Source organism: Pseudoalteromonas lipolytica (assembly GCF_900116435.1).
Lineage (GTDB): Bacteria > Pseudomonadota > Gammaproteobacteria > Enterobacterales > Alteromonadaceae > Pseudoalteromonas > Pseudoalteromonas lipolytica.
In genome coordinates this window covers 1-48,975 of sequence record NZ_FPAZ01000019.1, presented here as the reverse complement: position 1 = coordinate 48,975, position 48,975 = coordinate 1, and the positions used below count along the sequence as shown (strand labels likewise).

Here is a 48,975-nt window from a genome sequence, read left to right as displayed (position 1 = left end):
ACTGAGCTAGTGCCGCATTCAAATAGTCAGTAATTTGTCCGTTGGTGCACAACCTAAAGGTTGCGGTAAAACGTTCTGGCAACTGAGCTAGTGCCACAAATTTCAACTATAAAGTTTAGCTAAAGACACACTAACCCCGCGAGGGTTAACGTCTTAAGCGGGGCAGGATTCTACAATAATCCGATGTGTTTGCAAATGTTTTTTACAAATTAAAGAATTTTTCTTGGTAAACCTTTAATTCCATAATTGAATCTTTTATATCATCAAGGGCAAGGTGTGAACCTTTTTTGTTCACTTGAGCAAGAACCTCAGGCTTCCAGCGGCGCGCAAGCTCTTTAATAGTGCTTACATCAAGGTTGCGATAATGAAAATAGTCTTCCAATTCCGGCATGTACTTATTCATGAATCGACGATCTTGGCCGATTGAATTTCCGCACATAGGCGATGCGCCAGCAGGTACCCACTGTTTCAAAAACGCCAATGTTTGCTCAATGGCATCTTGCTCAGTGAAAGAACTGGCTTTGCAGCGGGCTGTTAAACCTGATTGACCATGTTGGGTCGTACACCACTCGTCCATGCCATCAAGTAATTCATCGCTTTGATGAATAGCAATAACAGGGCCTTCAGCCAAGATGTTTAACTCACTGTCGGTGACAACAGTGGCAATTTCGAGTATTTTATCTGTTGCTGGTTCGAGGCCAGTCATTTCCAGGTCGAGCCAGATAAGATTTGATTTATGAAAAGACATAGTTACCTTAGCGGTGCTTTCCTTTAGATCCAACGCATTTAGATATATCATATTAGTATCATCAGTCGACCTAAAGCTTTTTTTTCAAAAAGCCCGACATTTAATCAAGTTATAGGCCAAAAGTGGCAAAACAAAAGAAATTAAGTAAAGGCCAGTCTCGTCGGATTAAGGCCAATCATCAAAAACGTTTGTCTAATGCTGATAAAAAGCAAGACAAGGGCGCAGCCGTGCAATGGCAAAACGACAATTTAGGCCCTGCTGAAAATGCCGTTGTATTAAGCCGTTTTGGACAACATGCAGATATCGAAACGGACTCTGGTGATGTGCTGCGCTGTAACATTCGTCGCACTGTATCAAGCCTTGTTTGCGGGGATGAAGTGATATTTCGTCGCGCCAAAGTGAGTGAGGGTGACTTAGCCGGTGTCATCGAAGCAACTCACGAACGTCGCTCGCAGCTTACACGTCCAGATTTTTATGACGGAGTGAAAGTCGTTGCAGCTAATATCGACCAAATTTTAATGGTGTCAGCGGTATTACCTGAGTTTACTCCTAACATTATCGACCGTTATTTAGTTGCCTGTGAAGACATGGGCATAGAGCCGATTTTAGTGCTCAACAAAATCGATTTAATTGACGATGAAGGACTCGCCTATATTAATGAAATTCTCGATATTTATCGTGAACTGGGCTATCAAGTATTACTCGTCAGTAATAAAACGGGCCAAGGTATTGATGAGCTTAAACAAACGTTAATAGATAAAAACAGCATCTTTGTGGGTCAAAGTGGTGTGGGTAAATCAACATTAGTTAATACTGTTTTACCCGACGCCGCTATTTTAACTCAGGAAGTCTCTGAAAATAGTGGTCTTGGGCAACACACAACAACCGTATCACGTTTACATCACTTACCCTCTGGCGGTAACCTTATTGATTCACCAGGGATCCGTGAGTTTGGCCTATGGCATTTAGATGTTGAACGCGTAACTTGGTGCTTTAAAGAGTTCCGTGACTTTATTGGCGGCTGTCGTTTTCGTGACTGTAAACATCTAAATGATCCGGGCTGTATCATTCGCCAAGCGGTTGATGATGGAGATATTTCAGAACTTCGTTTTGACAGTTACCACCGAATTTTAGAAACTATGGCCGATGGCCGTGCGGGTGCACGCGCTCCTCGCGTATAACTATTTAGGAAATAACAAGTGAGTTTAGATAAATTCAAAATTGCCATGCAGTATGCCATGCCAAAACATTTCATTTCGCGCATGGTCGGCAAGTTAGCAGCAGCGAAAGCGGGTGGCTTAACCACGGCGTTAATCAAGCTATTCATCAAACAATATAAAATTGATATGAGTGAGGCTAAATACCCCGATCCAGCTCATTACAAAACCTTTAATGAATTTTTTACTCGCCCTTTAAAGGAAGGTATTCGCCCACTTGCAGAAGAAAAAGACATTATTGCTCACCCAGTTGATGGTGCGATTAGCCAATTAGGTGATGTGGTAGATGGTCAAATAATTCAAGCTAAAGGGCACGACTACAGCTTACAGGCATTACTAGGTGGTAACGAAGACGATACCGTGCCATTTTTGGGTGGTAAGTTCGCAACAATCTATTTAGCACCGAAAGACTATCACCGTATTCACATGCCGATTGATGGTACGCTGAGTAAAATGATTTATGTACCAGGTGATTTATTCTCAGTGAATCCGCTTACGGCGCAAAACGTCCCTAACTTATTTGCGCGTAATGAACGTGTGGTTGCAATTTTCGAAACTGACATAGGCCCACTTGCGATGGTACTGGTAGGTGCAACGATTGTAGCCAGCATCGAAACCATATGGGCAGGTACCGTTACACCACCTGCCGGTAAAGATGTATTCAGCTGGAACTACCCTACCAAAGGTGATAACGCAATCACTTTGAAAAAAGGCGAAGAAATGGGTCGCTTTAAGTTAGGGTCTACCGTGATTTTAGCCTGGGGTGCAAACCAAGCTGAGTTTTTATCTGACCAACACCCAGAAACAATCACTCGCATGGGCACACCATTTGCGACAATCAAAGACTAACCATCTTAGTTATACAAAAATTAAAAAGCAGGCTTCAAGCCTGCTTTTTGCATTCTGCGCATTCGCTATCTTTGTGAGGTGTAAAACGTAGCTGCTGTAAAGTCAGCCCATCAAATTGAATAAACTCGCTGCCCGTTTTATGGCCTAACAGTATATTAACCGCCAGTAAGCTTTGCATACTGCCCATGACTCCCAGTAATGGGCTTATTACACCCGCGTTATCACAATTTAATACTGGTTGATCATCTGTTTGCGGGAATACGCAGCCATAACAGGGGCTGTCGGAATTGCGAAAGTCAAAGCACATTAGTTGCCCTTGTGTGGCAATCGCAGCGGCTGAAATGAGCGGGATTGTGTGCGCTAAACAATAGCGATTAATTAAGTAACGAGTGGCAAAGTTATCACTGCAATCGAGTACGATGTCGGCCCCTTGTAAAACGTCTGCAAGGTTTTTTTCATCAAGTCTTTGGCAAATGGGCTCAATACTAATTTGGTTATTTAAGCTTGCTAACACTTTCGAGGCTGCCTGTGTTTTTGCTTGCCCTAAGTGATTAACTTTATACAAAATTTGTCGCTGTAAATTTGAAAGCTCGACATTGTCATTATCAACCAACGTGAGCTTACCCACACCAGCCGCAGCTAAATAAAGTAGCGCAGGTGAGCCAAGCCCACCAGCACCTACCACCGCAATATGTGCGGTCTTTAATATTTGCTGCCCCTCCAATCCCACTTCTTTAAGCATTAAATGGCGGCTGTAACGTATGCGCTCTTTATCGCTTAACGCACTCATGCTTCTGAGTCGCCTTCAACACATTGTTTGAGTTTAGCAATCGCTGAGGGGTAATCTTCGGCTTCGGTAATTGCTCGCACCACAGCCACACTGCCTACCCCGGTATTTGCCACTTGCTCTGCACGTGACACATCAATGCCACCAATGGCAACTGTTGGGTAGTCGGCCATTAACGGGACAAATTTTTCAAGCTTTTCTAGGCCTTGAATTTGCCCTGTCATGTCTTTTGTGGTGGTTGGGTAAATTGCACCAAATGCCATGTAGCTCGGGCGATAATTATGGGCGCGCAGCATTTCATAAAAACCATGGGTCGAGACGCCTAAACGCAAGCCAGCCTCTTTTATTTCAATTAAATTAGCCGTTTGTAGGTCTTCTTGGCCTAAATGAACTCCATAAGCACCGTGCTTAATCGCCAGTTGCCAATAGTCATTAATATACACCTGCGCATCGTATTTTTGACCAAGCATAACAGCACTGGCAATGGCCTCATCTAGCGTTGCATCATCTGTATTTTTCATTCGTAGCTGTACGGTTTTAACGCCTTCAGCTAAACACTTTTCTAACCAATCAACACTGTCGACCACTGCATATAAGCCGAGCTTTTTAGACTGACACTCAGCAAAACCAGCCGCCATAGTAAAATTGCTAGGGTGATCAAAGTCGAGTTCATCACCAAGCCAACTCCCCGCTTCAATCACTTGTGGGTAATCTGCTAAATTAACCGGAAAATGAGTGTGTGCAACAGGGCCAATTCCTTCACCGTAACGCACTGCCGCTTTTAAACCTTGGTTTATATACGCTTTTGCGAGAATAAATGCGTCTTTCAGTGGATAACGCTTTGCTAGGCAAGCAGCAATCACTGAGGCCATACTACACCCGGTGCCATGGCTATGCGGTGTTTGAATTTTTTCATTTCCAAGCCAGTATTCGTGTGTATCTTGCAGGCAGTAATCGATGCAATAACCACTTGGGTAGTCCCAATGACCACCTTTGATGATGACCGATTTTGCGCCATAACTTTGCAGCTTTTGCGCAGCTTCTTTTACTGCACTTGGGCCAATTAAATACACTCCGGTCAGTAACTGCGTTTCGTGGGTATTGGGTGTAACAACATCTACCCACGGTAATAAACACTCTTTAATTGCACTCACGGTATCTTCTTCTGTGAGTAAATCGCCACTGGAGGCTATCGCCACTGGGTCATAGACAACCAAAGGCGGCACTTCCCAGGTGTTTTTATAATGTTTTAAATGTTCACTTATTAACTGAATTTGCTGCACATTCGCCAACATGCCGATTTTTATCACTGTGGCGGGCATATCGGTTACTAAAGCTTGTAATTGAGATTCAATCACCTCAGTTGAAATGGGATTTAAGGCCTCAACACCTAAACTATTTTGTGCTGTTAAAGCTGTGATCACGGTGCAGCAATGCACTGAAAAGCTTTGCATCGCTTTAATATCGGCTTGAATTCCAGCCCCGCCGCCGGAATCAGATCCCGCTATGCTCCATACAACCTGATTCATGTTTTCCTCATCTTTAATTTTGATGCCAAAATGGCATGCCCATAGTAGGTGTTGATGGGCTGGCTACGTCTTTTTCGGGCATCGCTTTGGCTAAATAGCTGTATCTGCCTGCCTCAACGGCACTGCGAAATGCATGGCTCATTGTAACTGGGCACCCAGCTCCAGCGATTGCCGAATTTAATAATACCGCATCATACCCTAATTCAAGGGCTTGGCAGGCATGCGAAGGTAACCCTAATCCAGCATCAACGATTAAGGTATGACTAGGTAAACGCTCTCGGATCATTCTTAGGTTATAGGGGTTCAGTAACCCTTTACCTGTTCCAATAGGCGCCCCCCAAGGCATCAGCACTTCACAGCCTAAATCAGCAAGACGCTGGCATAACACTAAGTCATCGGTGCAGTAAGGCAGTACTTTAAAGCCCTCATCTAATAGTATTTTTGTTGCTTCGAGTAACGCAAAAGGATCGGGCTGCAAATTATATTCATCACCAATCAGCTCAAGCTTGATCCAATCAGTGGCAAAAACCTCACGGCACATTTGAGCCAGAGTAACCGCTTCTTTCACACTGTGACACCCTGCTGTATTTGGGAGCACTTTAAGCCCGGTGTTTTTTATTAACTGCCAAAAATCATCGCCGGCTTGCGCACTTTGTTGGCGCCTTAATGACACGGTAACAATATCAGCCCCAGAGGCCACAATTGATTCTGTCATTATACTGGGCGAAGGATACAATGCAGAACCGATGAGTAAGCGGCTGCGTATTTGTTCACCATAAAGAGTAAAACTATCCATGCTAACCTCCTTGAATGGGTGACAGAAGCTCAATGCTGTCACCCTCGTTAAGAGTTTTTATTTCGCATTGGCTGCGTGGTACAAAGTCGCCGTTTACAGCCACAGCAAATGGCGGCCTAGCCCCATAGTTTGCCAAAGCCTCGCTAAGCGATATTTGCTCAGCCACAACAGCTGATTGACCATTTATTACTATTTTCATTATGACCCCCTAAGTCATTAAGCTAATTGCTTCATCGACAACATAAGGCGCTAACAAATAACCATGACGATACAAGCCATTAAGGCTTATAACTCTCCCTTCTCGGGTCACCTGTGGACGGTTATCTGCAAATGCAGGACGAAGCCCTGATTGCAAACTTTCAATACGCGCTTCAGCAAAACCACTGTGAACCGTATAAGCCGCCGACAATAACTCAAGTGCTGAGCGCACGGTGACTTTACCTGTGTCGTGCGATTCAATTTCAGTCGCGCCAATCACAAACTGATGATTCGGTTTAGGTGCAATATAAATGGGGTAGCGCGGATGCATAAGGCGTACTGGCCGAGACAGGTTTACTTCTGGTGCATATAAGCGTGCCACTTCCCCCCTCACACCACGAAGGCTAGGTAAAGCTGTTTTTGCCCCTAATCCCCGACAATCAAAAACAAAGTCATAACTTTGTCCATTCACCTTATGACCTGTTAAAGTAATGTGTGAGTGCCAATTAAAGCTGACTTGACGAGCAACTAATTGGTTATAGCTCGCAGCATAGAAGGCCTGGTTATCGAGCTGGCCTTCGCAAGGTAAATACACCCCTTGGTGAAAGCGTCCAGCAAGCTCAGGCTCAAGATCTGCTATTTGCGCGCTGCTCACTGTGTCCGCTGTATGCTCGGCTAATGGTTTTAAGCGGCTAATAAAACTGTGTAAATCGCCTTTATCTTGCTGATGAGCAACTACCAAACTGCCCGCTTGCTGAAAATACACAGGCTCATCCAGTTCACTAATAATCTGCTGCCAGCGTTGAATGCTCGCCAGCCCCAGCAGCGCTATATCTTGCTCACATAATACCGACTCAGCCAGCGGTGCGAGCATAGCCGCAGCAACATTTCCGGCACTGTTTGCTGCGTGTTGATCATCTTGCTCATACACGCTGACTTGATGCACTTTAGAGAGTGCTAAAGCAGTAAGTCGTCCTGTTAAACCAAATCCCAAAATTGCTATTTTAAAAGACATAAACGTTCTAGGTGCTAGATAATTCGCGCGAGATAATCATTCTAGCGCCTCGTTTTCTAGCACCTAGCTCCTTGGTTAAATTGCTTTATGATAAATTTCAGAACCCGTTTTTTTGAACTCGTCGGATTTCGCTTTCATCTCTGCTTCAACATCGACCATCTTAATTTCGATAGCATCGCCTACATTGTTAGGGTCGATACCTCGCGCTTCTAGATCTTTCGCGTAATCACGTACTTCTTGGGTTATTTTCATCGAGCAGAATTTAGGACCGCACATAGAGCAAAAATGGGCTATTTTGCCAGACTCTTGTGGCAGAGTTTCATCATGATACTCACGGGCACGTTCAGGGTCTAAACCTAGGTTAAATTGGTCGTGCCAACGGAACTCGAAGCGCGCCTTCGATAACGCGTTATCACGCTCTTGTGCCCCTGGATGACCTTTGGCTAAATCGGCTGCGTGTGCGGCAATTTTGTAGGTGATGAGACCTTCCTTTACATCTTCTTTATTCGGTAAGCCTAAGTGCTCTTTAGGGGTGACATAACACAACATGGCACAGCCATACCACGCAATTTGTGCAGCCCCAATACCCGAGGTGAAATGGTCGTAACCCGGTGCAATATCAGTCGTTAATGGGCCAAGCGTATAAAAAGGTGCTTCTTCACAATGCTTTAGTTGCTCTTCCATGTTTTCTTTAATCATATGCATTGGCACATGACCTGGGCCTTCAATAAACACTTGTACATCATGCTTCCATGCAAGCTTAGTCAGCTCACCTAGTGTACGTAATTCGCTAAACTGTGCTTCGTCGTTGGCATCGGCAATTGAACCTGGACGCAAACCATCGCCCAATGAAAAACACACATCATATTGTTTTAAAATTTCACAAATTTCTTCAAAGTGCGTGTATAAGAAGTTTTCTTTGTGATGTGCTAAACACCACTTTGCCATGATTGAGCCGCCGCGCGATACAATACCCGTGACACGCTTTGCAGTCATTGGCACATAACGAAGTAACACACCAGCATGGATAGTAAAATAGTCGACGCCTTGCTCCGCTTGTTCAATCAAAGTATCGCGGAAAATCTCCCAAGTCAGGTCTTCGGCAACCCCATTTACTTTTTCAAGCGCTTGATAGATTGGTACGGTACCAATTGGCACGGGTGAATTACGTACGACCCATTCACGGGTTTCATGAATATAACGACCCGTTGATAAGTCCATCACCGTATCTGCGCCCCAACGAGTCGACCAAACCATTTTTTCGACCTCTTCTTCAATAGACGAAGTGACCGATGAATTACCAATATTCGCGTTCACTTTTACAAGGAAATTACGGCCAATGATCATTGGTTCGGTTTCAGGGTGGTTAATATTGTTAGGTAACACGGCTCTGCCACGGGCAATTTCATCGCGCACAAATTCAGGGGTTATAAAATCGGGGATACTGGCTCCGAATGACTCTCCCTTATGCTGTGCAGCAAGGAGCTCTTCACGAATTTTTGCACGGCCCATATTTTCACGAATAGCCACGTATTCCATTTCAGGCGTTACAATGCCTTGGCGTGCATAATGCATTTGCGTCACATTTTTACCTGCTTTCGCACGGCGTATTTTTGGGAGGTGCTCAAAGCGAATATGGTCTAAACCTTCGTCAGCCATTCGTTGCTGCGAAAACTGCGAGGTAACTGAATCAAGAATTTCCGTGTCACCACGTTTTTCTATCCACTGTTCGCGGTACTTTTCTAGCCCTTTGCGCACGTCGAGTTTAAAATCAGGATCGGTATATGGACCCGATGTATCATACACACGAATTGGCGCATTCGGCTCGAACACGGGGTTTTCTTCGGTTCCACCTATGAAAGTATCACTGAGGGTTATTTCGCGCATTCCGACACGCACGTTTTCTTGCGTGCCTTCAACATATACTTTGTGCGAATTAGGGAAAGGTTGCCCTGTTAAGTTATAAATATAATCAGATGCAGCCGCACGAATTTCGCGGCGAGACGGTTTAGTTGTAGTGTTTGACATGACTTACCTCATTGCTTTAAGGATTGTCTTGTCAGATATTGCAGGTGCAATAGAGAGTGGCAAACGCCATTGGATCGTTAGTAAGTTATTTCACTTACAATTGCAGCCTAAGCTTAGCAACTTATGCCCCATTTTTTGGCGCACAAGCGCCCTATGAGGCAGCTTGTTCCCTACGCAGGTGTTAGCCTGATCAGGTTCACGGATCCCGCTTTCGCGATCTCAGCCTTATTAAAGGCACTCCGACAAGTATAAATTCGTTGTTTTATAAAAACGTAATCAGTGTACGTTAGTTAAAAATTCGCTGCAAGCGCTTTAGTTTTAATACTAATTCGCCTTATTAAGGAGCCGTAATAATGAAAGTAAAATGGTGCGCCCCTTGCAAAGTAAGCTGCTCGCCATTTAGCGAAATGACCGCGCCTTGTTTTGGCGTCGACAGCAGTTTATTTTCAAGTTCATCAAGTTGATCACCGCACGATTTACGTGTCATACCTAGCTTTTTCACTGTTAAGGTATCTTCAACAAGCTGACCTTCACCAAAAAACTTGTTACAACCAGCAAACCCATTAACTTGCATCGCTTCAATAAAACGCATTGACGCTTTTTGCGATACGCTAATGGCTAACCCGTTAACTTTTGATAATTGCCACTGTGTATATTTTAATTGCTCACTGGTGACCTTCCCTGTCGATGAGCAGCCCATGCAAAATAGTACAAAAAGAATAGGCAAGGCTACTAACTTCATATTTTTTTACGACCAAAATTTCAATGCGATAATAATAACAACATTTAACGACTTTGATCGTTAAAAAAACATGTTTTATCTGTAAAAAAATGTTCTAAGCTAGCTCTTAATAGAACAACGGGCGTTATTTAAATAAGTTATCGACTTCTTCTGGTAAAAAAGGACGCCCTTTTTCATTGACAGAGGTGCCGATTACTAAGGCGCTTAGCATCACTTTATCATCATGTTTACGGTAAACGGTCTGCTTAAAAGCAAACTTTAAACGACTCACTCTCTGCGGCTCAACGGCCACATAAAATTCATCGCCCGGCACTAAAGATGCTTTGTAATCCATTTCACTGCGAAGCACCACTAGGTTAATTTTTTCTCGCGCAAGCTTTGCAAAGTCGACCCCTTTAGCATGTAGGAACTCATGGCGGGCATGCTCTAAGTAATTAAAGTAAACACTGTTATTAACAATTCCTTGCAGATCGCATTCATAGTCTCGCACTTTAAAGTCAACTTTAAAGGTCATAGTCGTATTCCTAATCAATTTACGTATAATTGCCTGCGTTTATATCATAAATACCTAAACAAGCTAAAGATTCACTTTTTTTAGGTATAAATACTCATTTGGCCAGTAGGCTTGCTAGAATAGCAGTCCCTAAAATGGAGTTAAGAACCGCATGAAACGACGTTTATCATTATTATCAGCTGCTATTTTGCCATTATTTGCAGCTTCATCGATTGCTTACGCTGAAGACACAGAGCTTGAAACTATTTTAGTTACGGGCGATTTCAAAAAAGAAAGTATTCAAACGTTAAGTGCTAGCGCAAGCCTTTTTTCAGACCATGAAATTAATCAGCGTGGAGCGAAATTTTTAGATGAAATGCTAGCCAGTGCAGCCAATGTAAACTTTACTTCGGGTGCATCACGCGGTCGTTTTGTGCAAATTCGTGGTGTGGGTTTACGCTCACAATTTGTTGATCCCATTAATCCATCTGTTGGCTTAGTGATTGACGGCATAAACTACTCTGGCCTAGGGGGTAGCTCACTGTTATTTGATATAGACCAAGTAGAAATATACCGTGGCCCACAAGGGACACGTTTTGGTGCAGATGCATTAGCAGGCATGATTCAAATGGAATCAGCAGCGCCAACGCTCAATCCGAGTGTAAAAGTGCAACTCGGTGCAGGTAATTATAATAGCTACGAAGCAGGCATTGCAGCAGGTACAGGTATTACTGACGATACAAGCGTACGCGCAAGTCTTTATCAACGCGAGTCTGATGGCTATGTTGAAAATATATATTTAAATAAAGATACGCAACAGCAAGATGAACTTGTTTCTCGCTTTAAACTGCACAGCCAACTTACAAATAACTTACGCACAGAGCTAAGTGTGCATTATATCGATATTAATAATGGCTATGATGCTTTCACCCTTGATAACAGCCGCTACAGTGTAGCTGATGAGCCTGGTGAAGATAATCAAGAAAGCATTGCGGTGGGTCTGGCAAATATTTATACCGGTTTTGATTGGTTTGATGTCAGTCTGAACGTATCTGGCATCGACAGCGAACTGTTATACAGCTATGACGAAGACTGGGTTTGTAACGATGAAACACAGCCACAATTGTGTGCAGCTGGCTTACATGAATGGGGCTACAGCTCAACAGACGCCTATTTACGAGACCGTAAAGACCATGCAGCAGAACTCCAATTTAACGGTAAATCTGGCGACTGGGTGGCGGGTATTTATTACCAAGGACGCGAAGTTGACTTAGAACGCCAATATACATGGTTGGCACACCCTTTTGCATCAAATTATGAAACAACTAACCTTGCAGCATATGGCCAGCTAACAACGCCTATTGGCCCTAAAACAACCTTAATCACAGGATTGCGTGTAGAACAATATAAAGGTGATTACATTGACAACAATGGTTTTATTGAAGAAACCGATGATGTGATGGTCGGTGGTAAACTTGCTCTTGAATATCAAGTCATTGACCGCACTATGATTTACACCAGTATAACTCGTGGCTACAAAGCTGGCGGTATTAACTCTGAGGCGTTAGCAAAAGCGAAAGATGAAGGCTTAAATCTTGACGCTGACTTTTTTGCTAACCACACCTCATTTGCCCCTGAATACCTTTGGAGTGGTGAGTTTGGTGTGAAAGGCAGCTCACTTGACGATAAATTCGTACTGCGCTTGGCAGCATTTTACATGTACCGTGAAGATATGCAGTTGAAATCATGGCAAGTCGAAGGGCAAAAGTTCACGGGTTATATTGATAACGCAAGCTCTGGTGAAAACTACGGGTTAGAAATAGAAGGCAGCTACCAAGCAACCGAGAATTTATTACTTACTGGGAGTGCGGGCTATTTAAATACTGAAATTAATGACTTTGTAGCCCAATCAGGCCTTGATCAAGATGGCCGCGACCAAGCACAAGCACCGAAGTATCAATATGCATTTACGGCACGCTATAACTTTACCCCTGCACTATATGCATCGATTGGTGTTGAAGGCAAAGATGATTATTACTTCTCAGATAGCCATAACTCAAAAGCACCGAGCTCTAACTTAGTGAACGCATCGTTAGGTTATGAAAGTGAAAACTGGAGCATCAATGCCTGGGCACGAAACTTATTTGATGAAGATGTACCAACCCGTGGTTTTGAGTTTGGTAACGACCCACTGGATGGTTACACCACTCACACATACACACAATTGGGTGAACCGATGGTGGCCGGTGTGACATTTATTTACGAACTGTAAGTCGTGAAGGCGCTGGTTTTAACCAGCGCTTATTATCACCTGATTTTCGCGGATGAATCTGCTTCTACATAATCATGTAACAAGGGGTTCAACCGCGAATATCACGACTCAATGAATTATTCGGTGTGAGTTAAAGGTTCCTGCATTTAAGCTCGTTCCACATCAAAGGTGATCACGTCTTTAATCTTTTGCTTGTTCGTTGCAAGCATAATTAAACGGTCAACCCCCAGCGCCACACCTGCACATTGTGGTAAGCCATGCTCAAGCGCTGCAATCAAGCGCGTATCCATCGGTACCTGTTTTAAACCATTTGCTTGGCGATATTGATTATCTTCATTAAAACGCGCGGCTTGCTCTTTTCCATCGGTAAGTTCATTGAAACCGTTAGCCAACTCCATATTTTTGAAATACAGCTCAAAACGCCCAGCAACGCGATTGTCATGCTGACAAATTTGCGCAAGTGCCGCTTGCGAAGCTGGAAAATGGTAAACAAAACATGGCTTTTCTTGGCCGATAGTTGGCTCAACCTTCATGCAAAATAACAGCTGCAACAACGTATCGCGATGCGTTTCATGCGCGGCAATATCAGCAAACCCTTGTTCGCTTGCTACGTGCTGTAACGTACTTATGTCAGCAGTTAATGGATCTATACCTAATGCATTTATAAACGCATGTTGGTAAGTTAAACGCTCAGCCGCGTCAACACCCAGTACAAGCTGCATAAGCTCGTCCATTTCATCCATAAGCGCAAATTCGTCGAAACCTGGGCGATACCATTCAAGCATGGTAAATTCAGGGTTATGATGACTACCCGCTTCTTCGTTGCGATACGCTTTACACAATTGAAAGATAGCACCCGATCCTGCCGCCAATAATCGTTTCATCGCAAACTCAGGCGAGGTTTGTAAATATAACGGCAAACCACCTGCATGACCTGGGCCCACAAACTCGGTACTAAAACTGGCTAGGTGTACATCGGTAACACTGGCCGCACTAAGAGTCGGTGTTTCAACTTCCATCACCTCACGCTCATAGAAAAATTCGCGAATACGGCGAATGATCGCAGCTCGCTCGCGTAAAGTCGCAATATCAGCGCTTGGTTGCCAAACAGCAGTGGACATACAGTCTCCAAAAAAAATCCCAGCAGAAGCTGGGATTTTATCAATTAAACTTTTTAAAGCCTATTACTTAACGCGGCTTACGTACTCACCGCTGCGAGTATCAACTTTGATCACTTCGCCAATTTGTACAAATAGAGGAACGCGTACAACCGCACCCGTACTTAATGTTGCTGGTTTACCACCCGTACCGGCTGTGTCACCTTTAAGACCTGGATCCGTTTCTGTGATTTCTAGTTCAACAAAGTTCGGTGGAGTAACAGCAATTGGGTTACCGTTCCAAAGCGTGATAGTACATACATCGTTTTCAACTAACCATTTAGCATTGTCGCCTAGTGCTTTTTCGTCAGCAGCGATTTGCTCAAATGTTTCGTTGTTCATGAAATGCCAGAATTCACCGTCAGTGTATAGATACGCTAGATCGGTATCCATTACGTCAGCACCTTCTACCGTTTCACCCGACTTAAATGTTTTTTCTAGTACTTTACCTGTGATAAGTTTACGAATACGAACACGGTTAAACGCCTGACCTTTACCTGGCTTTACCATTTCATTTTCTAGGATGCTACAAGGCTCGCCGTCTAACATAATTTTTAGGCCGCCCTTGAACTCATTGGTGCTATAATTCGCCATCGTTTCCTCTGTCTAAATAATTTCGAGTAATCTACGTGTCAATGATACAAAGAAATGAAGTAAATTTGCATAAAAACTGGCAAAAAGAATTAGCAAATGTTGTCACCTGCCCTGAACGTTTGCTAGAAATGCTAGGTTTATCAAGTGTAGTAGACGAAAAAGACCTCCAAGCTCGTAGTCTTTTTCCTGTACGTGTGCCTCTGCCTTTTATCAAAAAAATGCGTTTTGGTGATATAAACGATCCACTTTTGCTACAAGTGATGCCACGTCACCAAGAATTTTTAGCGCAAACAGGCTACGATAAAGACCCGTTAAAAGAGCAAGATAATAACCAACCGGGGTTATTACATAAGTACCGCTCTCGTGTTTTGGTCATGTTTAAAACCGGCTGTGCCGTGAATTGCCGCTATTGTTTTAGACGCCATTTTCCGTATCAAGAAAACCAATTAAATAAACGCAGCTTAATTGACGCTTTAGCCTACATAAAAGCCGATAAAAATATCAATGAGGTCATTTTAAGTGGTGGCGACCCATTAATGGCCAAAGATGATGCTGTTAACTGGTTTATGGATGAACTTGAACAATTACCACAAATAAAACGTTTGCGTATTCATAGTCGTTTGCCAGTGGTGATCCCAGCAAGAATTACCGATGAGCTGTGCGCACGATTTGCAAGTTCGCCTTTAAAAGTGGTGTTAGTGAATCACATTAATCACGCGAACGAAATTGATGCTGACTTTAAAGCTGCGATGCAAAAATTAAAAGCCGCTAACGTCACGTTATTAAACCAAGCTGTATTATTAAAGGATGTTAACGACTCGAGCCATGCTCAAATAGCCTTGAGTGAAGCATTGTTCGAGGCTGATATCTTACCCTACTACCTACATTTACTTGATAAAGTAGAAGGTGCAAGTCATTTTGATATTACTGAGCAGCGCGCACGCGAAATAGTGGCACACATGCTCGAAGCATTGCCAGGGTTTTTAGTACCCAAACTAGTTCGTGAGATCGGCGGCGAGAAAAGTAAAACGCCTATCGATCTCAACCTAGTTTAATGCTTAAACGTAAACGTTTACGTTATTACCGAGTGTCGCAGTCACCGATTTAGCGGGTGTCTGTGCAGCGCTTGTGTTCATCGCTGCGCCTTCGATAAGTGCAAGTGCCGCAGCACCATCAGCTTTTTGCTGTTTTTTAGCAAGTGATGCGCTGTAAACTTCAGCGCCTTCGCCGCCGCCACTCATCGCCGGTAAACTTGATCCTGATATATTCATAGTTCACTACCTGACTTTTTATTACAATCCACGTACTATATCGGCATTGCAGTCTAAAGCTTTAGGAAAAAAATGGATTCAATCATTGAACAGCTCAATGCTAACTTAAAAATCGTTTACCGTCAGGCACTTGATGCTGATAAAAAATTAGATGACTTACAGCAGCAAGGGCATGGCAAGTTCAAAGCCTTATTTGCAAAAGATGCCGGCTTTGATTTTGAAGCAAAACGCTTTAAGCCATATGTACTCGACGTTGCAGCCGATGTTGAGAGCCTAAGTAATGATGGCTTAGATGAAGAAAAGCTGAAAAAAACCGTAATTAAACTTCAACAGTTATTACAGCTGTTAGCGACGTTTAAGTAGATTAACACGCGTTATAAATACATACTTGAACCACCGAGGACACCAAGTCACTTCACGTGACAAAACAGATTACACTATTTCTCTGTGCCTCAGTGGTTCAAAAAAGCGTACAACGTGCTAACCAAGTTCCACATCTACAAACATCACGACTGTGCACTATTTAATGAAGGTAATAACTCATCTTCAAACCAATCAGTAATTAAACGTTTATCGTAATAATACGCTTCATCGCGACCCATTTTAATGCGATCCATAAAGCCCATATCTTTGAGTTTTACATCACTCGCTTCGCTAACCACCTTGCCGTCTTTATCTGTAACTGAGTAATTAAAATCAATACGCGGAAAATAAATAGGTTTAATGATTCGAAGTTCATTGATACCACCAAACTGGACATCTCCCGCTAAATCAAGGTCAGTTACCTCAACATTAAAAGTGTATCCTTCAGGAAGCTGCTCAGCTAATTTATTAAAATGTTTCTCAAAGTTTTTCGCTACATTTTTATGAAACGCCCCTTTCGGTGAGTTATTTCCTGGGCGCACATCTCTGTAGTCATTAAAATCATGCCACTTTACTTTTGCTTCACCTGCATGAGCAAAAGCAGGTAGAACAACAACCATAGCCAAGGCAATTTTTTTTACTGTATTCATCTTTCTCTCCACGTTACAGGTTGAGCCAATAATTAAAAAACTAGCAGTAGAGAATTAACTATAGCTTAATACTCCCTCACTTTCGTGTTACTAATATGGTACAAAATGTAACCAAAAACAAGCTACCCCGCTTTTGCTTAATTTCCAAAAATAACAATTTATTTATGAAATTTTGCACGGAATATGATGAAATAAGACTAATTCAACCTGGTATTAGTTCATGGAAAATTTATGACCATTTTAGTCACCGGCGGAGCCGGATACATCGGTTCTCACACCGTTTTAGAGTTATTACAGCAAGGCACAGAAGTTGTTGTGCTTGATAACTTAAGCAATTCATCAAATGAGTCGTTGACTCGCGTAAAGCAAATCACAGGTAAAGACGTTACTTTTTATGAAGGCGATATTCTTGATAGAGATTGCCTAGATAACATTTTCCGTGAACATACGATCGATAGCGTCATTCACTTTGCAGGCTTAAAAGCGGTTGGTGAATCGGTTATTAAACCTATTGAGTACTACCAAAACAACGTACAAGGCACGTTAACACTCGTTGATGCAATGCGCGATGCAGGTGTTTTCAAGTTAGTATTTAGCTCGTCTGCTACAGTGTATGGTGACCCAGCCAGCTTGCCTATTCGCGAAGACTTCCCCGTTGGTGGCACAACGAACCCTTATGGCACCTCTAAATTAATGGTAGAGATGATGCTGCAAGATATCGCCAAATCAGACGAGCGCTTTGCATTTGTTATTTTACGTTACTTTAACCCTGTAGGGGCTCACGAATCAGGCTTAATTGGCGAAGACCCGAATGGTATTCCAAATAACTTACTGCCTTATATTTCACAAGTAGCCGTTGGTAAGTTAGAAAAGCTGGGTGTTTTTGGTGATGACTACGACACTGTTGATGGCACAGGTGTGCGCGATTACATCCACGTTGTCGATTTAGCACTTGGCCATTTAAAAGCACTCAACCGCATTAAAAACGATACTGGTGCTCATGTATTTAACCTTGGCACAGGGAATGGTTATTCAGTGCTGCAAATGGTCACAGCCTTTGAAAAAGCCAGTGGTCAGGCTGTGCCCTATCAAATCTCACCTCGTCGAGCAGGTGACATTGCAGCGTGTTACGCAGCCCCAGAGAAAGCGCTTAACGAATTAGGTTGGCGAGCCGAGCGTGGCATCGATGAAATGATGCAAGATACGTGGCGTTGGCAAAGCAACAACCCTAATGGTTACAAATAAGTAAAGTGACTTAATCATACATGTTCAAAAAGCCGATGTTACACATCGGCTTTTTGTATCCACCGCTTAATTAAATAATCTATTTTGAGACAAGGAAGATACATCAATAACAAGGCTGTATTTTATTTAGTTGAGTTAGGTCATTTTTCCTTTATCACCCACGTTCCGAATCCATACACTCGTAAATGAGAAACTTCTAACACCCTCAAGGTCGGGGTTAGTCCTTAAAATTAACTAGGTATTATTGCGAGTAGGTGTTAGCTCAATAAGTCATTGTATCTATTAATTTATATTATAAAAACAATGACGACACTTTCCCAAGAGAGTATGTAAATTATTATTTTTTAATTGAAGAAAAATTTGATGTATCAAAATAAGAGTGGAACAGCTTCGTATAGAATAGCTATCACGCATTGATTTTAAATAACTTGAAAATGGTGGCCCCTCCCAGACTTGAACTGGGGACCTAACGATTATGAGTCGTGTGCTCTAACCAACTGAGCTAAGGGGCCATTGTATTAGCCGAAGCTAATTTTTTGTGATGCGTTTAGGATGTTAAGTCTCTAAAGCGGGTTGCAGTATAAAAACTTTTTTTAACCTTGTCACTAGCAAAACTCTTTATTTTAACAATCAGTAAACTAACTGCTCAAATAGTAAACTTTTCGGTTTTTCAGTTACCTTAAAGCATGCCACTTAGTTTGTAGCCTCCGACATTGTTCTAGATCAAATAGCAAAATGCCTAAACTCGCTAAAATGGCCTCTTAATCAATTGCGGAGTGCTGACTGTGATAAATTTACCTAGCTGGGATCAATCTCTGATCAACAAGTACAATATTTCTGGACCACGATATACCTCTTACCCGACGGCATTGTCTCTTGTTGATGGTTACAACCAACAAAGTATGATTAACGCGATTACGGCATCTAAAAGCCGCTCTTTGTCGCTGTATATCCATATCCCTTTTTGCAGCCAGCTTTGTTATTACTGTGGCTGTAATAAGGTTATTACACGTCACCAATCAAAAGCGGATATCTATTTAGATAACTTGGCAATTGAAATTGCTGAACAAGCCACCTTATTTGCTGATTACCATGTTGAACAACTTCATTTAGGCGGCGGAACCCCTACCTTTTTATCTGCGCAGCAAATGAGCCGTTTAATGGCTTTAGTTGAACACCATTTTAATTTTGCCGATGACGCTGAGCGCGGTATCGAAATTGATCCACGTTCGCTGGCGGATGGCATGCTTCCGCACTTGCGCCAACTTGGTTTTAATCGCGTATCGTTTGGTATCCAAGATTTTAACGACGAAGTGCAGCTTGCGGTTAATCGCCCGCAGAGTGTGGACTCTGTAAAAGGTTTAATTAGTGAAGCGCGTGAGCTTGGCTTTAAATCAATAAACGCCGACATGATTTATGGCTTACCGCTACAAACGCCTGAGAGCTTTAAAGAAACGATTGATCAACTTATAGCATTGAATCCTGACCGCGTATCGGTATTTAATTACGCACACTTACCAGAACGATTTGCGGCTCAGCGGAAAATTAAGGATGCGGATTTACCTTCTGCGGGCGATAAGCTCACGATGTTTAAAAATACGCTAGAACAAATGTTAGCGGCTGGCTATCAATTTATTGGTATGGACCACTTTGCTCGTAAGGATAATGAACTCGCTATTGCGCAAAATGAGGGCAAATTACATCGCAATTTTCAAGGCTATACCACGCATGGTCAATGTGATTTACTTGGTTTAGGCGTGTCGTCTATTTCGCAGATTGGTAATGCTATTTTACAGAATGAAAAAGAACTGAAGCATTATTACAAAGCAGTTCAAGAAAACGCTGGTAGTGCGTTGTGTAAAGGCATTATGCTCACCGATGATGACATTTTACGTGCCGCGGTTATTAAGCAGTTAATTTGTCAGTTTGAACTTGATATGCCGACTGTTGAACAGCAATTTAATATCGACTTTAACGAGTATTTTAGTGATGCATTACGTGCACTTGCCCCCCTACTTGCTGATGGCTTAATAAAAGTAAGCGACAATAAAATTACGGTTACAGCGAGAGGCAATTTGTTTATTCGTATTATTTGTATGTGCTTTGATGCGCACTTACAACAACAAATCAAACAAACACGTTTTTCGCGGGTTATTTGATATATCAATCATGCTCATACAAAAAAGCAGAGCTTTGAAGGCTCTGCTTTTTTATGTTGAAAGCTAGTTAAATACGACGTTTTCACTGCCTGGCGCGGCTTTAAACTCGTCTATTAACTTAACACAGTCCGCTTTAATTTCATCGCTGTGTTGCTCTTCAGCACGCCAACGCGTGGAATCCATCTTGAAGACCTCTTTTTTTGAGTACTTCTTACGTGCATCATGCGTTGGCATGTCTTTTACGACATTGTACATTTTATAAATGCCAGGGTAGCGTTCGCGTAAATCAAACTCTTCTGCGAAGCTGTATTGAGAAATAAGAACCCAAATACGTAAGCAACCTTCTGAAAATTCACACTGCTCTTCATTCATTGCACGCGCAATTAAATGAATGCTGTCCGCTAACTTAGCATTTCGAGTCGCTTTTGACGCGGCAAGCTTTTGCTCATGCTCAGCTTGTTTTTTTGCGATAAGCTTATTTTGAGCATTTACCTTGTATAGTAATTGCCCTGCATAAAAAGCCAGTCCTGCGATAATTGCCGCCCCAATAACAATGGCAATAATCAAGGTTGTGCTCATCTATCATCCTCATCTTCGTCATCGTACCATTCATTTGCTAAGTCATCAGATAGGTACTTATCGAAATCAGAGCCGCCTTCAACATCAAAGTCATCTTCAAAGTCGTCTTCGTAGTCATCATCTTCGTCTTCGATTCCTAGCAGCTCACACAATGCTTGGTGACGAGCGATACGGCTATTGAAGTACTTCGCATCTTTGCCAGTCAATAACTCGCCACGCTCATGGCGTTCAACCAACTTTAATAAACGCTCATCATTTTCTAACGCTTCAAGCTCTTGCTCTGGTGTTAGCTCTGGCTCTGACACTTTTTTCAATTCAACCATTGGTTGTAAATTACGTTTCATTTCGACTTTAGGATCAGCCTTGACCGCCACTAATGAAACCGGTTTTTTACTACCAACACGCTTATCTTGCGATTGATTGTTTGTAGCAGCTTTATCACCCTTTTGAGCATCTGGCGCATTACGTGAACCAGGCTTAGCCCCTTTGGTTTTCTTAACTCGCTGCTCTTTTAGTGCGCGCATCTCTCTAAGCTTTTCCTTACTTAGACGTACTGGACCATTTGATGGAATTTTACGCGACTTTTTCTTTCTACTCATATATTGATCATCTCACTTAAGAGGTTGTGCACAACACCTTAATGGCATTGTAATGCTGGCATAACCAGAAGAATTCGGTGTGCGGATGAGGTTGGTCAACTTGACGAACTGCGCACTTTTCATACTTATAGTACAAACGGTGGCTATTGTAACAGGACAAATAAAAAGGCGGTAGAGAAAACATCTCTACCGCCTACTAATCTGAGCGCCAATTAACTGGACACTTCTCCCTTCGACTTTTTAGTCTTTATTATTTTTATTATTATTGTTTTTCCATTTTGTTGTTATTTTTACCTTCCATGTAGCATTCCATTTTGTTTTTATTATTAAACTTCCATGAGCTTTTATTATTCTCGGTCAATCCTGACACTTTTTTGTTATTTCCTTTAGGACACTAATCAGTGTCTTCCCCTAAAGATTTGCCGCAGTCACTTTCCTTATTACATTGTCCATGTTGTTTTGCTGTCTCAGCGACAGTGGTTAATTTACCCATTAATAATTTTGTTACAACTAATTTATATAATTTTTCTTACAACGAAGAGTTTGTAACAATACCATCTTAAATAATAACAAAGACTTACACAAAATTAAGAAATAAAAATAAGACTTAGCTTACAGTTGGATATGGTCAATGTCTCACAAGAAAGTAGGAAATTACGGCATGCTGCAAATGTAAAAAAAGCAGCTTGCGCTGCTTTTTTGTAAACTGTCTAAATTATAATGCTAGTAATTTAAGCTAGCAATCAGACTTTAGTGTAAGCCACCTAAGTATTTTGAAAGTACTTCGATGTCTTTGTCTGTTAGCTTTTTAGCAATGTCTTGCATCATGCCATTTAAGTCGTTATTGCGCGTACCATCACGGAACTTTTCAAGTTGCGACTTAATGTATTCAGGATGCTGAAACGAAACTTTAGGGAATTTAGCAAGCGATGTGCCGTTACCACGCGGACCGTGACACGCTGCACAAGCTGGGATTCCACGCTCTGCATCACCGGCTTTATAAAGCTGTTGACCAACTTCAACAACATCTTTAGGTGTTACACCCTCAGACATGTTTAATGAAGAGAAGTAAGCTGCTAGGTCTTTCATATCTTGATCGCTAAGCGGCATAGCCATACCACTCATTACAGGGTCCATACGGCCCTCTTTGCCACCCGATGTCATACCTAGTTTAAACTCTTGTAGTTGTTTATAGATATAATCTGCGTGTTGACCTGCAATCTTAGGGTAGATATTAACCGGCGCATTACCGTCTGGGCCGTGACAGGCCGCACACGTTGCCGATTTTTCTTTACCTGCGTTTACATCGCCATCAAATGCTGTTGCGTTGCTTGCTGACAACGCACCAAGCAATATAGTTAAAGATAGTGCTATTTTTTTCATGGTGAATTCTCTGTTTCCGACCCTGTATCATCTACAATATGGATGTTGTGATTTCTATATTCTACACGATAATAAATTCTCTGGCACGTTTTCTGCCCACATTAAGCTTATAATTTATAGGGATTTGACTTAGATTAAGTTTCTACCTAGCAATTTTCCTTGTTCAAAGCCAAGTTAGCACGCTTAAATACGCTTTTGAATGCTGCTTTAATAGTATAAAATACGTGCCTTGAGTGGTTTTCGACCACTGACTGTTATTATTTATAAAAGATTAGGAGAGCCTGTGCTCAAATCTCGTATCAAATACAATACTGCGTCCTTTGTTACCAGCGCACCTGATATCTCTCGTTTACCTGCTGATACGGGGATTGAAGTCGCGTTCGCCGGTCGTTCAAACGCCGGTAAATCAAGTGCTCTTAACACCTTAACAGACCAAAAGTTAGCACGTACCTCAAAAACACCTGGTCGTACGCAACTTATAAACACCTTTGAGCTCGATGCCGACAAGCGCCTAATCGATTTACCGGGATACGGTTTTGCGAAAGTCCCCATTGAAATGAAAAAGAAATGGCAAAAATCATTAGGTGAATATTTACAAAAACGCCAAAGCCTTAAAGGCATTGTTGTGTTAATGGATATTCGTCACCCACTTAAAGATTTAGACCGCGACTTAATCGACTGGGCGGTCGGGAGTGAAATTCCGGTTCTTGCGTTACTCACTAAAGCCGACAAACTAAAGCAAGGTGCACGCAAAGCGCAAGTTTTACAAGTTCGTCGTGAACTAAGCAGCTTAGAGGGCGATATTACAGTTCATGCCTTTTCATCATTGAAAGGGACAGGCTTACCTGAAGTTGCTAAAAAGCTAGACGAATGGTTCTTAGGGCCTATTGAAATGCAAGAAGCAGAGTCGGAATCAGAATCGGATCAACAACCAGACGCTTAAGTTATTAAGCCAAGTAGTAGTGCTTGGATAATGACTCAATGAAATAGCCATCCTCATCAGAGCTGGCTATTTCAGCCCACTGATAATACACATTCCTCGATACTCTGGCAGCCAGTCCATGCGGCAATTTAAGGTATGGTACCGTCACGTTTTCAAATTCACGCAGTTGCAGTGGCTGACACGCAGTGACTAACCAAGTGCGCTGTAAATTATCAATACAACACAACGCGTTTCCTTGCTCTGTTTCTTCAAAGCGCCAATCTACGATAATAAAAGGCACATCGGCCACGGTGATAGCCATTTTCTCGACAGGCGTTTTTAGATAATAGCTGTCTGCTTCTTTGCAAATAACAGAGGCAAACAGCTTAACCATCGCTTCTCGTTTTATTTCACTGCCCGCGTAGAACCACACGCCATGCACATCAATGCTAATTGGCAACTGACCACAATGGGTCGGTTGCCACTTATCAAATGGTTTGTCTGGCTGTGCAAGTGCGGTTTCTAGCTCAGCAAGTGACTGCATTACTTTTCTTTATCAAGAGTCAGTGAAAATGTAACCGGAACGGCAGTAGCAATTGACGGTAAACCAGCCAGTTTTTGTAATTCAGCAATACCTTCAGTCACTTTAAAATCAGCAGCATTAATAATCACGGGCGTAAACGATGACACAGTTACATCACCCGTTGGCGACATATTAGCAAGTACATCAAGTGTTAGTTCTTTCTTATTACCATGAAAATCAAGTTCAGCTTTAAGACCTTTTAATACATGCTGCCCAGGCACGAGCTTTGATAAAGCTTGGCTTAAATCAGCTGTTAATACGGCATTAGGAAACTGGGCTGTTTCAAACAGGAGCTTAGTCATGCGCTCGTTACGGATGGGGATCAGCGTTTCAACAGACGTCAGGTCGATCACTAACTTAAATTGACCTTGCTCGTTTAAGGTTCCTGATACGTTTTTAAAATGATGAGCTTCAGCGATTGCGTTTTTCTTTATTGAAACAAAGCTTACATTGCTTTGTTCATTATTAACTTGCCAATTAGCACTCGCCAATGGGGCAACAAATAAACTTGATAATGATAAGGCTGTAATAGCCAAAGATTTAAACATAACGCATTCCTTCGAAAGTAATTAAGAATCACTTTGATGGTATCACCTGCGCTAATTTGTGCAATGAATTGTATGATAAGAACAAGAAAAAACGGCTCACTCAATAAAGAGTGAGCCGGTATAGCAAACTGGGGAGAAGCTATCAATACGTTGCATCTTTTCAGATGCATCATCAACAGGATGTCCTACAGGATGAGGACGGCGCGGACTTTAGCAAATACCCACCTAAAAATAAATTAAATATGCAGCAAAAGACCATTAATTGATAAACATATAACGAAACTCTAAAACTGTCTTTTCTTGTTAACCTTAAGTTTACAAAAAAAGTGATCGTTCAACTGGCATAAGAGGTCATTTTTAATGGATCACACGCTCACTTTGTATGATCAAAATAACTGTGTGGTGAAGATTCAAAGTGCTCGTTTTACGTTTTGGCGGGTTAAAACATGGGCGGTATTAATGTGCAGGTTATCCTCATTGCCGAATACCCAGCATTAAGCAAGATATTCGGCATAAAATCAGCAAAACTAGTGAGCTTGCTGCCAGTTATCCCCACTGTCTGCTTCAACAATAAGGGGGACATCAAGGGTCGCAGCTTCTGACATCAGCTTACAGATTTCAGCTTTGAACTCATCAACACACTCTTCTTTAATTTCAAACACTAATTCATCGTGTACTTGCATAAGTAGCTTCACTGCGCCTTCGGCTTGGGCATTTACCCACTGATGCACTTTAAGCATTGCTTTTTTAATAATATCGGCGGCAGTACCTTGCATTGGCGCGTTAATAGCAGCACGTTCTGCCGCTTTACGTCGTGCGCCATTACGCGCATTGATCTCAGGTAAATGTAAGCGTCGACCAAAAATGGTTTCTACATACCCTTTATCCGCCGCTTTTTGACGCGTCGTTTCCATGTATTCAAGTACACCTGGGAAACGCTCAAAGTACTTATCAATATAGTGCTGTGCTTCGTGGCGAGGCACATCTAATTGACGAGATAAACCAAATGCCGACATACCGTAAATTAAGCCAAAATTGACAGCTTTCGCTTTACGACGCATATCGCTGGTGACGTCCTCAAGACTAACACCAAAGACCTCTGCCGCTGTTGCACTGTGTACGTCTAAGCCATTGGCAAAGGCGGTCAGTAAGCCTTTATCTTGCGATAAATGCGCCATAATACGTAATTCAATTTGGCTGTAATCGGCAGCCACAATTTTATGGCCCGCAGCCGCAATAAATGCTTCACGGATACGACGCCCTTCTTCCGAGCGGATCGGAATATTTTGTAAGTTAGGATCTGTTGAACTTAAACGCCCTGTTGCCGTTACCGCTTGATGATACGAGGTATGTACGCGTTTGGTACGCTCATTCACCATTAATGGCAGCTTATCTGTGTAAGTTGATTTCAACTTTGATAAACCACGATGCTCAATGATTACTTTAGGCAAAGGATAATCATGCGCCAGCTCTTGCAATACTTCTTCAGCTGTAGATGGCGCCCCTTTTGGCGTTTTTTTAATTACTGGCAGTTCAAGCTTCTCAAATAAAATTGCTTGTAGTTGTTTAGGTGAGCCTAAGTTAAACTTTTCACCCGCCATGTCATATGCTTCTTGTTCAAGCTCGAGTAAACGTTCACCCAATCGCTGGCTATGGGCAGCTAACATGGTACTGTCAATCGCGACACCAGTACGCTCAATATCTGAAAGTACAGAGACAAGCGGTAACTCAATCTCTTCAAATACTGATTTAAGTTGGCTATCAGCTTCAATCTTCGGCCACAACACCTCGTGTAAGCGTAATGTAATATCAGCGTCTTCAGCAGCATATGGCGCTGCTTTTTCAAGTTCAATTTGATTAAAAGTCAGCTGCTTTTTGCCTTTTCCAGCAATCTCTTCAAAACTGATATTTTTATGCCCTAGGTATTTAAGTGCTAACGAGTCCATATCATGACGACTGCCCACACTATTAAATACATACGACTCCAACATCGTGTCGTATTTTATACCGTTTAATTCAAACCCAGCATTAGCCAGTACACTTTTATCGTATTTTAGGTTTTGCCCCACTTTCGCTTTGCGCTCGTCGGCTAAAATTGGGCCAATTTTTGCCATTACCGTGTCGAGTGTTAATTGTTCTGGCGCATCGGGATAATCGTGAGCAACCGGAATATACGCCGCTTCGCCGGCCTTAACCGCAAAGCTCATACCAACTAATTGTGCCTGCATGTAATCAAGGCTGGTTGTTTCGGTATCAAAGGCAAATAACTCAGCCTCATTTAACTGCTTAACTAGCGTATCAAGTTGTTGCTCAGTAAGAATGGTTTCGTAATGAGCATCACTCACTTGGGGCAATTCATTTTCTTCGGTTGGTACATCTAAATGTGTATCTGCGTCTTTCGGGTTATCGAGTAATTCAGCTAACCAGCGACGGAACTCGCACTCACCGTATAAAGCAATTAACTCATCTCGATTAGGCTCTTGTAACTTGAAGCTTTCTAGGTCAGATTCAACCTCTACATCACATTTTATCGTTGCCAGTTCGTAACTCAGTGGTAAATGTTCAAGCGCAGCTGCCAGCTTTTCGCCTATTTTGCCTTTGATCTCACCGGCATGATCGATTACACCTTGTAACGAGCCATACTTTTGTAACCATTTCACCGCAGTTTTAGGGCCGCAACCATCAACGCCAGGAATGTTATCAACCTTGTCGCCCATCAGCGCTAAGTAGTCGATGATCAATTCAGGGCCTACACCAAACTTTTCAACCACCGTGTCAGGGTCTGAAATACTATCGGTCATGGTATTAATAAGTGTGACGTGCTCATTCACAAGCTGCGCCATATCTTTATCACCTGTAGAGATCAACACATGGCGTTGTTGCTCAGAAGCAATGCGTGCAAATGTACCAATAACATCGTCAGCCTCGACCCCTTCAATACTAATAAGCGGAAAACCCATCGCCTTAATAATATTGTGAAGTGGTGCTATTTGTGTGCGTAAGTCATCCGGCATAGGTGGACGATTCGCTTTATATTCACTGTACATGTCATTTCTAAAGGTTTTACCTTTGGCATCAAACACCACCACCATATGCGACGGATCATATTGTTTGATTAGACTCTTAAGCATATTAACGACGCCATAAATAGCCCCTGTAGCCTCTCCTTTCGAGTTTGTTAGGTGAGGAGGTGAATGATATGCGCGGAATAAATAGGAAGAACCATCAACAAGAATAAGTGGATTTTCAGGGATCTGAGCCATGGTGAAATTGGATCCTAAATGAATAACAATAAATTGATTGTAAGCATGCCATAAGGCTATGAAGAAAACGACTGTGAATTATTGAGCAGTAACACATTCATAAATAGCAAGCTGTGGATAACTTTGTAGATAAAACCCACGAGCAATTCTCCCAAAATGTAAAAACATTTAGGAATTTTCTGTAAGCACATGTTTTGGTTTAAAAAAGATAATACGAGGTTCTTTTTTTATTATTTTTATCCGATGTGGAAAACGGTTTTAGCTACTCATGTCCATTGCTTGCTTAACGATGAATAAATATCCCTTTTCATAACCGGAGGAGTATTCTAGCACAATGGATCAAAGATCATAGCGATCCTTTATACTTTTTTGTACGTTTGTATTTTATAAAAAGGCATAAACAGCAATTTACCAAGCGTCTCGAGCAGTCGACCCAGAAAACTTTTTTATTTTGTCGACTGACACGCATAATTGATACACTAACCAAAGTTGCATTAAGGAGGAATATCTAATGAAAAAAGTGGCTGTAATTTTAGCGGGTTGCGGTGTTTACGATGGCGCAGAAATCAATGAAGCAGTATTAACTTTGCTACACATAGCCAAAGCAGGTGCACGCTATCAATGTTTTGCTCCTGACATTGAGCAACTGCATACCATTAACCACTTAACCGGTGAAGAGATGACGCCAAATCGTAATGTTTTAGTGGAAGCAGCACGTATTGCGCGTGGCGAAATAAAAGCTATCACAGAACTAAACGTGAATGAATTTGACGCACTCATCATACCCGGCGGCTTTGGTGCGGCAAAAAACTTATCTGACTTTGCTGTAAAAGGCGCAGATGCTCAAGTACAAGATGATGTACTCCATGCGTGTACTGCGTTTGTTAAAGCAAATAAAGCAGCGGGATATATGTGTATTGCACCTGCCATGCTGCCACTTATTTATGGCCAAGGCGTAAAAACAACCATTGGTAACGACCAAGATACCGCAGCGGCTATTCAACAATTAGGCGGCGATCACCAATACTGTGCCGTTGACGACATTGTTGTAGATGAACAACATAAAGTGGTTACAACCCCTGCATATATGCTTGCGCAAAGCATTTTAGAGGCTGATGCTGGGATTGAAAAATTAGTCAGTAAAGTATTAGAACTGGCATAATAACACTGTAGCGATTCAGCACATAAAGCTGATTTTTATTGCGCTGGAGCAAAAAATGGCTTTTTTTATCAAGAAAAAGCCTTTCAGAGCATTTTATAAATTGTGGCTTAGCGTTATAATCGTTCTAATTTCCGTCAGATATCGTGATTGATCACGTTCAAATCGAAGTGAGCAAGGCAAAATGAAAAAACTATCAGCTGCATTATTACTGCTAGCAACAACGGCATACGCACAAGCGTATGACAACTCTTTGACTGAAGACGCAATTAAGAAGCGTCTAGCGCCAATTGGTTCTGTATATCTAGAAGGTGATAAAGCTGCTGCGGCTGCTGAACCTACTGGTCCTCGTTCTGGCGAGCAGGTGTATCAAGCATCATGTTTCGCTTGTCACGGTACTGGCGCATTAGGCGCACCTAAATCAGCTGATGATTGGGCTCCTCGTATCGCTAAAGGCAAAGACACTTTACTTAATCACGCCTTAAATGGTTTCAATGCAATGCCTCCTAAAGGTACGTGTATGGACTGTTCTGATGAAGAAATCAGTGCTGCTATCGACTTTATGACAAGCAAATAACAGTTATAAACATAATACGAAGGGCTTAATTTATTAGGCCCTTTTTTTTATGCCTGAAATACGCACAAAAATAATAATTTAGTACTAGCAACCTTGTCTGTATAACCCCTTAATTAGCCTATCTGCTACTTGACGATCTACGAAAAAAGTGGAACTATAAAGAACAATATTTAAACAATAATAAAAACTGGTTCTAAATCATTGGAAGATTCAGCAACACACATTGATAAGCTAGTCCGTAGAAATGCTCGCTTAAAATCGCTTATACAAAAATATAAGCAATCTCATCACTTGCAACATGCTCTATTACAGTTATCAGAGCAAGCAAGCACTGTTGCCGAATTAACCCTTCTTTACCCCGCTATTCACGATATATTGCAAAGCTTTATCCCAAGTAAAAGCTTTTACGTTGTGCTGCACAACCCTGTGAACGATCTTTTAGAACTGTCGTATTTTGCAGACGAAAAAGATGGCCTTTCTGTGCCCTTAAAATACGATCAACACTTCAAAGAGGGGTTAACTGGTCATGTATTCAAACATGGTAAAACCAGCTACTTTACTAAAGAACAAACCCAACAAGCTGTTGAAAAGGGTCAATTTAAAGCTTTAGGGACCCCCGCAGAGCACTGGGTTGGCGTACCGGTCTATCGTGACAAAACCATCATTGGCGTGATGGTGGCGCAGAGCTACGATAAAGCGCAAAGCTATTCTGAGCAGCAAATTGAACTGTTAGAAGTGATGTCACTTTACCTTGCAACTGCTATAGAACGCGTTAAAAAGCGCGAACTTCTTGAGTCCGAAGTCAAAATTCGCACCCGCGCACTGACGCAAAGTAACCAGGCACTCAATGAAGAAATATTACACCGAAAAAAAGCATTAGAACGACAGCAAATACTGTTTAAGATCTCTGAGCTTGCAACACTGAGTGAAAATCTAGAAGACGTATATCAGCATGTACACAAAATAATAAAAACCATTACGTACGCAGATAACTTATATATTGCGCTGTATGACCAACAATCTCACTGGCTAAGCTTTCCTTACTGCGTTGATGAATACAGCGATAATGCCGAACCTCGGCCATTTGCTAAAGGCTACAGTGAGTTGGTACTGAGTACCGAAAAATGCCAAGTGATTGATGCAAAGCGCGCGAAAAGCCTCATAAAACTGGGTGTCATAGAAAGGCCTAGAGATATTCCGCCCGAAGAATCTGCCACCAGCTGGTTAGGAGCGCCACTAAAGACATCACAAGGGGTAATTGGCTTAATTGTTTGCCAAGCATATAACAATAAACATGAATTTAGCCAAGATGATTGTGAACTCATCACCTTCGTTTCACACCAAATCGCCAATGTAATCCAAGCCCATTTAGCTAACCAAGAACTTAAGCAAAGCCACCAAAAGCTTGAACATCGCGTTGCTGAAAAGACCAAAGAATTGCGCCAAGCCAATATGCACTTACAAATGCAAATGGAAGAGCGTAAAAAAATTGAACAACAGTTATATCACGATGCACATCATGACTCGCTCACCAGCTTACCGAATCGAAGCTTGTTCTTAACACAGCTTGAAAAAACGCTGCAGCATTATCAACGCTATCCAGAGCAACAATTTGCAGTGCTGTTTATCGACTTAGATAAATTTAAAGATATTAACGATCAATTAGGTCACCAAGCTGGGGATCAGTTTTTAATTAGTGTCGCAGAATCATTTTCTCACTGTATTCGAGAACATGATTTACTTGCACGATTAGGCGGCGATGAGTTTGTTGTTTTGCTCACCCATTTAACAGAGCCGCAGCAAGCAGAAGATGTTGCAAAACGCATTATTGAAATCATGAAGAAACCTTTCTGCATGAAAGGTCAATGTATTCAAAGCGGTGCAAGTATAGGGATTACCTACTCAAAAACGAGTTACAAGCACACCGATGAGATTATTCGTGATGCTGATGCGGCCATGTATTATGCTAAAAACGCAGGGCGCAACCGCTTTGAGTGTTTTCATCCTTTACTCAATGCGACGACCTCACAGCATGAAGCTGAGAATATGCATCACCTTGATGATTTACCAATGCATTTTAGAAGCTCAGAAATCATTACGCTTGACGAGTCAGCACATGCTGAGTCGCTATTAGAGGCGTTTGGAGAACACCCTGTACTTGGCAGTACCAGCTTTGAAGTACTCAAGAAGTTTGCCACTGATCGTATTCAGCATTTCGAAGTTGAGCTGAGTTTACTCAAACAAGCTTTTTCATTAGCCGCCCAAACAAAGTTACAAAAGGTGTTATTTCCATGCTCAGGATTAGTGCTTGAACGCATCAACTTTAAAGCGCTATGTCACCTTCTCAAAGCGCATGATGCTAAAAAGATATGTTTATTATTTAATGAACAAGAAATTCGTTATGCATCGGCTGTACAAATAGAAAACCTAAAAAGTCTTGTGGCACAAGGATTCTCGATAGGTTTGAATGAGTTTGCAAAAGATCGCTGTGAATTGAACTTACTGACCGAATTTAAGTTCGATTACTTATTATTAAGCTCAACTTTCAGTAAGCGTGTGCTACAACAAGAAAACTATCATTTACAGCTTCAAGGTGTACTGGCTATTACCCATATTCAAAATATCCAAGTCATAGCCAAAGGCCCATCGATTTTTAACTACCGTACCCTGTTAGATAAACACGGCTTATCGCTGTTTATTGGCAAACAGCATGCACTTGCGCCCTTCAATAAAGAGACGACAAGCACACACTCGACAATACCGCTTGATTTAAATATTTAAACATGTGCATTGAGCATAACGGCGTTACTTTTTAAGCATGGCACGCAAGTTAGCAACACGTGCTTGACCTTTCTCCATTCGCTCTGCTTGTGAAGAAGGCGGTTTCTTTGCTTCAAAGGCCAAATCATCCTGTGGTAACTCCTGCACAAAACGACTCAGCTCTGTATCCGATGTTTCACCAAACTGACGGCGCAGCTTAGCGTATGTCATAACCAACTCTTGCTGGGCTCTTGTGATACCTACGTAAGCAAGACGACGTTCTTCTTCAACGTTATCTTCGTCGATGCTCACTTGATGAGGTAATAACCCTTCTTCCATTCCCACCATAAATACATACGGGTATTCCAAGCCTTTTGAGGCATGCAAAGTCAAAAGTTGTACCGCATCAGATTCATCTTCTTCTTCATTGCGCTCAAGCATATCGCGCAGCGTTAACTTGCTCACCACTTCTGCTAAATTCAACGGGGGGTTATCGGCATCACCGGTCAGCATATCGGTGATCCAACGATATAACTCCGACACATTCTTCATACGCATTTCTGCGGCTTTTGCGCTAGGCGATGACTCGTAAAGATACGCTTCGTAATTAATTTGCCTGACCAGTTCTTTTACCGCTTCGAGCGTGTCACCCCGCACTGCATTATCAGACAGTTCAACCACCCAACGAGCAAACCCTGCTAACGCATTAAAGCCCCGCCCTTTTAAACGATGTGCAAGTTCAGGCTCAAAGCAGGCAGCAAATAAACTAATGTGCTTTTCGTTGGCAAGTGTGCCTAATTTTTCGAGAGTGACGGTACCTATTTCTCGTCGTGGGGTATTCACGATACGTAAAAATGCATTGTCGTCGTCTTGATTAACCAACAAGCGTAAATACGCCATGATATCTTTAATTTCTGAACGTGAGAAAAACGACATTCCGCCACTAATTTTATATGGGATACGGTTACTCATCAGCGCTTTTTCGAATACGCGCGCTTGGTGATTCCCCCGATATAAAATGGCGTAATCTTTATAGCTGGTCCGCTTCATGAACTTATGCGAAATGATCTCTGCAACAACGCGTTCAGATTCATGCTCTTCGTCACGACAGCCAATGACTTTAATCGGTTCACCATAACCTAGTTCACTGAACAGTTTTTTATCAAACTCATGCGGATTATTAGCGATAAGAATATTGGCTGCTTTAAGAATACGCCCTGCACTTCGGTAGTTTTGTTCAAGTTTAATTAAACGCAAACCCGGAAAGTCTTTACTCAATAACACCAGATTTTGTGGTTTAGCACCACGCCACGAATAAATTGATTGGTCATCATCTCCCACCACCGTAAAGCGAGCACGTTCACCCACTAATAACTTAACCAATTGATACTGGCTCGTATTCGTATCTTGATACTCATCCACCAGCAAATAACGAAAACGCTGTTGCCAACGCTCACGTGCTGTCGCATTTTGTCCCAGTAGCAAGGTGGGGATCATGATCAGATCATCAAAATCGAGGGCATTATAAGCTCGTAGTTGATTTTGATAGCGGGCATACAACTGGGCAAACAGTGCTTTTTGTGGCTCACGCGCTTCACGAATCGCCCGTTCGGGTAAAATAAGCTCGTTCTTCCAACTGCCTATCTGCATTTTTAACAGGTTTAATAAGTCTTTGTCTTTTTTTAGTTCGTCTTCTGTAAGCTCGGTTAATAATTGATTGGTATCTTGATCATCAAACAATGAGAATCCTGGCTTAAAGCCTAATGTGGTTAATTCTTTTTTGATGATCTCAAGACCTAAGGTATGAAATGTCGAAACCCATAACCCTTTAGACTCTTGCTTACCAAGCGTTTGTGCAACACGCTCGCGCATCTCTTTTGCCGCTTTATTAGTAAAGGTCACGGCTGCTATGTTACGTGCTTGATACTCACACTTTTGCACCAAGTAAGCGATTTTGTTGGTAATTACACGCGTTTTACCTGAGCCTGCGCCGGCTAATACCAAACACGGTCCACTGATATACTTTACCGCTTCATCTTGTTTTGGGTTGAGTTTCATAAGCCCCTAAGAAATTATCCAAAGACATAACTGGCAATTTTACCGTAATCACTACACTACGCCTAGCCAATAAGGTAAGATTGTTTTTTTACGTGACTCAAGGGACGAAGATGATCAACCCAGCAAAACTTGAAGAAATCGCAAAGCAAATCACTGATAACATGCCACAAGGCGTGAAAAACCTTGCCGACACCATTGAAGGTAAAACGAAGCAAGCTATTCAAAACAAACTTGCTGAGATGGACTTTGTAAGCCGTGATGAGTTTGATATTCAAAGCCAAGTACTTATTCGAACTCGTGAAAAACTCACGGAGCTAGAAGAAAAGGTTGCCTTACTTGAACAACAACTTGCTAGCAAACAAGACGAACAATAAAAAAGGTGAGCTACTTAGCTCACCTTTTTTCTATCCATTTAAGTCTTAACTTTTCTCTGCAATACGTTCGAAAACACGTTTTACCGCAGTACCGTATGTCTCTGTGGCTTCTTCTGCACAGGTCACCACGGATTCAAGGTCATTTAAATGACCATTTGCTAAACCATACACCCAACCATGAATCGTAAGTTCTTGGCCTTTCGCCCACGCATCTTGCACGATATTAGTACGGCACACGTTACGTACTTGCTCAATTACATTGAGTTCAATCAGGCTGTTTAAACGTTCTTTTTCTGGTAATGCGTTTAACTGTTCGATGTGTTTTTCTTTTACATCACCAACATGACGTAGCCAGTTATCAATTAAGCCAAAGCGTGCTTCATTTAAAACCGCTTGAACCCCCCCACAGCCATAGTGTCCAACGACCATAATGTGCTTAACTTTAAGTACTTCAACCGCGTACTGCATGACTGATAAACAGTTATGGTCAGTATGCACAACCACATTTGCAACGTTACGGTGTACAAATAACTCACCCGGTAATAAATCAACTATCTCATTAGCGGGTACACGTGAGTCCGAACAGCCAATCCACAAGTACTCGGGATTTTGTTGCATTGATAGAATTTTAAAAAACTCAGGATCACTTTCACTCGTACGCGCAGCCCAACGTCTATTATTTTCGAATAAATTTTTTAACTTTCTCATTGCGCCTCTTTACGATTTTTAATAATTAGCTTGGATCAAGATATTCCTTGGTGTGAGCTGTTTTTCACAAAACGTACTTACTGATACCTGATAGCCTTGTTGTTGCAAATATAAAGCACGATCGAGCACGAGCCAAACTTCAATTGCTCTTCTGAACACATGTCGGATGAGTTCAATGCGTTCTGTGACCCTTTTACGCTGCTTACCTATCTCTAAAAATGCATTGTAATCAATATCATCTGGTATATGTAGTGACTTTTTATCAGCTGCCCACAAACAAAACGACCTAAAAGAATCAGAAAATACCGCTTTATTCACGGAAGGCACACTCACATAGTGCTGAACACCGGTAATTGATTTACGTAATGCATCAAAACCAAGTCGCCACTCGACTTCTGTTTTTCTCACTTTATCAACCCGACTTGGTGCGGTCACGGTTTCTTGCAAGGCCAGCTTTAAATCGCGATGGGTTAGCGTCAATTGACTATGCTGTGCATGCTCACTCATTGCTTGGTAGGCATCGTCGGTAAATAAGTGATAACAACAGGGTGAAAAGCTTATCTGCTGGGTTTTGGCCCGAATTGCCTGCTGCATAAATGTTTGGTGTAAACGACCACATGCATGTAAAGCGACGGCATGTTGCTCTGTTTTAAAAAATGCATCGGTGTTATCCGTTAATACATTCGCTTGTGAAAACTGCATGGCTAATTGTTGCTGCTTAGCACTATGAGCTCCCTGCTCACACAGGTGCTCTTGTAGTTCAATACTGTGTACCGAGGGTGCGCCACTAAATGCCAGCATCCGCCCTAAGTGTCCTTTGCCTGCACACCACTCTAAAACAGGGTGTTGCTGTGAATTTTTGCTGATCGCTGCAACAAAATCTTGTAACTGCTCAAACTTGCGTCCTTTGATGCCATTACTGATCCAAAATGGAAACTCATTCCTTGGCAACTTTGTTGTGGGCAGTTCGCATAAGGCATTAAGTTCATCAACACCGTCTATAGCATCGCAAAAGTATTGATATAAAGCATGCTGGTCGGCATCAAGTTCACTCACTTGGCTGTCATCAATCGCCCATAATAAAGACGTTAATTCAGGCCATGGAATATCATCAAAGTCAAATGCCGTGCATTGCCAGTATTGGCGAGTTGAATAAAGCAGTGTATCTAAAGCAGCAAAGTGCTGGGCAAGTGTCATAACTACAAAAACGACAAAAAATAAAAGTGAGTATAACAGTTTTTAAGAGGTTTAACGCCTTCCATTGCTTATTAGACCAATGTACAAAGGAACACATGCAATGCTCAATATTATCGCTAAAATAAGCATCCAAGATAACTCTATGCCCTCGCTTTGCTGTTGATCATACATAAACCCTGAAAATGCATGATCAAATTCGTCTTGATCGATGTTGTAAAGGTCAGCGATAAGTCGCCATTTAGCCATCGACATGCCCCCCAACTTGCTGCCCGGTGGCTGAATATAGTTAGCGAGTACATCGGCTTCATAAGCAAGTTCCTGCATACTTTTGTGCGGGGCATAATCATGCTGAGTGACATTAATACTCTCATTCATATTATGCAGTGCATAACGCCATCCCTTTAAACTTGCTTGATAAAAACGCTCAACTATATCCGGTTTATTTTTAAGCATAGCCTGCGAGGTATATAAAATATCGCCATACACATTCAGGCCAAATTTTTGTGGACAAATTAATCGGTGCCCAACACCACGCAGTGTTAAAGTATACGGCTCATTAGTTACATACACTTGCACGGCATCAAGTTCGCCAGCTAACCACTGCTCTATTCCGCCTTTTTGGCTTGCAGCCATTAAACTTTGATAATCAAGCCCCGCCCTTTGCAGCATGACTAACAACTCTGCGTTTTCAAGTGAGCTAATTTTACTGAGTTTTTTACCCGCAAAATCACGCGGCTGGAAAATATCAGAGTTATTTTTAACCATCCAACAATAGGGGGAGAACTGCAGCATAGCCGCTAAGGCAACAACGGGGGCACCTTGCACACGTTGTTGCAAAATACCAGAATGCGTAATAGCAAAGTCGGCTTGACCATTTAACACCTGATCAAACGTGTTAGGGTTGTTAGGATCTGCGGGTAAAATAGTGACATCAAGTCCAGCGTCTTTATAAAAGCCTTTTTTTGCTGCCATGTAATAGCCAGCGAACTGGAATTGATGAGTCCATTTTAGTTGCAAGGTCACCTTGTCTGAGCCATTGGCACTTATGCTTAGCATTAAACAGAGTAACCCTAAGTAATAACGCATTCCTCGCACGCATCGTCCTTGCTTTACAATCGTGCAATAACTATAGGAAAAATATGCAAAAAATCAAGGCTCCTCGATGGAGCCCAGTTTATTGATTGGCAGCTTTAGCTTCACTCAACTTTTGACCTTGAGTCGTTAAAAATTGCGTGAAACATGGATTATTGGTTTCATCCTGAACATTATAACCAAGACGATTTAAATGCTCGTTAAATACGTCGTAATCACTCGGTTCGATGGCAAATGCAGCAAGTACATTACCTACAGAGCCACCATGATTGCGATAATGGAATAACGTAATATTCCAGTTACTGCCTAACGTATCTAAAAATCGCGCTAATGCACCTGGGTATTCAGGAAATTCAAAACGTAATAATCGCTCATGTAATTGCGCTGGGGCTTTTCCACCCACCATATAACGAATGTGTAATTTAGCCAATTCGTTATCTGACAGGTCACAAAATGTATAGCCATTTTCAGTGAGTACTGCTTTTAACTCATCTAGCTCTTGCTGACCTTGGCGAAGTGCAATACCCACAAATATTTGTGCTTCACCCGGTCCTGCATAACGGTAATTAAACTCTGTAATAGCTCGGCCACCTAACGAAGCACAAAATTGCTTAAAGCTGCCTTTTTCTTCTTTGATGGTGACGGCGAGTAATGCTTCGTTCTTTTCACCCAACGCAGTGCGCTCAGCAACGTAGCGTAAACGATCAAAATTTAAATTCGCGCCCGATAAAATAGCAGCAACATTTAAGCCTTTTACACCGCTTTGCTGACACCATTTTTTCAAACCCGCTGTCGATAAGGCCCCTGAAGGCTCAGCAATTGCACGAGTAGAAACAAAGATATCCTGCATAGCAGCACAAATCTCATCGCCACTCACGGTCACAACTTCATCACAAAACTTTTGTGCTAAGCGGAACGTTTCGGTGCCGATTATTTTTACCGCTACGCCATCAGCAAAACTACCAACGCGGTCAAGCTCCACAGGTTTCCCCGCCTCTAATGCTGCTTTTAAACACGCACTTTCATCCGCTTCAACACCAATTACTTTGATATCAGGTCGCAATGATTTTATGTACACAGCCATTCCCGCCAACAAGCCACCACCGCCAACAGGAATAAAAACGGCATCAAGGTCGTTTAGCTGCTGCATCAGTTCTCGCGCAACTGTGCCTTGACCAATAATGACATCGGGGTCATCAAAAGGAGGCACAAATACGCCATTGCGCTGCTCTGTTAGCGCTAACGCGTGGGCTTTTGCTGCATCAAAGTGATGACCATGTAATACAACCTCACCACCTAGCGCGCGCACTGCACTCACTTTAATTTCGGGTGTGGTTACCGGCATAACAATTGTCGCTTTGTGCCCTAAAAACGATGCACTTAACGCGACGCCTTGAGCATGGTTGCCAGCCGATGCAGTGACCACATCAGAGCCCTTTGGCAACTTACTCAACTTATGGAATGCACCGCGCAATTTAAACGAATAAACCGGTTGTTGGTCTTCACGCTTCAACCACACATGATTACCGAGCCTTGCGCTAAGTTCGGCCATTTCACTGACCTCAGTAACCTTTGCAAGCGGCTCCATATTTGCTTGGATGATAGCGCGAAAATAATCGAGCTCCTGTGAAACCATGATTAACTTAACTCCTCAAGCTTAGCTAAATCACGGACCGCCCCTTTGTCTGCACTGGTTGCCAATAATGCATACGCTTTAAGTGCCGATGATACATAACGCTCACGATCGCGTGGTTTAAAGGCCTCTTTACCACGTGCTAATTGCTTTTGCTTACGTGCTTCAAGCTCTTCATCGCTCAGGGCTAAGGTGATTTCGCGGGTGGCGATATCAATAATAATTTTATCGCCGTTCTCTACATACGCAATTGCTCCCCCGCTGGCAGCCTCAGGCGAGACATGACCAATCGACAAACCAGAGGTACCACCCGAAAAACGGCCATCAGTGATCAATGCACATTTTTCACCTAAACCTACCGATTTTAAGTAGCTGGTCGGGTACAACATCTCTTGCATACCTGGGCCCCCTTTTGGACCTTCATAGCGGATCACCACAACATCACCCGCTTTTACTTCACCATTTAATATACCTTCAACTGAATCATCCTGTGATTCGTAAACCACTGCTGGGCCTTCAAAATGCAGCATTTCTTCAACAACACCGGCACTTTTAACAATACAACCATCCAGCGCTAAATTTCCCGACAGCACCGCTAAGCCACCATCTTGACGAAACGCATTTTCAACACTGCGAATACAGCCATTTTCACGATCGTTATCCAGTTCAGGCCAACGACATTCTTGGCTCATCGCCTTTGTAGTGCGGATACCCGCTGGGCCTGCTTTATAGAACTTTTGGGCAACGGCATTGTTTGGATCTGTGGCATTCCACTTCTCAACTAACTCCGCCATCGTCATCCCAGCAACGTGATCCACAGACAAATCAACTAAACCCGCTTTACCTAGCTCACGGATAATTGCCATCATGCCACCAGCGCGGTGCACGTCTTCAATGTGATATTTGCTTGTGGCAGGTGCAACTTTACATAAAAAAGGCGTTTTGCGTGAAAGCTCATCAATATGCGACATATCAAAATCGACACCCGCTTCTTGGGCTGCGGCTAATAAATGTAACACCGTGTTTGATGAGCCACCCATTGCAATATCCACCACCATTGCATTCATAAAAGCGGTGCGATTGGCGATGGCACGTGGTAATACGTCGGCATTATCTTTTTGATAATACTCACGGCATAAATCAACGATGCGTGCGCCTGCTTCAACATATAACTGTTTACGGTCTTTATGAGTGGCAAGTGTTGTGCCGTTACCAGGCAATGCCAAACCAATTGCTTCTAATAAGCAGTTCATTGAGTTAGCCGTAAACATCCCCGAACATGAACCACACGTTGGGCACGCTGAGCGCTCTACTTTGTCTGAGTCTTCGTCGCTGACTGAGCTATCGGCACCTTTCACCATGGCATCAACTAAGTCGAGTTTAATGTCGATATCAGCAAGGCGGGTTTTACCTGCTTCCATCGGTCCACCTGACACAAAGATAACCGGAATATTTAAGCGTAATGCAGCCAGCATCATACCTGGGGTGATTTTGTCGCAGTTAGAAATACAGATCATCGCATCGGCACAATGCGCGTTAACCATGTACTCTACTGAGTCAGCAATCAGATCGCGAGAAGGTAGCGAATACAGCATACCGCCGTGGCCCATCGCAATCCCATCATCAATCGCAATGGTATTAAATTCTTTTGGTACACCACCCGCTTCAGTAATCGTTTCGGCCATTAACTCACTGAGTTGATTTAAATGAACATGCCCTGGAACAAACTGCGTGTATGAATTCACAACAGCGATAATTGGCTTACCGAAGTCCTTATCTGTCATTCCTGTTGCACGCCACAATGCACGTGCGCCTGCGCGTTTACGACCTTCTGTTGTTGTTGCACTTCGTAATTTAGCCATAGTTACCTCTGTTGTTGCAGTGGCGTGCCACTGACTTCCTCATTCCTAATTTATTTCTTACTAAAGCATAGTCTGTGCTGCTCTAGTTACCTGTTGAATTTGTCTGTGATTAAATTGCTTGCTGTTGCAGCTGACTCTCAAGCGTCACATGCTTTACATCGACCAATTTATTTAACTGCGACGTTAATAAATGAATGGGTTTATCGCTAACCACTGTCATAGTCACTCTGAATGCATCTTCTGCCATTTCTAAGTTCATTTTTGTTAGATCAAAACCGCGATGACGGGCAACGCGTAAAAAGCGCTCAACAGCGACACTTTGATTTTTGAGTGCAATCGTTAGGGTGTGTTTCATTTTACAGTCTCCGTCATCATCTCATCATTGGCTGCACCGGGTGGTACAAGCGGCCATACATTTTCTTTGTCATCGATACAGACATGTAAAATGTAAGGACCTTGACTATTCACAAGTGCATCAATCGCCGTGTCAACTTCATCCGCTCTTGTCACAGTTTGACCTGGGATACCAAACACTGCAGCGAGTTGAACAAAATCAGGGTTATCTGAAAGATTGGTCTCAGAATAACGCCCCTCGAAAAATAACTGCTGCCATTGACGTACCATGCCTAAACGCTGGTTATCTAAGATAAGTATTTTTACTGGTAAATTATTACGGCGAATTGTCGCCAGCTCTTGAATGTTCATCATGATTGAGCCATCACCCGAGACCGTAATAACAAAATCGTCTGGGCGTGCCACTTGTGCACCTATTGCCGCAGGCAAACCAAAGCCCATCGTACCCGCCCCGCCACTGCTTAAATGATTGCTGGGGTGCGAAAACTTCATATGCTGTGCAACCCACATTTGATGCTGGCCCACATCACAGCACACCACACCGGTCTTCGGCATTTTTTGGCTCAGTTGATTTAGCAGGTAAGGCGCAAATACTTTTTCACCCGGGTAGTCATAACGCCACGCATGCTCTTTCATCATACTTTCAATGTGCAAAAGCCACTCATCTGGGGTTACAAAGCAATCGAGTTGCGGTAGAGACGTTTTTAAGTCAGCGACGAGAGACGCTTTTACAGGCTTTCGTTTGCCGATTTCTGCTGCATCGATATCCAAATGAATAACTTTAGCTTTTGCGGCAAACTTACTTAGGTTGCCCGTAACTCGGTCATCAAAGCGCGCACCAATACACACTAAAACATCGCATTCTTGTACTGCTAAATTAGCCGCTTTGCCACCGTGCATACCTAGCATGCCAAGGTCGTACTCGTAATCAGGTAACACACTCCCCAACGCTTTTAACGTTGTTACCGCTGGCATGTGGGTTTTTTCTAAAAACTGCATAAGCTCGTTTTGTGCATCTGCGGCTTGTACACCGCCCCCCACATAGGCAACGGGTCGTTGTGCTTCACTTAATATTTGATTCGCAATGGCAACTTGGTTGGGGTCAAGTTTTGGCAACGTATCTTCTGCCGCTAACCAAGGATGGAATGGCACCTGTGCCATTTGAATGTCTTTAGGAATATCGACTAACACAGGACCCGGACGCCCTGTTTGCGCTAGGTGGATGGCTTCTTGCAGTATTTCAGCTAAATCTTCAGGGCGTTCAACCATGTAGCTGTGCTTTGTACAAGACAACGACATACCGAGTACATCAATCTCTTGGAATGCATCTGAGCCAATCGCTGCGGTAGGCACTTGCCCCGTTATCGCCAGTAATGGCACCGAATCCATCATCGCATCAGCCAATGCCGTGATAAGGTTGGTCGCACCCGGGCCTGACGTTGCAAAACACACTCCCAACTTACCCGTACTACGTGCAAAACCTACAGCGGCAAAGCCAGCGCCTTGTTCATGACGGGTCAAATAATGTTTGACTGGCGCGCCATACAAAGCGTCGTAAATAGGCATGATGGCACCACCCGGGTAACCAAAGACATCCTTTACGCCATGTTTGGCTAATAAATCGATTGTTAACTCTGCGCCTGTCATCTTAAATCCTCATTCCTCAGTGACATTGTGTATTTTTTGCGGTTAAAACAAAAAGCCCCCCGGACTGTTAAGTGCGGGGGGCTTTTTTAATGCTTCACTTTTCTCTAAGCACTAAGTAGCCCCCGCGGTAATAATAATCACCACGACGTTAATTAGGATTAGAGATAGTTTATTTGTAAGCATTTACTGATACCAAATTCGTGTCATTTGTTGCGGAAATCTAGCCATCCCGCTGCCTTTTTCTATTAGTACCGCGCCCAGCCCCTCAAGTCAACATAAAAATCAATTCAAAAAACATCACGAAAAACGAAATTAAAGAAATAAATATCTAATATTAACTGTATTTAAGATTAAAAATTCACATATAGCTAGCTATTGAAATTTCACACCTCGTTATAACCAATTAAATGATTGATTAATTTTTAGCTTTCATAGGTAATTTTTTTCGGGTTGTCCTCATTTTATTAAACCTCTCTGTGAAAATTAGTTTAGTATTGAAAACAACAACAGCATGAAAAGGAAAGTTATGAAATTCATACAGCGTATTAATGCCCTGTTTTTTGTTCTACTACTACTGGGCTTTAGTCAGCAAGTATTTGCTGAACCAGGACTTTGGAAAGTAGAGAAAAACGGCATTGCCTCATATTTATTCGGCACGGTGCATGTCGGTGATAAAAGTATGCAAGGACTGCCAAGCAAAGTAACCAATGCACTTGATAAGACCGATAAAGTCATCGTTGAAGTCGATATCAGTGCGATATCTCCTGTCGATATGCAACGTCGCTCATTGCCTTTTATGATGCTAAAAGACGGCAAAACATTACAGTCAGAACTCTCTGAAGCTAACTATGCCAAACTGCAAAAATACTTTGCTGATAAGTCCATAGATATTGCTATGTTTAAAAACTTAGCACCGTGGGCCGTCATGATAACCATGATGCAAATGGAGTTTCAAAAAGTGGGGTTTTCTGACCAATACGGAATTGACAAGCAAGTCCTTGCTTACGCTAAAGACCATAAAATTTCAGTGGGTGAGCTTGAAACGCTAGAACGACAAATGGAAATGTTTGAACACTTGGCAATCATGAATGATAAAATGATTGAAGAAACTTTCGCGCAACTCGCCGATGCCGACACCTATTTCTTTGGTTTAATAAACGCGTGGAAGTCGGGTGATATGGAAACACTCACTCAATTTTATAACGAAAGTTTTGATGACTCACAGTATGGTGAACTCAGTGAACAAGTGATGCTAATTGATCGCAACAACAACTGGGTTGAGCAATTATCTAAGCGTATCGGTAAAGAAAAGCTATTTATAGCAGTCGGGGCACTGCATTTGCCTGAGCAGCACGGTTTACTTAAACAGCTAGCCGATAAAGGCTTTACGGTGACACGCATTTAAATCAATTGCATGTCCAAAAAGCGCCTAAGGCGCTTTTTTTATGTCATTTTCCATCTCTAAATAATGCGCTATTCCAGCAATGTGATCGCTTGCATGGTGATTAACATAAATCACGGTACTGGTTTTTGCGCTGCAAATTTTTTTGATTAATAATAAAACCCGCTGTCTGTTTGCCTCATCAAGCCCTAAACATGGCTCATCGAGAATGAGTAAGTTAGGATGCTTAACCATCGCGCGGGCAATCAACAACAAGCGTTGATCACCAAATGACAACTGAGTAAATGAACTGTTTTGTTTATCACTTAAGCCAAGTAGTGCTAGCCAATTTTTAGCTATAGCCAGCTGTTTATCACTCGCTTTTTGATAAAGGCCAATACTGTCATAAAAACCAGAAATAATCGTATTCAACGCCGAAGTACCCACACGGTAGTCCATGTGTAACGCATTAGAAATATAACCAATATGCTGCTTTATTTGCCAAATACTTTCGCCACTCCCCCGCTGATAACCAAATACCTTGATGTCGTTGTTATAACACTGTGGGTTATCGCCAGTAATGAGGTTTAATAGGCAGGTTTTACCAGAACCGTTTTTGCCGGTTAATTGCCAATGCTCGCCTTGATTAATTTGCCAATTAAGCTTTTCAAAAATAGCTTTTCCGCCAAAGCTGACCGACACATTCGTGAGTTTAACCAGGATAGGGTCAATAAGCGGTGGTGCTTGATGGTCACTATCAGCCTCTGGTATCTCTAAATCGGTGTGTGTTAGATGCAATAGTTTAAGTAAATCATCTCGCTGTTCAGCACTTGGCTGCGCTAATTGATGAGTAACTTTACCGTCTTTTATAAACGCATAATGATCAACACAGTCTGGAATCTCAGATAAGCGATTAAGCACAAAAACCATCGTTGTTGTTTCACTTAACTTTGCTAACTGATGGTTCAATTCAGTCATCGCTGCTACATCTAAGCCATCAAAGGGCTCATCAAGTACCAATAGCTCAGGCTGACCTATTAACGCTTGGATCAGCATTAATTTACGTGTTTCACCGGTCGATAAATCACGAAACGCTTTATGTAGTTTACTTTCAAAATCAAAGGTCCCTAATAGCTGATTGAGCAGCTGATTGTCGATTTGTTGAGGGCTTCGACCTGCTAAAATGAGGTCGCTGACACGACTGAATGAAGACACCCCTTCAATAATATCGTCCTGATCTTTGTTTAATTCTTCTGCAAGTAATTGCTTTTGTCTATCTGGCGATACCAGCGCGACGCGCTCAAAACTATTTGTGTACTGGCCTTGTTCGATAGTAGCAAACCCAGCGATAACAGCCGCTATTGCCGACTTTCCGGCCCCATTTGCACCTAGTAACACCCAGTGCTGCGATGCTGATACTGTCATGCTTAAATTGTCTACACAATATACATCATTGCCCTGCCCTTTTAGGCTGGCTTTAACATTAACCAACTGCGTTTGTTGCACTTTGAACCCTCATTCCACGTTATGTTTAGTTCGACGTTACCGCATTCAATAAAAAATTAAAAACCGTTTAAACCTTTTTTAATCACCGCTGCGACTAAGGTATAAAAGGTCATTAACAGGAACATACAATGAAAAAATTACTGGGTGTAGCAGCAGTGGGCTTAATACTGACAACCTCACAAGCAATGGCAAAAGATTCACGTGAACTCAATCACACGTTTGCGATTAATAATGCCAGTCAGCTTGATATCGACTTTCCGGTGGGCAGCTTAGAAGTACAAAGCTATGACGGCAGCGAAGTACACGTCACCATTCGTATTGAGCCAAAAAATGACAAAGGCTGGTTTGGCTCAGAGATTGACTTGTCAGACATCGAACTGAACCACTCTCAACGCGCTAATCTATTAAGTTTGAAATTAGATAACGATGACATTCAACAAAATTGGTTAGTTAAAATGCCAAAATCAATGGCGATTGATGTTGAATTAGGTGTGGGTGACATTGAGATTAATGAACTGAGCAATTCGGTTGAGATTGAACTGGGTGTCGGTGCAGTGCGGATCGATAGTGCACTTGATGACTACAAACGCATTGAATTAGAGTCAGGTGTTGGTGATACCAAAATTCGTGGCTTAAAAAATGAGGCTAACACGCACCGTAAAGTGGTGAGCTCACAGTCAAGTTACCAAGGCAACGGTCAGTACAACATTGACGTAGAAGTCGGCGTTGGTGACATAAAAGTTAGACACTAACTCTTCATTTTAAACAACTTATCCCTGTTTGCCCTCTGTGAATAATGCGCCGAGGGCTTTTTGCACTGACTCGACTGAAATCGGCTTATACACATGCATATCGGCGCCTAAGTCATAAATTCGTTGCAAGTCCTCATTCGAGGTGTTGGCTGTTACGGCAAGTATCGGCGTTAATAGCGATTGTTCATTGCGGATAATATCTGTTGCCTTAAAACCATCCATAACTGGCATGTTTAAATCCATAAATATCACATCGTATTTTTTTTCAGCTGTCATACTTGTCGCAATTAAGCCATTACTCGCAATGTCATAACTAAAGTCAAACTGACTAATAATACGCCCTAAAATTGTGGCATTGAGAGGATTATCTTCAACTATTAAGCAATGCAGGTTTGTTGGTAACTGCATTGGCATTTCAGATTTGGGGGCATTTTCGAGATCCAAATGAATAACGACTTTAACCCCATGAGGCTGAACGTTTTGAAACTCAATCTTGCCATTCAGTGCTTTTACAATATGCATAACCCGTAAAAGGCCTGTTTTTAAGCCCTGAAAATGCTGTTCGCTATCATGCTCAAAGTCAAGTAGCTCAGCAGGAGGATGCTCAAAACCGGTGCCATTATCTTGCACTTCCAGAATAACCTGTTTGTGACCTTTGCAAATCGCATTCACGGCAATTCGACCTTGTTTAGGGGTGAACTTAACCGCATTATTGATAAGCTCAGAAAGCACTTGTTGTAGCCTTGCGTGATCGGTCACCACGTCTTTGTCTAATGCCTCAGACATATTCACACTGAGCGTAATATTTTTATCGTTACACGCGTACTTATAAGGCGCAATAGCTTGATTCAAGGTGGTTAGTAAGTTGCTTGAATGTGGCTTTAGCTGCCAGTCGCCTGATGATAGCTGTTGTAAATCGAGTAGCTCATCGAGCATAGCTACCAAACGGTTAACGCAGTATATGGCTTGTTGCTTCGTCAGTTGTTGATTATCGCTAATATCAAGCGCTTCTATCGACGAGGTAAGACCTTGCAAGGGGGTTCTGAACTCATGACTTGTTCGCGCAATAAACCGCTCTTTATTTTTATTAACCCGCTCTGCATACTCTTTTTGTTGTTGGTATTTCTGAATGGTATTTGCAATCAGCTTTTCCATTGGTTTAAAAATAAAAATAAGCTCTATGATTAACAACACAATAGCAGCAAGCCAAAACACCACCTCAAGTACCGAGATAATCGTGACTTTATACACCGATTCTTGCTCGAGTAATTTTACCGCTTGATCTAACTTAGTTAGCAGCGCCTCTAATTGTTCGCTCACAAAAATAGAACTGTCTATATTGCTGGAGTTAGTGCGACTATTTAATAACTGCTGAGCCTGACTTATGTAGCGCTTAACATGCGCATCAAGTTGGTTTGGAGGAGAAAAGTAATGCGCTTCGAGTGCAGAGTTTAAATGAATAAATTCGCCATTGTCTTGTTCAAGTAAAAACTGATGTCCTGACACAAATTGTTCTACAGCCTGCTGTAACAACCTACGATGTTGCTCTTTTAGACGCTCTGAATCCTGATAGATCAAGGCATTTCCATGCAGCGCTATTTTTTGTGAAAGCATCCGCTGCTTACCGGCAATGTTGATCACCTTCGCATCCCCTTTTTGCACATAAAAAAGAGTCTGCATTAGGGCAGCAGAGATGGTTATCAAAATAGCAATGGCTGATAACCCCCACCGATATCGTTGTCGGATATCCTTAACTAGCTTCAACATGTATTACTCATTTATTTTTAAGCATAATTGTAGTTCACATTTCACAATAAAGCCCACTCTAGGTGTAATGCAGATCAGTTAAGCATATTTTTATGATCACTTGACTGATCTTTTCATAGCTTCACAATCCGATATTAGAAATAGTATCGGATTTTTTT

43 protein-coding genes, 1 tRNA gene and 1 riboswitch are annotated in these 48,975 nt (G+C 42.3%); of the genes, 14 read left to right on the top strand and 30 right to left on the bottom strand.

What is annotated here, in order from left to right:
* Positions 1-202: 202 nt before the first annotated feature.
* On the bottom strand, positions 203-748 hold the full coding sequence (orn, locus tag BM378_RS17310; protein WP_036971404.1) for an oligoribonuclease: 546 nt from the start codon (positions 746-748) through the stop codon (positions 203-205).
* A gap of 122 nt (positions 749-870) precedes the next feature.
* Here orn and rsgA point away from each other — a divergent pair, with 122 nt between their 5' ends.
* Both rsgA and asd read left to right on the top strand, forming a co-directional pair.
* The gene (rsgA, locus tag BM378_RS17305) at positions 871-1,929 is read left to right on the top strand and encodes a small ribosomal subunit biogenesis GTPase RsgA (RefSeq protein ID WP_036971407.1); all 1,059 of its coding nucleotides are present in this window, start codon (positions 871-873) and stop codon (positions 1,927-1,929) included.
* Between the two features lie 18 nt (positions 1,930-1,947).
* A complete protein-coding gene (asd, locus tag BM378_RS17300) occupies positions 1,948-2,814 on the top strand; it encodes an archaetidylserine decarboxylase (RefSeq protein WP_036971409.1) in 867 nt (288 codons plus the stop codon).
* Between the two features lie 34 nt (positions 2,815-2,848).
* On the opposite strand, the gene BM378_RS17295 is transcribed toward asd, so the two are convergent.
* The 8 genes from BM378_RS17295 to BM378_RS17260 all read right to left on the bottom strand — a co-directional run bounded on the left by BM378_RS17295 (position 2,849) and on the right by BM378_RS17260 (position 10,423).
* A complete protein-coding gene (locus BM378_RS17295) occupies positions 2,849-3,604 on the bottom strand; it encodes a HesA/MoeB/ThiF family protein (protein WP_036971412.1) in 756 nt (251 codons plus the stop codon).
* Positions 3,601-5,130 carry a thiamine phosphate synthase gene (gene thiE, locus BM378_RS17290; RefSeq protein ID WP_074989671.1) on the bottom strand — a complete coding sequence of 510 codons (1,530 nt, stop codon included), beginning with the start codon at positions 5,128-5,130 and terminating at the stop codon, positions 3,601-3,603. The genes BM378_RS17295 and thiE overlap by 4 nt, the downstream gene beginning before the upstream one ends.
* Before the next feature lie 13 nt (positions 5,131-5,143).
* Positions 5,144-5,926 (bottom strand): thiazole synthase, encoded by a 783-nt coding sequence (locus tag BM378_RS17285; RefSeq protein WP_036971418.1) that lies wholly within the window; start codon positions 5,924-5,926, stop codon positions 5,144-5,146.
* Position 5,927: 1 nt separating this feature from the next.
* On the bottom strand, positions 5,928-6,125 hold the full coding sequence (thiS, locus tag BM378_RS17280; RefSeq protein ID WP_036971421.1) for a sulfur carrier protein ThiS: 198 nt from the start codon (positions 6,123-6,125) through the stop codon (positions 5,928-5,930).
* A 9-nt stretch (positions 6,126-6,134) separates the two neighbouring features.
* Positions 6,135-7,139, bottom strand: coding sequence for an FAD-dependent oxidoreductase (locus BM378_RS17275; RefSeq protein ID WP_074989670.1), 1,005 nt, complete (start codon positions 7,137-7,139; stop codon positions 6,135-6,137).
* Between the two features lie 75 nt (positions 7,140-7,214).
* Positions 7,215-9,167, bottom strand: a complete 1,953-nt coding sequence (thiC, locus tag BM378_RS17270; protein WP_036971427.1) for a phosphomethylpyrimidine synthase ThiC — start codon at positions 9,165-9,167, stop codon at positions 7,215-7,217.
* Positions 9,168-9,317: 150 nt separating this feature from the next.
* A riboswitch (TPP riboswitch) is annotated at positions 9,318-9,419 on the bottom strand.
* A gap of 85 nt (positions 9,420-9,504) precedes the next feature.
* A complete protein-coding gene (locus BM378_RS17265) occupies positions 9,505-9,909 on the bottom strand; it encodes an META domain-containing protein (RefSeq protein WP_074989669.1) in 405 nt (134 codons plus the stop codon).
* 124 nt (positions 9,910-10,033) lie between these two features.
* Positions 10,034-10,423: an acyl-CoA thioesterase gene (locus BM378_RS17260; protein WP_036971432.1), complete on the bottom strand. Its 390-nt coding sequence runs from the start codon at positions 10,421-10,423 to the stop codon at positions 10,034-10,036.
* 151 nt (positions 10,424-10,574) lie between these two features.
* Here BM378_RS17260 and BM378_RS17255 point away from each other — a divergent pair, with 151 nt between their 5' ends.
* The gene (locus tag BM378_RS17255; protein ID WP_036971435.1) at positions 10,575-12,674 is read left to right on the top strand and encodes a TonB-dependent receptor; all 2,100 of its coding nucleotides are present in this window, start codon (positions 10,575-10,577) and stop codon (positions 12,672-12,674) included.
* A gap of 146 nt (positions 12,675-12,820) precedes the next feature.
* On the opposite strand, the gene epmA is transcribed toward BM378_RS17255, so the two are convergent.
* Both epmA and efp read right to left on the bottom strand, forming a co-directional pair.
* A complete protein-coding gene (gene epmA / locus BM378_RS17250; RefSeq protein ID WP_074989668.1) occupies positions 12,821-13,795 on the bottom strand; it encodes an elongation factor P--(R)-beta-lysine ligase in 975 nt (324 codons plus the stop codon).
* A 63-nt stretch (positions 13,796-13,858) separates the two neighbouring features.
* On the bottom strand, positions 13,859-14,425 hold the full coding sequence (gene efp, locus BM378_RS17245) for an elongation factor P (protein ID WP_036971443.1): 567 nt from the start codon (positions 14,423-14,425) through the stop codon (positions 13,859-13,861).
* A 41-nt stretch (positions 14,426-14,466) separates the two neighbouring features.
* Here efp and epmB point away from each other — a divergent pair, with 41 nt between their 5' ends.
* Complete coding sequence (gene epmB, locus BM378_RS17240) at positions 14,467-15,480, top strand: EF-P beta-lysylation protein EpmB (RefSeq protein ID WP_036971447.1); 1,014 nt, start codon at positions 14,467-14,469, stop codon at positions 15,478-15,480.
* A 3-nt stretch (positions 15,481-15,483) separates the two neighbouring features.
* Here epmB and BM378_RS17235 read toward each other — a convergent pair whose 3' ends face one another.
* Positions 15,484-15,696, bottom strand: a complete 213-nt coding sequence (locus BM378_RS17235; RefSeq protein WP_036971451.1) for a hypothetical protein — start codon at positions 15,694-15,696, stop codon at positions 15,484-15,486.
* Positions 15,697-15,768: 72 nt separating this feature from the next.
* Between BM378_RS17235 and BM378_RS17230 the strand changes: the two genes are divergently transcribed.
* Entirely contained in the window at positions 15,769-16,059 is a 291-nt protein-coding gene (locus BM378_RS17230) for a prephenate dehydrogenase (protein WP_065978238.1), read from the top strand.
* A 143-nt stretch (positions 16,060-16,202) separates the two neighbouring features.
* Here BM378_RS17230 and BM378_RS17225 read toward each other — a convergent pair whose 3' ends face one another.
* Complete coding sequence (locus BM378_RS17225; RefSeq protein ID WP_074989667.1) at positions 16,203-16,709, bottom strand: DUF3016 domain-containing protein; 507 nt, start codon at positions 16,707-16,709, stop codon at positions 16,203-16,205.
* Positions 16,710-16,940: 231 nt separating this feature from the next.
* Between BM378_RS17225 and galE the strand changes: the two genes are divergently transcribed.
* Positions 16,941-17,954 carry a UDP-glucose 4-epimerase GalE gene (gene galE / locus BM378_RS17220; protein ID WP_036971461.1) on the top strand — a complete coding sequence of 338 codons (1,014 nt, stop codon included), beginning with the start codon at positions 16,941-16,943 and terminating at the stop codon, positions 17,952-17,954.
* Between the two features lie 435 nt (positions 17,955-18,389).
* Here galE and BM378_RS17215 read toward each other — a convergent pair.
* Positions 18,390-18,466 (bottom strand) — tRNA-Ile (locus BM378_RS17215).
* 273 nt (positions 18,467-18,739) lie between these two features.
* Between BM378_RS17215 and hemN the strand changes: the two genes are divergently transcribed.
* Positions 18,740-20,113, top strand: a complete 1,374-nt coding sequence (gene hemN, locus BM378_RS17210) for an oxygen-independent coproporphyrinogen III oxidase (protein WP_074989666.1) — start codon at positions 18,740-18,742, stop codon at positions 20,111-20,113.
* Positions 20,114-20,176: 63 nt separating this feature from the next.
* Here the strand turns inward: hemN and BM378_RS17205 are convergent, their stop codons facing one another.
* The 3 genes from BM378_RS17205 to BM378_RS17195 form a co-directional block, all read right to left on the bottom strand.
* On the bottom strand, positions 20,177-20,692 hold the full coding sequence (locus BM378_RS17205; RefSeq protein WP_036971469.1) for a DUF2489 domain-containing protein: 516 nt from the start codon (positions 20,690-20,692) through the stop codon (positions 20,177-20,179).
* Positions 20,689-21,291, bottom strand: coding sequence for a Der GTPase-activating protein YihI (gene yihI / locus BM378_RS17200; protein WP_036971473.1), 603 nt, complete (start codon positions 21,289-21,291; stop codon positions 20,689-20,691). Before yihI ends, BM378_RS17205 begins: the two co-directional genes overlap by 4 nt.
* 750 nt (positions 21,292-22,041) lie before the next feature.
* Entirely contained in the window at positions 22,042-22,674 is a 633-nt protein-coding gene (locus tag BM378_RS17195) for a c-type cytochrome (RefSeq protein ID WP_036971475.1), read from the bottom strand.
* 283 nt (positions 22,675-22,957) lie between these two features.
* Here BM378_RS17195 and yihA point away from each other — a divergent pair, with 283 nt between their 5' ends.
* Positions 22,958-23,617 carry a ribosome biogenesis GTP-binding protein YihA/YsxC gene (gene yihA, locus BM378_RS17190; protein ID WP_065978240.1) on the top strand — a complete coding sequence of 220 codons (660 nt, stop codon included), beginning with the start codon at positions 22,958-22,960 and terminating at the stop codon, positions 23,615-23,617.
* A 4-nt stretch (positions 23,618-23,621) separates the two neighbouring features.
* Here yihA and BM378_RS17185 read toward each other — a convergent pair whose 3' ends face one another.
* The 3 genes from BM378_RS17185 to polA form a co-directional block, all read right to left on the bottom strand.
* On the bottom strand, positions 23,622-24,140 hold the full coding sequence (locus tag BM378_RS17185) for a DUF1285 domain-containing protein (protein WP_074989665.1): 519 nt from the start codon (positions 24,138-24,140) through the stop codon (positions 23,622-23,624).
* A complete protein-coding gene (locus tag BM378_RS17180) occupies positions 24,140-24,727 on the bottom strand; it encodes a YceI family protein (RefSeq protein WP_036971482.1) in 588 nt (195 codons plus the stop codon). Before BM378_RS17180 ends, BM378_RS17185 begins: the two co-directional genes overlap by 1 nt.
* A gap of 527 nt (positions 24,728-25,254) precedes the next feature.
* On the bottom strand, positions 25,255-27,990 hold the full coding sequence (polA, locus tag BM378_RS17175) for a DNA polymerase I (RefSeq protein WP_074989664.1): 2,736 nt from the start codon (positions 27,988-27,990) through the stop codon (positions 25,255-25,257).
* Between the two features lie 511 nt (positions 27,991-28,501).
* Here polA and elbB point away from each other — a divergent pair.
* The 3 genes from elbB to BM378_RS17160 all read left to right on the top strand — a co-directional run bounded on the left by elbB (position 28,502) and on the right by BM378_RS17160 (position 32,507).
* Positions 28,502-29,152 (top strand): isoprenoid biosynthesis glyoxalase ElbB, encoded by a 651-nt coding sequence (elbB, locus tag BM378_RS17170; RefSeq protein WP_036971490.1) that lies wholly within the window; start codon positions 28,502-28,504, stop codon positions 29,150-29,152.
* 181 nt (positions 29,153-29,333) lie between these two features.
* On the top strand, positions 29,334-29,726 hold the full coding sequence (locus tag BM378_RS17165; RefSeq protein ID WP_065978244.1) for a c-type cytochrome: 393 nt from the start codon (positions 29,334-29,336) through the stop codon (positions 29,724-29,726).
* A 201-nt stretch (positions 29,727-29,927) separates the two neighbouring features.
* Positions 29,928-32,507, top strand: a complete 2,580-nt coding sequence (locus BM378_RS17160) for a diguanylate cyclase domain-containing protein (RefSeq protein WP_036971496.1) — start codon at positions 29,928-29,930, stop codon at positions 32,505-32,507.
* 24 nt (positions 32,508-32,531) lie between these two features.
* On the opposite strand, the gene rep is transcribed toward BM378_RS17160, so the two are convergent.
* The gene (gene rep, locus BM378_RS17155; RefSeq protein WP_036971502.1) at positions 32,532-34,544 is read right to left on the bottom strand and encodes a DNA helicase Rep; all 2,013 of its coding nucleotides are present in this window, start codon (positions 34,542-34,544) and stop codon (positions 32,532-32,534) included.
* A 110-nt stretch (positions 34,545-34,654) separates the two neighbouring features.
* Between rep and ubiK the strand changes: the two genes are divergently transcribed.
* On the top strand, positions 34,655-34,918 hold the full coding sequence (gene ubiK, locus BM378_RS17150; protein ID WP_036971505.1) for a ubiquinone biosynthesis accessory factor UbiK: 264 nt from the start codon (positions 34,655-34,657) through the stop codon (positions 34,916-34,918).
* 45 nt (positions 34,919-34,963) lie between these two features.
* Here the strand turns inward: ubiK and can are convergent, their stop codons facing one another.
* The 7 genes from can to ilvG all read right to left on the bottom strand — a co-directional run bounded on the left by can (position 34,964) and on the right by ilvG (position 43,411).
* On the bottom strand, positions 34,964-35,626 hold the full coding sequence (can, locus tag BM378_RS17145; protein WP_036971509.1) for a carbonate dehydratase: 663 nt from the start codon (positions 35,624-35,626) through the stop codon (positions 34,964-34,966).
* A gap of 18 nt (positions 35,627-35,644) precedes the next feature.
* Complete coding sequence (locus BM378_RS17140; RefSeq protein ID WP_074989663.1) at positions 35,645-36,823, bottom strand: methyltransferase; 1,179 nt, start codon at positions 36,821-36,823, stop codon at positions 35,645-35,647.
* A gap of 51 nt (positions 36,824-36,874) precedes the next feature.
* Positions 36,875-37,879 carry an ABC transporter substrate-binding protein gene (locus BM378_RS17135; protein ID WP_074989678.1) on the bottom strand — a complete coding sequence of 335 codons (1,005 nt, stop codon included), beginning with the start codon at positions 37,877-37,879 and terminating at the stop codon, positions 36,875-36,877.
* 118 nt (positions 37,880-37,997) lie between these two features.
* Entirely contained in the window at positions 37,998-39,551 is a 1,554-nt protein-coding gene (gene ilvA, locus BM378_RS17130) for a threonine ammonia-lyase, biosynthetic (RefSeq protein WP_065978247.1), read from the bottom strand.
* A 2-nt stretch (positions 39,552-39,553) separates the two neighbouring features.
* Positions 39,554-41,410, bottom strand: coding sequence for a dihydroxy-acid dehydratase (gene ilvD / locus BM378_RS17125; protein WP_036971518.1), 1,857 nt, complete (start codon positions 41,408-41,410; stop codon positions 39,554-39,556).
* Between the two features lie 109 nt (positions 41,411-41,519).
* On the bottom strand, positions 41,520-41,765 hold the full coding sequence (gene ilvM / locus BM378_RS17120) for an acetolactate synthase 2 small subunit (RefSeq protein ID WP_036971521.1): 246 nt from the start codon (positions 41,763-41,765) through the stop codon (positions 41,520-41,522).
* Complete coding sequence (gene ilvG, locus BM378_RS17115; RefSeq protein WP_036971524.1) at positions 41,762-43,411, bottom strand: acetolactate synthase 2 catalytic subunit; 1,650 nt, start codon at positions 43,409-43,411, stop codon at positions 41,762-41,764. The genes ilvM and ilvG overlap by 4 nt, the downstream gene beginning before the upstream one ends.
* Before the next feature lie 526 nt (positions 43,412-43,937).
* On the opposite strand from ilvG, the gene BM378_RS17110 reads away from it, so the two are divergent.
* The gene (locus tag BM378_RS17110) at positions 43,938-44,816 is read left to right on the top strand and encodes a TraB/GumN family protein (RefSeq protein WP_036971526.1); all 879 of its coding nucleotides are present in this window, start codon (positions 43,938-43,940) and stop codon (positions 44,814-44,816) included.
* A gap of 24 nt (positions 44,817-44,840) precedes the next feature.
* Here the strand turns inward: BM378_RS17110 and modF are convergent, their stop codons facing one another.
* Positions 44,841-46,298 (bottom strand): molybdate ABC transporter ATP-binding protein ModF, encoded by a 1,458-nt coding sequence (gene modF, locus BM378_RS17105; protein WP_074989662.1) that lies wholly within the window; start codon positions 46,296-46,298, stop codon positions 44,841-44,843.
* 128 nt (positions 46,299-46,426) lie between these two features.
* On the opposite strand from modF, the gene BM378_RS17100 reads away from it, so the two are divergent.
* On the top strand, positions 46,427-47,050 hold the full coding sequence (locus BM378_RS17100; RefSeq protein WP_065978250.1) for a toast rack family protein: 624 nt from the start codon (positions 46,427-46,429) through the stop codon (positions 47,048-47,050).
* A gap of 18 nt (positions 47,051-47,068) precedes the next feature.
* On the opposite strand, the gene BM378_RS17095 is transcribed toward BM378_RS17100, so the two are convergent.
* On the bottom strand, positions 47,069-48,817 hold the full coding sequence (locus tag BM378_RS17095) for a response regulator (RefSeq protein ID WP_074989661.1): 1,749 nt from the start codon (positions 48,815-48,817) through the stop codon (positions 47,069-47,071).
* Positions 48,818-48,975: the final 158 nt, after the last annotated feature.

Coding starts and splice junctions, on each gene's coding strand:
- BM378_RS17100 (WP_065978250.1), top strand. CDS start 46,427: ATGAAAAAATTACTGGGTGTAGCAGCAGTGGGCTTAATACTGACAACC.
- epmA (WP_074989668.1), bottom strand. CDS start 13,795: ATGTCCACTGCTGTTTGGCAACCAAGCGCTGATATTGCGACTTTACGC.
- ilvA (WP_065978247.1), bottom strand. CDS start 39,551: ATGGTTTCACAGGAGCTCGATTATTTTCGCGCTATCATCCAAGCAAAT.
- can (WP_036971509.1), bottom strand. CDS start 35,626: ATGAGAAAGTTAAAAAATTTATTCGAAAATAATAGACGTTGGGCTGCG.
- polA (WP_074989664.1), bottom strand. CDS start 27,990: ATGGCTCAGATCCCTGAAAATCCACTTATTCTTGTTGATGGTTCTTCC.
- BM378_RS17260 (WP_036971432.1), bottom strand. CDS start 10,423: ATGACCTTTAAAGTTGACTTTAAAGTGCGAGACTATGAATGCGATCTG.
- thiE (WP_074989671.1), bottom strand. CDS start 5,130: ATGAATCAGGTTGTATGGAGCATAGCGGGATCTGATTCCGGCGGCGGG.
- BM378_RS17230 (WP_065978238.1), top strand. CDS start 15,769: ATGGATTCAATCATTGAACAGCTCAATGCTAACTTAAAAATCGTTTAC.
- rep (WP_036971502.1), bottom strand. CDS start 34,544: ATGAAACTCAACCCAAAACAAGATGAAGCGGTAAAGTATATCAGTGGA.
- BM378_RS17165 (WP_065978244.1), top strand. CDS start 29,334: ATGAAAAAACTATCAGCTGCATTATTACTGCTAGCAACAACGGCATAC.
- yihI (WP_036971473.1), bottom strand. CDS start 21,291: ATGAGTAGAAAGAAAAAGTCGCGTAAAATTCCATCAAATGGTCCAGTA.
- epmB (WP_036971447.1), top strand. CDS start 14,467: ATGATACAAAGAAATGAAGTAAATTTGCATAAAAACTGGCAAAAAGAA.
- BM378_RS17265 (WP_074989669.1), bottom strand. CDS start 9,909: ATGAAGTTAGTAGCCTTGCCTATTCTTTTTGTACTATTTTGCATGGGC.
- ilvG (WP_036971524.1), bottom strand. CDS start 43,411: ATGACAGGCGCAGAGTTAACAATCGATTTATTAGCCAAACATGGCGTA.
- ubiK (WP_036971505.1), top strand. CDS start 34,655: ATGATCAACCCAGCAAAACTTGAAGAAATCGCAAAGCAAATCACTGAT.
- galE (WP_036971461.1), top strand. CDS start 16,941: ATGACCATTTTAGTCACCGGCGGAGCCGGATACATCGGTTCTCACACC.
- BM378_RS17095 (WP_074989661.1), bottom strand. CDS start 48,817: ATGTTGAAGCTAGTTAAGGATATCCGACAACGATATCGGTGGGGGTTA.
- ilvM (WP_036971521.1), bottom strand. CDS start 41,765: ATGAAACACACCCTAACGATTGCACTCAAAAATCAAAGTGTCGCTGTT.
- BM378_RS17110 (WP_036971526.1), top strand. CDS start 43,938: ATGAAATTCATACAGCGTATTAATGCCCTGTTTTTTGTTCTACTACTA.
- BM378_RS17140 (WP_074989663.1), bottom strand. CDS start 36,823: ATGACACTTGCCCAGCACTTTGCTGCTTTAGATACACTGCTTTATTCA.
- BM378_RS17235 (WP_036971451.1), bottom strand. CDS start 15,696: ATGAATATATCAGGATCAAGTTTACCGGCGATGAGTGGCGGCGGCGAA.
- elbB (WP_036971490.1), top strand. CDS start 28,502: ATGAAAAAAGTGGCTGTAATTTTAGCGGGTTGCGGTGTTTACGATGGC.
- BM378_RS17195 (WP_036971475.1), bottom strand. CDS start 22,674: ATGAAAAAAATAGCACTATCTTTAACTATATTGCTTGGTGCGTTGTCA.
- BM378_RS17255 (WP_036971435.1), top strand. CDS start 10,575: ATGAAACGACGTTTATCATTATTATCAGCTGCTATTTTGCCATTATTT.
- BM378_RS17185 (WP_074989665.1), bottom strand. CDS start 24,140: ATGCAGTCACTTGCTGAGCTAGAAACCGCACTTGCACAGCCAGACAAA.
- orn (WP_036971404.1), bottom strand. CDS start 748: ATGTCTTTTCATAAATCAAATCTTATCTGGCTCGACCTGGAAATGACT.
- BM378_RS17275 (WP_074989670.1), bottom strand. CDS start 7,139: ATGTCTTTTAAAATAGCAATTTTGGGATTTGGTTTAACAGGACGACTT.
- BM378_RS17180 (WP_036971482.1), bottom strand. CDS start 24,727: ATGTTTAAATCTTTGGCTATTACAGCCTTATCATTATCAAGTTTATTT.
- efp (WP_036971443.1), bottom strand. CDS start 14,425: ATGGCGAATTATAGCACCAATGAGTTCAAGGGCGGCCTAAAAATTATG.
- BM378_RS17135 (WP_074989678.1), bottom strand. CDS start 37,879: ATGCTAAGCATAAGTGCCAATGGCTCAGACAAGGTGACCTTGCAACTA.
- ilvD (WP_036971518.1), bottom strand. CDS start 41,410: ATGGCTAAATTACGAAGTGCAACAACAACAGAAGGTCGTAAACGCGCA.
- BM378_RS17295 (WP_036971412.1), bottom strand. CDS start 3,604: ATGAGTGCGTTAAGCGATAAAGAGCGCATACGTTACAGCCGCCATTTA.
- BM378_RS17225 (WP_074989667.1), bottom strand. CDS start 16,709: ATGAATACAGTAAAAAAAATTGCCTTGGCTATGGTTGTTGTTCTACCT.
- thiS (WP_036971421.1), bottom strand. CDS start 6,125: ATGAAAATAGTAATAAATGGTCAATCAGCTGTTGTGGCTGAGCAAATA.
- BM378_RS17285 (WP_036971418.1), bottom strand. CDS start 5,926: ATGGATAGTTTTACTCTTTATGGTGAACAAATACGCAGCCGCTTACTC.
- thiC (WP_036971427.1), bottom strand. CDS start 9,167: ATGTCAAACACTACAACTAAACCGTCTCGCCGCGAAATTCGTGCGGCT.
- BM378_RS17205 (WP_036971469.1), bottom strand. CDS start 20,692: ATGAGCACAACCTTGATTATTGCCATTGTTATTGGGGCGGCAATTATC.